Source organism: Azospirillum largimobile, assembly GCF_977007025.2.
Map to the genome: position 1 here is coordinate 511435 of NZ_CDRMUA020000001.1, position 56751 is coordinate 568185.

Below are 56751 nucleotides of genomic sequence, written 5' to 3' on the forward strand. Positions count from 1 at the left end.
GTATTCATGCCTGCGCTCGTTCGCGTGGGCCAGGGCTCGGTGCAGCGTCTGTTCCAGGTTACGCGACAGCATGTGTGGGTCTAATCCTTTTCTAACGTGCATTGCAGCGGGTGCTGGTGCTGGCGTGCAAAGTCCATCACCTGCGTGACTTTCGTCTCCGCCACCTCGTAGGTGAACACGCCGCACAACCCCACACCCCGCCGGTGCACATGCAGCATGATCTGTGTCGCTTCCTCCCGCGATTTGCTGAAGAAGCGTTCGAGAACGAGAACGACGAACTCCATGGGAGTGTAATCGTCGTTCAACATCAAGACCTTATACATCGACGGCTTTTTGGTCTTTGGCTTGGCCTTTACGACCACGCCGCTGTTCGTGCCGTCGTTGCCCTGCTTGTCAGAGTCGGCCATGGTCCCAGTCGAATGTCATCGCGATGCACTGTCTATGTGAATGATATGGGCATTTCGGTCGCGGTGGGAAGGGGCCGTTTTCAGTCACCCTCCATTTGGCAGACCCTCCTTTGGTCCGCCGGACCTCCCGCTACCCCGTAATAGGAGACATCGCTTTCGATCAGGCCGCAATCGGCGGAAAACCCTAGCCCTTTCCCGCGGCACCGCGGGGATTCGGTGGACAGCGAACGCAAAATGGCCCGGCATCCCTGTCCGGGATGCCGGGCCGCCGCGATGCGGGCCATCAGCTGGGAATGGTCGGCAGGCCGGTCAAGGCCCGGCCGGTTCCGCCGGTCAGGCAGCCTTCTTCGACAGGACCTCGACCGTGGCGTTGACGCGGGCGCTCAGCGGGGCCAGCGCCTCGCTGGCGATCTTGACGGTCAGCTCCTGCAGCTTGGTGCTTTCCGACACCAGCGCGTCGATGCTGGCCTTGGCGTAGGCGTTCTGCAGCTCGACCAGTTCCTGGATCGTCTTCACCGCCAGCAGGGCCTTGGCGTTCGACACGCTCTTCTCCAGCGAGGACTGGGTGAAGGCGGCGACCTGCTTGCCGGCCTCTTCCGCGCCCTTGGCGACGACGGTGCCGGACTTCACGAAGGCGTCGACGTTCTGCTTGGTCAGCACGGTCAGCTCGTCATAGCCCTTCAGCACCTGGGCGGAGGCCTTTTCGACCTGCTCCTGCTGGGCCTTCACGAGGCCTTCCAGGTTCTGCTTGGCGGTGGTGATGGCATCTTCGACGGATTTGGTGACGGCGGTGATCTGGTCGGACATGGCTATGCTCCTCGCGCTCTCTCAGGGGTCAACCGCGCGGCCCCGACGATGCGGCGACCGGGTGCGGAGTGGGTTGAAACCCTCGGACCCCGTTTGGGCGGGCGCCCGAGATATGCTGCAGTGCAACATAAGCAGAATGTATGGGAGGCCGGCCCCGGAGTCAACGGCTTATTGTGCACTGCACAAAAATCATGGCGTGCAAGCCAGCCCCCTCAGACGCAAACGGCCCGGCAACCGCGTGGAGGTTGCCGGGCCGTTTGCGAAGCCGGGGTCCATTGCTGAACCCCGGCCGTCAGGATCTATCGGATCGGATCGATCAGGCGGCGATCGGCTTGGAGAAGGTCTCCACCGTCGCGGTGACGCGGGCGTTCAGCGGGGCCAGCGCCTCGTTGGTGACCTTGGTGGTCAGCTCCTGCAGGCGGCTGGTCTCGGCCAGCATCGCGTCGAAGCTCGACTTCAGGAAATCGTTCTGCAGCTCGACGACTTCCTGCAGGGTCTTGGCGGCCAGCAGGGCCTTGCCGGTGGTGATCGACTTGTCCAGCGCCGACTGGCCGTAGGCGACGACCTCGCGGCCCAGATCCTCGGCGCCCTTGGCGGCGATGGTGCTGCTGGCGATCAGGGCCTCGACATTGGCCTTGCCGGTGGCCTGCAGGTCCTCGTAGCTCTTCAGCATCTGGGCGGCGGTCTTCTCGAACTGCTCCTTGGCGGCGGTCGCGGTCTGCTCGAACTGCTTGACCGTCTGCTCCTGGCCGGCCTTCACCAGACCTTCATACTGCTCCTTCGCCTGGGCGGCGACGTTCTCGAGCGACTTCGGCGTGAACTGGTTCATGACGCGCGTTCCTTCCTGGCTGATGCCGACGTTTGGACGATGGGCCCGGCCGCCGCGAAGCGGGGCACAAGCCTGCCGGCAGCGGTTTGCGTTGCGTTTATACGTTGTGCATCCGGTCCAGCCGGTCCCCGAAGCCGCAATCCGGCCTCAGGAATGCTGCACTGCAATATGAGGATTTTATGGGCTAGGCAGGGGGCGCTGTCAACAGTCCGTTCGGCAAGTATCCGGCCTATACTTTTGCGCCGCACCACACCCCGATCGCGTGAATTTCCGGCGAGCACGGCATCGCGGACGTTGCCGGCGGGTGCTGTGGTCGCGGAACCGGCGGCAACTCCTTAATGAAGCAACTCCTTAACGAAGGATTTACCGGCGGTGGGACAAGTGTAGCGTGGCCGTGGGCGTGAATCGCCTCGGCCAATGGTCAGGTGCGGCGCTTGGACGCGGCGCCCCCGGCCGCCCGCTCTCCTGGCCGCATCTTCGGGACCCCTTCGATCATGACCTATTGCCTTGGCATCAAGACACGCGACGGCCTGATCGGTCTGTCGGACGGCCGCATCACCAGCGGGTCGCAGCTTTCCTCGGCCCGCAAGGTGACGATGATGGGCAGCGGCGGCGACCGCTTCTTCATCATGAATTCCGGCCTGCGCAGCGTGCGCGACAAGACGCTGGCCTATCTCCGCCGCGACATGCAGAAGCGCCGGGGCGAGGCATACTCGACCATGCTGGACGCAGTATCGGCCTTCACCGCCTGCCTGCGGCAAGTCGCCGCGGAGGATAAGGAGTCGCTGGAGGCGTCGAAGCTGCACTTCAACCTGCATGCCATCATCGGCGGCCAGCTGGCCGAGGACCGGGAGCCCTACATGTTCCTGGTCTATCCGGAAGGCAACTGGATCGAGGTGGACGAGCGCACGCCCTACCTGTCGATCGGCGCCACCGCCTACGGCAAGCCGATCCTGGACCGGGCACTGACCTACGGCACCGACATGCAGACGGCGCTGAAGCTTGCCTACCTGTCCTTCGACAGCACCCGCTTTTCCAGCAACGACGTCGGCTTTCCCATCGACATGGTGTCCTACCATGCGGAATCGCGCAGCTGGCGCCAGTCGAACTACGATTATGACGACCTCAGCGAACAGCGCCAGTGGTGGAACCGCAACCTGACGGAGCTGGCCCGCCGCATGCCGGACGGCCCGTGGGTCGAGACCCTGGTGCCCGACAACCTGCGCCCGCGCCTGATCACCGAACAACCGGCCGAGGAGCCGGCCTGAGCGGTTCAGTCCTCCGGAAGGGCGCCGAGCATCAGCGCCCCGAAGGGTGCGGTCGGGCCGACCAGCCCATAGTGGCCCTGCCCGTTGCGGCCGACCTGGACCTCGAAGAACACGCCGCCGTCCGCCAATTGGCCGGAGGAGGGCAGGGTGCGCGGCGCGTCCTCCGGCTCCGGCAGGCCGGGATAGGCGACGCCGGTCGGGTCGATGCTGCGCAGAAGCTCCGGGAACCGGGCGTCGGTGAAGCGGCTGGACGGGTAGGGATAGGCGGTGAAGAACCACTGCCCGGAACGGCAACCGTTGATCAGCCAATAAAAGCCGTTCGACGGAAGCCTCAGACCGTGAGGCGGCGGGTCGAACGCACCGTCCTCGCGCAGGCGGCCGATGAAGCTGTCATACTGCGCGGCGCTCAGTTGCAGCGTCGCCTTGCGGCCGCGGGCGGCGGAGAAGGGATCGGCCGGCGTGATGCGGGCGAGGTCGGTCGCCTCGATCACATGCGCCTCCACCGCGGCACCGCCGCGCTCGGGATCGCCGACGACGTCGTATGTCCGCACATGACGGTTGTAATCGGCGTTGAAGATCAGGCGGAAGCGGTCGGTCCCGTCCTTGCCGCAGCGCGTCCTCAGGTCGTCGCCGTTGAGATAGCTGAACCAGGTCAGCTTGCGCGCCACCGGATTGTCGGTCGGCCCGGCGGAGCTGCAGCCGGCGAGCACCAGCAGGGATGCCGCCACGGATGCCGCCAGGCGGGCCGCGGTTGCACGGCGGGAGAGGCCGCGGCGAAGGCCCCCGGGGGAAAAGGCGTCGGCCGGAACGGTTGTTCCCGGTACGCTTGTGTCCGGGACGCTTCTTTGATGACCACGGCTCATTGTCGCTTGCCTCGCGTCAGCGGCCCCTGGTAGGTGGAGGGCGCAGGTCGCGACGGCAAGCCCGATCGCCGGGCCCCGGCCGATCGGAGGGCGCCGGTAATCCGTCTGCCCCCATGCCGTAACCCCTCCGCTTGCGTGCCGTCCTCCGCAGTCTTCCCCGCCATCCTCCGTCAGCCAGGACCTGCCATTTTGGTCACAGACACTGCCAAAAGCCAAAGCAAGAAATTAACGAATTCCTGCTAGACACTGATTTCGCACGAATTTACCATTGAACCAAGCACCAAAATCTAGCGGTTGGCGGGGCCATCATGAGTGTAACGCGCAACACCGTTCGTAACGGATTGTTTCCGTTCGCCTTTCGCGGAACGGACACGGCCGGCGGGCGGAGTTCGGCGGGTGTGGGACGCCATTTCCTCGCGGCGGCCGCGCTGCTGGGCATGGTGGCCGTCGGGTCGGGCCTTTCGGCGGCCGAAGCGCTGGCGGCGAAGGCTGCGGCCATCGTGGTCGATGCCCGGACCGGGCAGGTGCTGATCGACCAGGACGCCGACGCCATCGTCCATCCGGCGTCGCTGACCAAGATGATGACGCTGTACCTCGCCTTCGACGCGCTGGAGGACGGCCGCCTGTCCCTCGACCAGCAGTTGCCGGTTTCCTCCTTCGCGGAGAGCATGTCGCCGACCAAGCTCGGCCTGCGTGCCGGCCAGACGCTGAAGGTCGAAACCGCGATCCTCGGTCTCGTCACCAAGTCGGCCAACGACGCAGCCGTCGTCCTGGCGGAGGCGCTGGGCGGCACCGAATCCCGCTTTGCCGAGATGATGACGCGCAAGGCGCGCGAACTGGGCATGCGCCGCACCGTCTACCGCAACGCGTCGGGCCTGCCGAACATGGAGCAGGTGACGACCGCCCGCGACTATGCCGCGCTGTCCCGCGCCCTGATGCGCGACCACGCCAAATACTATCCCTATTTCAGCCGCCGCAATTTCGTCTATGGCGGCCGCACGCTGGCCAACCACAACCACCTGATGTCCCGCTACGAGGGCATGGACGGCATCAAGACCGGCTACACCGTGGCCTCCGGCTTCAACCTCGCCGCATCGGCGGTGCGGGACGGGCGCCGTCTGGTCGGCGTGGTGATGGGCGGCAAGTCCGCCGGGTCGCGCGACAACAAGATGGCGGCGCTGCTCGACCAGGCCTTCGGCCGGCCCAGCCATGGCCACGACGACGGGCCGGTGATGGCAAGCCTCGACACCACGCGCTCCGACGCCTCCGAAGCCGAGGGGGATGACGACGACGAGCCGGTGGTGAAGGCCAAGCCGGTGCGCGCCGCCGTGCAGATGGCCGCGGTTCCCGCCGCTCCGGCGCGGGAGAGCAAGGCCACCCGAGAGGCCGGTTCGCATTGGGGTGTCCAGGTCGGCGCCTTCTCCAGCCGTGCGGCCGGCAACAAGGCGGTCAGCCAGGCGGTCAAGCAGGCTCCCTTCATCCTGCGCGCGGCCAAGGCCAGCGTGGTGGAGGCGAAGGCCGGCAAGGACACCGTCTATCGCGCCCGCCTGACCGGTCTTGACGAGAAGGATGCGCGCAAGGCCTGCGCGGTCCTCACGAAGCACGGCCACCATTGCGTTGCCGTGTCGCCCGGCGAGCGCGGCTGACCGGCGCCCATCGCGGAACGGGGCGGGGGGATCACCCCCGCGCCGCCACCACGGCCCAACGATCCAGAAACGCCAGCGCCGGCGCCATTGCGCCGGTCAGATCGGCCATCCGCCGCTGCAGGTCGGCAGCGCTGCCGTCCTCCAACGCCGCCTCCAGTGCGCGGGCGGCGCGACGCAGGGCGAGGCAGCCATACTGGCCCGACACGCCGGCGATCTTGTGCGCCATCGCCCCGGCAGTCATCCGATCCCCGTTCCGCAATGCTTCGCCGAGCGTTTGATCGTGCTGGCGCAGCACGGCCGCCGTCTTGCCGATCAACTCGGCGGTGCGGTCGGGCGGCAGCATGTCCCGCATCGTCGCAATGGCGCTTTCGTCGAAATCAGGCTCGTCCACCGGCGGGACCGCTTGCGGCGAGCCGGCCATTGCGGCGGCCAGGGCGTCCAGCTTCAGGGGTTTCGCCAGGATGCCGTCGGCACCGCAGCCGGCGCAGCGGTCGCGGCCATCGGCGGTGATGCTGGCCGTCAGCATCAGGATCCGCGGGGTGCCGCCGGCCGGCCGGTTGCGGATGGCGCGCACGGCCTCGTCGCCGGGCAGGCCGGGCAACCCCAAATCCATCAGGATCAGGTCGAAGGCGATCTGCGCGGCGGCCGCGACGGCGGCCGGGCCATCCTCCACCGCCACGACCCGATGGCCGGCACGTTCCAGCAGGGCGCGGGCGGCAAGGCGGGTGACCGTCTCGTCTTCCGCCAGCAGGATGTGCAAGGGGGGCATGCCGGTCCGCTCTTCCCGGTTGATGACAGGACCGCAGTCTAGCCGCTTCGCAGGCGGTGCGCACCCACACCATGAGACAGTGTCGTAAGGGGGCGGCGTCACACGGTCGGAGAGGCCTGGGTGAACATCGGATCCTCGATCCGGTGCAGGCGCCCGGCGCCGGTCATCGCCGCGCGCAGCAGCAGGGTCTTGCGGCGGGCGGCGGCCAGCTTGCTGACCGGCGCCTCGCGCAGGATCTCGGCGCCGTAAGCGTCGGCCACCATCAGCCCGCAATCCTCCGGGATCAGTTCGGTCGGGAACCCGTCGTCGACGGCGAAATAGAAGGCATCGCACCATTCGCGATACTCCTGCCATTTCTGGTCGGACCGGAAGTCGGGAACGCCGCTCTTCACCTCGACGATCAGGATGCAGCCGGACTCGTCGATGGCCAGCACGTCGGCCCGCCGTCCGCTCGCCAGCCGGAATTCGGTCAGGGTGGCATAGCCGCGCATCGCCAGCGCCCGCCGCACGCCGCGGAAGATCGGCACCGCTCCGCCGGCGGACAGGGCAGTTTCACCATCGGAAGCCGGAACGGCAAGGTCGTCGCTCATTGGCGCTGCGCCACCACTGGAAAATAGAACGGTTCGGGAACGATGGGAGCACAATGCCGCGTCCGCCCCTCGGCGCCAAGGGGCAAAAAGAGTATGACGGGCTGTGCCCGGTCCGAACCCGACTCGGTCCGGGCAACTCGGTTTGGCCCCCTCAGCCCGGAATGACGACCGGGGGCAGGGGAGCCGGCCTGCAACGGTCGCGCGGCAGGCTGCGGTCGGCGGGGAACACCAGAACGGCGGCGGTGCCGACTCCCGGCTCGCTGGTCAGCTCCAGCCGGCCGCCATGCATTTCAGCCAGCCGCTTGACGATCGGCAGGCCCAGCCCGGTCCCGCGGGAATTGCGGGCGATGGTGGAATCCTGCAGCTCGAACGGGTGGAGGATGCGGGGAAGCTCGGCGGTCGGGATGCCGACGCCGGTGTCGGCCACCATCATTCCGATCCCGCCGTCGGGCATCAGTTGTGCCGTCAGCACCACCTCGCCGCCCGGTCGGGTGTGGGTGACGGCGTTCGACAGCAGATTGGTCAGCATCTGGGTCAGCGCCTGGGCGTCGCCCTGCAGAAGCGGAAGGTCGGCCGGCACGTCGCGGCGCAGGCGGACCTCGCCCTCTGCCGCGACCTCCTGCAGGGCTGCGGCGACCTTGAGCGACAGGGCGTCCAGATCCACCCCCTCCTCGGCCATCGGCATGGTGCCGTCCAGGCGCGACAACTCCAGGATATCGTCGATCAGGGCCAGCAGATGGCTTCCGGCATCGCGGATATCGCCGGCATAGCTGCGGTAGCGCGGGTTGCCCAGCGGCCCGAACGGCTCCGACAGCAGCATCTCGGAAAAGCCCAGGACGGCGTTCAGGGGCGTCCGCAACTCGTGGCTCATCTGCGCCAGGAAGGCGCTCTTGGCGCGATTGGCGCTTTCCGCCTCGCTGCGGGCGGCGCGCGCCTCCGCTTCGCGGACGCGCATCCGTTCCTCGTTCAGCTTCAGCGTGGTGACGTCGGTGTAATGGACCAGCACGCCGCCGGGCACCGCATGTTCACGGCTGAGCAGCCAGCGCCCGTCAGGCAGCGGCACGACCACCGGCGGCTCCAGCCGGCGATGCCGCTCCAGCCGCACCCTCAGCCATGTCGCGCGCTCCTCCTCCGTGGTCAGGCGGGGATCGGACAGGGCGAAGCTGCGGGCCAGCTCCTCGAAGGGCACGCCGGGGACCAGCCGGTCGGCCAGCGCGGGCAGGTCGCTCTTCAACCGGCTGTTGGCGTGGACGAGGCGGTCGTCATGGTCGAACAGGGCGAAGCTCTCGGCGCTGTGCTCCAGCGCGGCGGTCAGGCTTTCCGCAAGCGCTTCGGCCACGGAGGGCGCCTCCGGGCCCAGGTCGGTCAGGATCGCGCTGAGGCCGCCGGGCGCCGGGGCAGCCACCACCCGCCAGCGCACGGGAATGCCGCCGCGCCGCGCTGCGACCGTCCGCTCCACCGGTTCATGCAGGGCGTCCGCCAGCAGCGCGAACAGTCCGGGGCAGGCGGCGTCGGTCGCACCGCCGCGCAGCCGGCGACCGGCCAGAGGGGCGGCGCCCAGCAGCCGTTCCGCTGCCGCGTTGGCCGACCGCCATTCGAGGTCCGTCAGCGCGCCGGTGCAGTCGCGGTGGGCCTTGAGAAGGGCGACCGCGACCGGCAGCCGCATCATTGCCGACAGGAAAAGATCATCGGGCAGGACTTTCCCGGCCGTCGCCCGGCCGCTTTCCCCGTCGTCACAAGTCTGCGCGTCGCATTCCATCCAACCATCATTGCGGCCCATTCCTAAAAAACGCTGAAGGCCAAGCCTGGAATGGCGACGATTATTTGTCGAATTGTAACAGAAAGCCTCCTTTGCAGGTGGAGTCCATGGGATTTACCGAAAAAGCAACAAAAGGTATGATTGCGCGGTGCGTCATGATCTTCGCGTAAGCTCTGCCCAATGGCGGGCTTTGCAGCGGGCGATGGTTTCCATACTCTGGTAACTCCACAGCGTGATCGATGCCGGGGCGTTATGGTTTGGATGCAGGTGTGGCCATGAACGGCAGCCAAGACGATGCCGACTGCTCGGCGCCGCCGATTCTGGTGTTCGGCCTAGACGGGCGGCTGGCCGACTGGTCTCCGGCGGCCGAAGCCTTGCCGGGTCTGGACGGCCGCCTTGCGGCCGGGATGCCGTCCGCCGACCTGGAGGAGCGGGCCGGGCCGGCGCGCATCGTTGTCCCGCTGGCCGGTGGCGGGGCGGTGTGGCGGCTCGCCGACCTCACATCCTCCACCACCCACCCCGTCTCTGCTTCCGCATCCGTGGACATTCCCGCCCCGGTCCCGGCCGTACCGCCGATGCGCGATCCGGCGGGGCGCCTGTTCGCTGCGGCGAGCCACGACCTGCGCCAGCCCCTGGCGGCACTGTCCCTGCTGATCGGCACGCTGGACGGCCGGTTGAAGGAGGGCCGCACGGGCGCGGCGGAGCGGTCGGGGCGCGACCTGCTGCACTCGATGGCCCAGGCGGTGGAGTCCATGCGCAGCATGGTGGATGGTCATTTCGATTTGGTCCGCCTGGAAAGCGGTCTGGTCGAGCCGGACGTCCGTACCCACGCCGTCAACGGGGTCCTGATGCGGCTGGCGCTGGACGTGGCGCCGCGCTTCGCCGACCGCGGGGTGCGCTTCAGCGTGATGCCCTGTTCGGCGATGGTGCGGACCGACTCCGCGCTGCTGGAGCGCCTGCTGCATGGGCTGGTCGCCAATGCCCTGCGCGTTACGGTGCATGGCCGGGTTCTGGTCGGTTGCCGCACCCGCGGCGACTGCCTGCGGATCGAGGTGTGGGACAGTGGACGCGGTCTGTCCCCGCAGCGGTTGGAGGCGCTGAGGGCGGAACTGGCGCGTCCGGCCGGGGAGGGCTCCGGCACTCTGGGGCTGGACCTGACGCTGGTCCGCGGCTTGGCACGCAAACTCGGCTTCGGACTGGAGGTGTGTTCGGCGGAAGGGCGGGGCACCGTCTTCGCGGTGATCGTTCCCCGCTCCGTCGAGGCGGCGGAAAGTGGCGACAGGGAGGAGCCGCCTGCCGCAGCCGCGCCGGACAGCGGTGCGGCCGACATCAGCCGGACCCGCATCCTGGTGATCGAGGACGATCCGATGGTGCTGGCGGCACTGGAAGCGCTGCTGAGCCAATGGGGGTGCAGCGTGGTGGGTGCGGAATCCTATGACGCCGCCGTCGAACGGATCGGCCCGACGCCTGACCGATTCGACCTCATCATTTCCGACCTGCGGCTGAAGGGAGCTGCAAATGGCATCGTCGCCATCCGTCAGATCGCCAAGCTGTTCGACCGTCCGGTGCCCGGCATGATCCTGACCGGCGATACCGATCCCAAGCGTCTGCGCGAGGCGCGCCTGTCCGGCTATCCGCTGCTCCACAAGCCGGTGGCACCGCTCGCCTTGCGTGCGGCGGTCATCCGCCTCCTTGGGCGCGATCCGCTTTGATAATATTGACTCTAAATCTGCGGTGATTCGGCAGGGCATGTGAAGGGTAGAGGAAGGGGGTGTTAATCGTTTCTGAAGCGCAATGACTTTTCTGAAACAGAGGCCGCAAGAATGCGGCAAAATGCGACAGAGATCTCTCGGCGATCCCTTCTTTCGATGCTTTCCGATCCCCCGATGGTTAGAGCCGCATCCCTCTTTCGTTTGATTGGGATCTTTCACATACCCATTTATGTCTTTCCCTCGCTATGATCGGGTATGGGCGGGACGGAGGGCTATCGGATGAACCGGCGATATCGGGGAGACGGACGGGCGGGCACGGCAGTTCCAGCCATCGTCTTTGCCGGCCTGTTCCTATCCCTCAGTGCTTTCCTTCTGATCCGTGCCGCGACCAGCGATGCCGAACATGCCCTGGCCGACCGCCAGGCGATCCAACTCCATGATGAACTCAAGACCCGCTTCGACCATCAGAGCGTCCTTCTGCGGGCGCTGAGCGGCCCCATGGCCGGACCGGAGCCGGTGACGGAGGCGAGCTTCTCCTCGGCGGCCGAACCCCTGATTCCGCTCTATCCCAATCTCCGTGCCGTCGTCTGGTCACGGCGGATGGCCGAACGCGACCTGCCGCTGCTGGAGCGGGCGATGCGGTCGGCCGGCCACACGTCCTTCGCCGTCCGCTATGCCGCCGAGGACGCGGAGCTGGAACCCGGCGCCGACCGGTTCGTGAATGTGCTTGCCGAACCCAAATCGGCGGCCAGCCTGATCGGTCTGGATATGGCCAGCCTGCCCGGGCAGCGCGACGTGCTGGTCCGATCCTGTGCCGCCAATCGCGTGGTCGCGGCCGAAGGAGAGCCGCTGCGGGCGGAATTCGGCCCGGATTCCGCGCTGATCTACCTGCCGGTCTATTCGCGCGACGTCGATGCCGGGGAGGAGCGGTTCGCCGCACGAACGGTCTGCGATGTCCTGACCGGCTTCCTGTGGACCAGCTTCGACGTCGACCAGTTGCTGCGCGATGCGGTTCTGCGGGTGGGGCTGACCGTTGGCGACGCCTATCTGCTGGACCCGAAGGCGGGAACACCGCGGCTGCTTGCCGCCGAAGGGGCGTTGAGCCGTCCCGGCGAGCTTCCGCATCCTCCGATCCGGCCGTTGACGGTGGAGCAGCTGAACGGGGAGGCGGCAACGCGGGCCATCGTCCGCGACATCGCCTATGGCGGTCGGGTGTGGCGGCTGTATGTGGTGCCGGCGGCCGTGCGGCTGTTCAGCGCCGACGACCGGCTGGCCTGGACCATGCTGATCGGCGGGCTCCTTCTGACCGCCGGTGCCGTGGCCTATGTACTGCGCGAGGCGCGGACGAAGCGCCTGCTGCGCACCGAGGCGCGCGCCCGCGCCGCCATGGCCCGCGCTTTGCGTGAAAGCGAGGAGCGGTTCCGGATGGCCCTGCGCCATTCCAAGGTGACGCTGTTCACCCAGGACCTCGACCTGCGGCATCTGTGGGTCTATTGCCCGCAGCCGGACTTCCGTCCGGAACGCATGATCGGCCGTACCGACGCCGAGCTGTTCCCGCAGGACGCCGACCGGCTGATTTCGGTGAAGCGGTCGGTGATGGAGCGCGGAATCGGCGCCCGCTGCGAGGTGGAGATGACCTATAACGGCATCCGCCGCGCGCTGGACCTGTCGGTGGAGCCGATGCGCGACGACACCGGGGCGGTCTGCGGCATCATTTGTGCCGCGGTCGACATGACGGAGTCGGTCGAAATCCGCGAGGCCCTTGCCCGCGCCCATGCCGAGGCGGAGCGCGCCAACCAGGCCAAGAGCCGTTTCCTGGCCGCAGCCAGCCATGACCTGCGCCAGCCCTTCCAGGCGATGAGCCTGTTTCATCACATCCTGTTGAGCAAGCTGGACGATCCCCAGCAGGTGGAGGTGGCGAACAAGCTGGGCGAGGCGCTGAGCGCCGGCAACACGCTGCTGTCCACCCTCCTCGATACCTCCGCGCTGGAGGTCGGCAACGTGAAGCCGCGGGTCGTCGATTTCGACGTGCAGGACATCCTTGGACGGCTGTCGATCGAGATCGGCGATCAGGCCATCGACCGCGGACTGGAGTTGCGGGTGGTGCCCTGTTCGGTGCGCGTGCGCAGCGACCCGATCCTGCTGGAGCGGATGGTGCGCAACCTGCTGGTCAATGCCCTGCGCTACACCACCGAAGGGCGGATCCTGCTGGGCTGCCGCCGCCGCTGCGAGGGCGAAGGCGGCGACCGCCTGTCCATCGAGGTTTGGGACACCGGTCCCGGCATCGCCGAAGCCGAGATGACGGCGATCTTCGAGGATTTCTACCGCTGCGGCACCGACCAGCGCGACAGCGGGCGCGGCCTGGGCCTGGGGCTGTCGATCGTCCGCCGCATGGCCCAGATGCTGGACCATCCCGTCGCCGTGCGGTCGCGGGTGGGGCACGGCACCGTCTTTACCGTCAGCGTCCCGCGCCTCGTGCAGCATTGCCCCTGCGCGGCTGCCGCGGAGTGAACGGACGGCCAGGCACCCGCAGTCCGGTCCTTGCCGCCACGTCGGCCATGCCGCAACGCGCAATGGGAGCAGTTTTCCCCACGGGTCCGCTTTTCTCGTCCGCGGACGCGCAAGTTTCGGTTATGCTGCGGTCGCTCACCGCTCCGAAACGAACTCAGTAACCCAGCTGCAACAATAGCTTGGTAACTTTATTGATGTAGGTCATTGGGTCCCCTGCCCATGGGGGCTATTTCTTTCGCACAAGCACACTCCTTGGAAAATCCTTGGGGAGTGAAGGTTCCGCTTCGGCGGGACCCAACAAGACGGGTTCCGGCCCGCCGCCGTCGGCCTGCCCCAGCGGGCGCCGCGGCACGGGAACCGGGATTGGGAGGATACGGCCTGCCGCGGCGACGGGTGCCCCATCCCAGGGGCATCCGTCCCGGTCTCCGGCATACGGGTTCGCCTGCGGACGGGCTTTCGTCCGTCCGGCGACCCGTTGGTCGGGCGCCGCGATCCTTTTGAGGAGCTTTGAGATGGACACCGTCACCGCCGCCTTCTCCGCCGTTCCGGCGGGCCGCAGCGGCATCGTTCCGACCGGCAAGAACGGCAGCCCCATGATCGAAAACGTCACGTTCGAGGAAATCCGCATCGGCCAGCAGGCCAGCCTGTCGCGCCGGCTGACCATGTCCGACATCGAGCTGTTCGCGACGGTGTCCGGCGACCTCAACCCGTCCCATGTGGACGAGAACTACACCGCCGACCACAAGGTGGTCGGGCACGGCATGTGGTCCGGTTCGCTGATCTCCGCGGTTCTCGGCACGCTGCTGCCCGGCCCGGGCACCGTCTATGTCGGCCAGGATCTGCGCTTCGAGCGTCCGGTCCTGCTGGGCGACATCGTCACCGTGACGGTCACCGCCAAGTCCAAGGATGCGGAGCGCAAGACGGTCGTCTTCGACTGCCTCGCCGCCAACCAGGACGGCAAGACGGTCGCGACCGGCGTTGCCGAGGTGATCGCCCCGACGGAAAAGTTCTGCCGCGCCGCGGCGGAACTGCCGCAGGTGCAGGTGATCCGTCATGACGGCCACGAACTGATGCTGAAGAAGTGCGAGTCGCTGCCGCCGGTGCCGACCGCCGTCGTCCATCCCTGCGACGAAAGCTCGCTGCGCGGCGCCGTCGAGGCCGCCGAGGCCAACCTGATCGATCCGGTGCTGGTCGGTCCGGAGTCCAAGATCCGCTCCGTCGCCGACGCCTGCGGTCTCGACATCTCCCGCTACCGCATCGTCGACGTCGCCCACAGCCATGCCTCCGCCGAGACCGGCGTGCGGCTGGCCCGCACCGGCGAGTGCGAGGCGGTGATGAAGGGCAGCCTGCACACCGACGAGCTGATGGGCGAGGTGGTGAGGAAGGAGACCGGCCTGCGCACCGGCCGCCGCCTGAGCCACGTCTTCGTGATGAACGTCCCGACCTACCCGCGTCCGCTGCTGATCACCGATGCGGCGATCAACATCTACCCGACGCTGGAAGACAAGGTCAGCATCGTCCAGAACGCCATCGACCTCGCCAAGGTGCTGGGGACCGAGGTTCCGCGCGTCGCCATCCTGTCGGCGGTCGAGACCATCAACACCAAGATCGCCTCGACGCTGGAAGCCGCTGCCCTGTGCAAGATGGCCGACCGCGGCCAGATCACCGGCGGCATCCTGGACGGCCCGCTGGCCTTCGACAACGCCATCAGCCGCGAGGCCGCCATCACCAAGGGCATCAAGTCCGAGGTGGCCGGGCAGGCCGACATCCTGCTCGTCCCCGACCTGGAGGCCGGCAACATGCTGGCCAAGCAGCTGTCCTTCCTGGCCCATGCCGATGCCGCCGGCATCGTTCTGGGTGCCCGCGTGCCGATCATCCTGACCAGCCGCGCCGACAATGTGCGCACCCGTCTGGCATCCTGCGCCGTGGCCGTCCTGTCGGCCGCCGCCCGCCGCCGCGGTGCCGCCGCCGCGGCCGAGTGAGGAGGGCAGGGGCCATGTCCAACGCGACGTCCAACGCGATCCTCGTCATCAATGCCGGCTCCTCCAGCCTGAAGTTCTCGGTGTTCCGGGATCATGGCGACGGGGATCCGGTGGTCACCATCAACGGCCAGATCTCGGGCATCGGCACCCAGCCGGTGTTCGAGGCCAAGGACGCCCAGCGTCGTCCGCTCGCCGACAAGAGCTGGGGAGCCGGTGAGGCCAGCGACCGCACGGCGCTGCTGTCCTACCTGCTCGGCTGGATCGAGGAACGGCTGGAAGGGGCGACGCTGATCGCCGCCGGCCACCGTGTGGTGCATGGCGGCGTCCGCCATGCCGCCCCGGTGCTGCTGACCCCGGCCCTGCTGGACGAGTTGGACGGTCTGGTGCCGCTCGCCCCGCTTCACCAGCCGCACAACCTCGCCGCCATCCGCGCGCTGGCCGAGGCGCATCCGGAGCTGCCGCAGGTCGCCTGCTTCGACACCGCCTTCCACCGCAACCAGCCCTGGCAGGCGCAGACCTTCGCCATCCCGCGGGAACTGACGGAGGAGGGTGTGCGCCGCTACGGCTTCCACGGCCTGTCCTACGAGTACATCGCCCGCCGCCTGCCGGAAATCGCGCCGGAACTGGGCGACTTGCGGGTGGTGGTCGCCCATCTCGGCAGCGGTGCCAGCATGTGCGCCATCCATGGCGGGTGCAGCGTCGACAGCACCATGGGCTTCACTGCGCTCGACGGCCTGCCGATGGGCACCCGTTGCGGCACCATCGACCCCGGCGTGCTGATCTACCTGATGCGCAAGGGCATGGACGCCGGTGGCATCGAGAAGATGCTGTACAACAAGTCCGGCCTGCTCGGCGTCTCCGGCATCTCCAACGACATGCGCGCCCTGCTCGACAGCAGCGACCCGCATGCGCAGGAGGCGGTGGAACTGTTCTGCTTCCGCATCGCCAAGGAGACCGGCGCGCTGGCTGCGTCGATGGGCGGGGTGGATGCGGTGGTGTTCACCGCCGGCATCGGCGAACGCTCCGCCCCGGTGCGGGCGCGGGTCGGCGACAAGCTGGCCTGGATGGGCGTGGAGATCGACGCGGCGGCCAACGAAGCCAACGCGGCGAAGATCTCCACCCCCGGCAGCCGCCTGCCGGTCTATGTCATCCCGACCGACGAGGAACGGATGATCGCGCTGCACACGCGCAAGGTGCTGACGGGGCGGTGAGATGTTTGGGGAGGGGGTCGGCTGACGATGCCCCCACCTAACCTCCCCCGCTGGGCGGGGGAGGGACTGCCGCAGCTTTTCCGCTTAAGCACTTGTCCCCTCCCCCGCCCAGCGGGGGAGGGTCAGGGTGGGGGGCCTTCGAAGCCAACACGCCCCCACATCCCCCTGGAGCCCACCCCCCATTCGGTGCTAGCACGCCCCCAGACACCCAGCATTGTCCGGGGAACCCGTGGTCCGCCCCTATCTGCCGTTGAACGCCCTGCGCGCCTTCGAGGCGTCGGCGCGGCATCTCAGCTTCACCCGCGCCGCCATCGAGCTGTGCGTCACCCAGGCCGCCGTCAGCCATCAGGTCAAGCTGCTGGAGGAGCGGCTGGGCGCCAGCCTGTTCCACCGCCTGCCGCGCGGCCTCGCCCTGACCGACGAGGGCCGGGCGCTGCTGCCGACTCTGGAGGAGGCGTTCGACCGCATCGGCGAGCTGCTCGACCAGTTCGAGGGCGGACGGTTCCGCGAGGTGCTGACGGTCGGCGCCGTCGGCACCTTTGCCGTCGGCTGGCTGCTGCCGCGATTGACGCGCTTCCGCGAGGCACATCCCTTCGTCGATTTGCGCCTGTCCACCAACAACAACCGCGTCGACATCGCGGCTGAGGGGCTGGACTACGCCATCCGCTTCGGCGACGGCGCTTGGCATGGCACCGACGCCGTCCGCCTGTTCGACGCGCCGCTGTCTGTGCTGTGCGCGCCGGAGATCGCCCGCCGCCTGCGCGAACCGGCCGATGTCGGCCGCGAGACCCTGCTGCGTTCCTACCGGGCCGACGAATGGCCGGGCTGGTTCGCCGCCGCCGGGGTGGAGCCCTCGGCCATGCCGCCGGTCAAGGGGCCGGTGTTCGACTCCTCCTCCCTGATGGTGGAGGTTGCGATCCAGGGCGCCGGGGTGGCGCTGGCTCCGGTATCGATGTTCCGCCGGCCGCTGGCGCTTGGCTTGATCGAGCAGCCCTTCGCCGTCACCGTATGCAAGGGCGCCTACTGGCTGACCGCGCTGAAATCACGGCCAGAGACGCCGACCATGCGCGCCTTCCGCGACTGGCTGTTCGCCATGGTCGCGGAAGACGGCACAGACTGAGCGATTAGGACAGGGTGACGCGACGCGGCGCCTGCTGCCGCTCTTCCCGGCGCTGCCAGAAGCGCAGGCGCATCCGCGGCGCCACGAACCAGGCGATGGGGGCCGCAAGCACGATGCTGAGGATCACCACGGTCGGCATCAGCGTCATCGCCTGCTCGGAAAAGCTGGGCACCGCCAGGACCAGGACGGTGCCGATGCCGAAGACAACACCCTGGATCATGCCGTAGATCAGGATGGCGAGGCGTAAACGGGTGGACATGGTGCTGCTCCGCTGAAGTGGATTGGTGCAAAGACCGCTTCCCACTTCAACCAAGACGCAGCCGCAATGTTCCGAACGCCATCGGGAGAGGACCGACTCGCCCGATAGCGTTCGTATACATACAATTACTTGGCGTAAGCCGGGCCGTTGCCTACCGGTGCGCCCGCCACCATGCCATCAGCCCGGTGGTGGAGCTGTCATGCGCACCCTCGGCAGGGCCGCTCTCCATCTCCGGCAGGATGGTGTTGGCCAGCTGCTTGCCCAGTTCGACGCCCCACTGGTCGAAGCTGTTGATGTCCCAGACGATGCCCTGGACGAAGACCTTGTGCTCGTACAGCGCGATCAGGGCGCCCAGCGTCGCCGGGGTCAGGCTCTGGATCATGATGGTGTTGGACGGGCGGTTGCCGGGGAAGACGCGGTGGGGGACCAGCGCCTCAACCTCATCCGCCGGCTTGCCGGCCTTGGTCATCTCCGCCCGCACCTCGTCGGCGGTCTTGCCGCGCATCAGCGCCTCGGCCTGGGCGAAGACGTTGGACAGCAGGATGCGGTGATGGGCGCCGGCCTCGGCCCCGATCGGGTTATGGGTGGTCGCCGCCGCAATAAAGTCGCAGGGGATCAGCGAGGTGCCCTGGTGGATCAGCTGGTAGAAGGCGTGCTGGCCGTTGGTGCCGGGCTCGCCGAACAGCACCGGGCCGGTCTGGTAGTCCACCGGCTCGCCGCCGCGGGTCACCGACTTGCCGTTGCTCTCCATGTCCAGCTGCTGGAGATAGGCGGGGAAGCGGTGCAGATACTGGTCGTAGGGCAGCACCGCGTAGGACGAGGCGTCCCAGAAATTGCGGTACCAGACGCCCAGCAGGCCCATCAGCACCGGCATGTTGCGCTCCAGCGGCGCGGTGCGGAAATGCTCGTCCATCGCATGGGCGCCGGCCAGCATCTCGGCGAAGCGCTCCGGCCCGATGCCGATCATGATCGGCAGGCCGATGGCCGACCACAGCGAGTAGCGGCCGCCGACCCAATCCCAGAAGCCGAACATGTTGGCCGGGTCGATGCCGAACTTGCGCACCTCCGTCTCGTTGGTGGAGACGGCGACGAAATGCCTGGCGACATGCGCCTCGTCCTTTGCGGTCTCCAGGAACCAGCGGCGGGCGGAATGGGCGTTGGTCAGCGTCTCCTGCGTCATGAAGGTCTTGGACGCGATGACGAACAGCGTCGTCTCCGGATCCAGCCACTTCAGCTGTTCGGCCAGATGGGTGCCGTCGACGTTGGAGACGAAATGCAGCGCGACATGGGCATGGGCGAAGGGCTTCAGCGCTTCCGTCGCCATCACTGGCCCGAGGTCGGAGCCGCCGATGCCGATGTTCACCACGTCGGTGATCGGCTGGCCGGTGTAGCCGCGCCATTCGCCGTCGCGGACGGAGGCGGCGAAGGCGTCCATCCGCTCCAGCACGGCGCGGACGGCGGGCATCACGTCGCGGCCATCCACCGTCACCGGGCGGTCGGAGCGGTTGCGCAGCGCGGTGTGCAGCACGGCGCGCTTTTCGGTCAGGTTGATCGGCTCGCCGCCGAACATGCGGGCGCGGGCACCCTCGACATCCTGCTGGCGGGCGAGGTCGAGCAGCAGGCCGACCGTGTCCCGGGTGATGCGGTTCTTCGAATAATCGAGGAACAGCCCCGCGGCCTCCATCGAGAAGGCTTTGAACCGGCCGGGATCGGCGGCGAACAGGTCACGCATGTGCGTGCCGGCCATGTCCTGGCGGTGCCGGGCGAGAGCGGCCCAAGCCGGCGTATGGGAGGGGGAACGGGTCAGCGCGGTCATGATGCTTTGGACTCCTTGACGTCAGCGGTCCTTTGACGCGGCCCATCTGCGGGGCGTGGGGAGCCTAGCACCGACAATCGGCAACGGCCACGGGCCAAAACGCGGCAGTCGGCGCAGCTTAACGGCCTATGCGTGCCGGCCAGGGGTGCAACCGAGATGGGGCGTTGGGTGTTGTGGATCGGAGGATCCGCAACAGGAGGACGCCATGTCGGACAAACCCGTTACCCCGCCATTGGAAGAGCGCGAGGAGCAACGCGACCGCGACGATGCCGCGCGGCCGGATCAGGTCGGGATCATCCCGGGCAAGGTGCCCGGCAGCCCGGTCGACCCGAGCGATCCGCGGTTTCCGGGGAGCCAGCCGGATTTGGCGTGAGGGGAGGGGCTTCGGAGCGGGTTTGCCCCCTCCCTAACCCTCCCCCGCTTCGCGGGAGAGGGGACTGCCGCCGCTTCGCGATTGAAACCATGCCGCCAAGAGTCCTGCCCCCTCTCCCGCAACGCGGGGGAGGGATGGGGAGGGGGCACCCGGAGCTGTAACGCCCCTCAACTCCCCCCGTCGACCGTCCGCGTCGGCGTCACGCCTTCCGGCTTGCCGACCAGCACGGTCAGCAGCTTGGCCGGGTCGAGCAGGCGCTGGGCGACGCGCTTGATGTCGGCCTGGGTCACGCCGTTGATGTAGCGGTCGCGCTGGTTCAGATAATCGATGCCCAGTTTGTCCCGCTTCACCTGCAGCAGGACGCGGGCGATGGCCTGGGTCGAGCCAAGCTGCAGCGGGAAGGAGCCGGTCAAATAGGTCTTGGCGTCGGCCATTTCCTGGTCGGTCAGGCCGTCCTTCGCCATGCGCGCCCATTCCTGGCGGATGATGTCCAGCGCCTGTCCGGCCTTGGCGTTGACGGTGGAGCCGCCGGCCATCACCACGGCGGCATGATCCATCGGGATCAGGTAGCTGTAGACGCCGTAGCTCAGCCCGCGCTTCTCCCGGACCTCCTCCATCAGGCGGGAGCCGAAACCGCCGCCGCCCAGCACATAGTTCATCACCGTGGCGGCGTACCAGTCGGGATCGTCGCGCTTCACGCCCGGCTGGCCCATCAGCATGACGGTCTGCGCCGTCGGGCGCGGCAGCAGGATGGTCTGGCCCAGCCCGGACATCGTCACGTCGGTGATCGCCGGCGCCTCGGTCTTGGCCGGCAGCGTGCCGAACACCCGGTCCAGAGCCTTGCCGAGGTCCTCCGGCGAGATGTCGCCGGCGGCGGCCACCACCAGCCGGTCGCGGCCGAACTGGCCCTTCACGAAGGCGCGCAAATCGTCCGGCGTGACGGTGGGCAGCGTTTCCAGCGTGCCGCGCACCTCGCCGCCATAGGGATGATCGGGAAAGGCGGTGGCGTAGAACTGACGGCGCGCGACATAGTTGGGGTCGGCGAGATCCCGCCGCAGGCTGGCCATGATCGAGGCCCGCATGCGGTCCAGCGCTTCGGGCGCGAAATGCGGCTCGGTCAGGGCAAGCCGGGTCAGGTCCAGCGCCTCGTCGCGATGCTCGGTCAGGGTGCGCAGCGAGCCGCTGAACCCGTCGCGCCCTGCATCGAAGCCCAGCGCGATGGCCTTGTCCTGCAGCCGCGCTTGGAAGGCCTGTGAGTCGTAGGGACCGGCCCCTTCGTCGAGCATGGTGGAGGCGAGGTTCGCCAGCCCCTCCTTGCCCTTCGGATCGGTGCCGCCGGCCCCTTCGAAGGCCCATTCGATCGCCAGAACCGGAACCTTGTGGTCTTCGACCAGCCACGCCTCGATCCCGCCGGGGCTGACCACGCGCTTGATGTCCATGGCTTGGGCAGGGGAGAGGAGGGCGATGACGGTGAGCAGGAACGCGGCGACGCCCGTCCGCATGGAGAAGTGACGCACGCTCATCCTCAACTGTCCTTTCCGGTCGGGGGCAGCAGCAGGCCGGTGACGTGGTTGGTCTGGCTCAGCACGGCGCGGGCGGCGGCGTTGACCTGATCGGCGGTGACGGCGTCGATGCGCACCGGCCAGCTTTCCACATCGTCCAGGCTCTGGCCGGTCGCCAGCGCGGCGCCAAGCGTCTGGGCCGGGCCGGTCAGACTGTCGCGGGCATAGGCCGCCGCGGCCAGCATGCGCTTGCGGGCGGTTGCGACCTCTTCCTCCGTCACGCCGGATTTCAGCAGCTTGTCGATTTCCGCCCACAGAGACGATTCGAGCTTGTCCATCGGCACGCCCGCCGCCGGGCTGGCGCCGACGCCGAGCGTGGCCATGTCCCAGGCGGTGGGGCCATAGCCGAGCCAGGCGGAGGTCGCGACCTTCTGGTCCACCACGAGGCTGCGATAGAGGCGGGACGTGGTGCCGCCGCTCATGATCTCGGCCAGCACCTGCAGCGCATAGGCATGGCCGTTCGGATCGAGGCGGTAGGAGGGCGCGATCCAACTGCGGCGCACCGACGGCTGCCGCACCTCCTCGTCGCGCAGAACGACCTGCCTTGCGGCAGTCATCGGCGGCTCGCTCACCCGCTTGCGCTCCGGCACCGGGCGGGCGGGGATGGCGCCGTAATAGCGCTCGGCCAGCGGCTTCAGCTCCGCCGCGGTGACGTCGCCGGACACCACCAGGATGGCGTTGTTGGGCGTGTACCAGGTCTTGTAGAAGCTCTCCGCCATTTCCCGCGTCAGCCCGGCCATCTCCTGCGGCCAGCCGATCACCGGGGTGCCGTAGGGGTGATGGACGAACATGGTGGCGTTGATCTGCTCGCCGATGCGGTCGGCCGGCTCGTTCTCGACGCGCTGGCGCCGCTCTTCGATGATGACGTCGCGTTCGGGATAGACCACTGCGTCGGTCAGCTTCAGGTTGGCCATGCGGTCGGCCTCCATCCGCATCACCATCTCCAGCCGGTCGCGGGCGACGTTCTGGTAATAGGCGGTGTAGTCGTAGCTGGTGAAGGCGTTGTCGCGCCCGCCGTTCTTGGCGACGATGCGGCTGAACTCGCCGGGCGGGATCACCTCCGTCCCCTTGAACATCAGGTGTTCCAGAAAATGGGCGATGCCGGACTGGCCGCGCTCCTCGTCGGCGGCCCCCACCTTGTACCAGACCATGTGGGTCACGACCGGAACGCGGTGGTTGGGGACGATCACCACCTGCATGCCGTTCGACAGGGTGAAGCTCTCAGGGAAGAACACCCCCTTTTCCGCCGCATGGGCGGGCGGTGCGGCGATCGGCACCGGCATCAGGGGGGCGGCGACGGTCATCGTCAGGGCCAGGAATCCGGCCGCGGCGAGGCGGCGGGCTGGAAGGTAGGCGAGCATGAGGGCTCCCGGAGCAGGAGGTCCGAATCGAAAGGGGCGTCCTTCGCTGGGAAGGACGCCCCCGGAAACTGGTGTGATGTGGCGCCCGCGACAAGGTTCGAACCGTCCGGGGGCGATCACCTCTGCTTAGAACAGGCCTTCCAGCGGCGCCTTGCGCTTGCGTTCGATCACCGGCGTGGCGGTGCCGTCCACAGACTTGCCCTGGGCCTGGGCCTCGCGCAGGCGCTGCTGCTCCTTGGCGGGGTCGACCAGCGAGTAGGGCTGCTCCTGCTTCTGCCAGAACAGCAGCGAATCGATCCAGCTCTTGTCGGCGATGATCAGCTGGGTGGTTTCCTGATCGACCTTGGTGCGGATGTTGGGGTCGATGCCGTCGCGCGCCGCGGCCTGGGCGACCAGCGACTTCTCGCCCGCGGTGGAGCCGGCCGCCGCCCTGGCGTTGCCGCGCGACGAACCGCCGAACACGGCGCCGGCCGCCATCTGGGTCGGCGTGCTGTCCTGCGGACGGGCGGCGCCGGGGCGCGGCCGCGGCAGGTCCTGCAGGCTGGGCGGCAGGGTCAGCGGAGCGCGGGAAACGACGGCAAACTCGTCGGGGCTCTGGCGGTCGAGACCGATGGAGCGGCGAACATCCGAGCAGCCGGCGAGCGTCAACGCCGCAAGCGCCAGCCCAAGCAGAGGAAGCCGGGTCCGGGAGAGGGAGAGGGCGGAGGAGATGCTGGTCACGTTCGGAGGATCCCGTCGTCTGTCACGTCGTAGCGACCCGGCCAGGAGGTCGAGGCCGCATGGTCAGCGCTCGCCGGCGGTTATAACGCCACCGGCGACGGAACTCTTACGACTTTTCGCGGTCCGCGAACAGTCCGTCGATCAGCAGCAGGACCACACCGACGCTGATTCCGCTGTCGGCAACGTTGAAGGCCCAGAAATGCCAGCCGCCGAAATGGAAATCCAGGAAGTCGACCACCGCGCCGTGCAGCAGCCGGTCGGCGACGTTGCCCACCGCGCCGCCGATGATGAAGCCCAGCGCCAGCGCCGCCAGCCGGCTTTCGGCCTGCCGCATCCAGATGACGAGGCAGACGGCGATCACCGCGGCGATGGCGCTCAGGATATAGGGCATCAGCGCCCCGCCGCTGGCGAAGGTGCCGAAGCTGACGCCGTAGTTCCACACCAGCACGAGGTTGAAGAAGGACGTCACCTCGATGACATGCGGGATCGGCTGCATGACCCGTTCGAGGATCCACCATTTGCTGCCCTGGTCGAGCACGACCACCACCGCGGCGACGATCAGCCCGAACAGCCAGTAGGAACGGGATTGGTTGGCGACGAAGCTGTTCATGCGGCCACACATCCTCCCTCTCCCCCCCGGGGAGAAGGTCGGGGTGAGGGGGATGCGCGGCGACGGGCATCCGGCAGGCGGATCCCCCTCACCCTAACCCTCTCCCCGGGGGGGAGAGGGGATAGGACCGCGATTGTCGTGTCCGGCTTCATGCCACCGCGTCGGAGCAGCGGACGCAGAGAGTCGGATGGTCGTGGACCGTGCCGACTTCCTCCAGGACCTTCCAGCAGCGCTCGCACTTCTCGCCTTCGGCGAGCGCCGGGGCGACGGCGATGCCGGGAACGTCGGGCAGGGTGAAGGCCCCGTCCGGCGCCGCCGCGTCCGTCACCTCGATGGCCGAGGTGATGCAGACGTCCTGGAAGTCCACGTCGGCCAGCAGGGCCTTGGTGGCGGCGTCGACATGGACGGTCGGATCGGCCTGCAGCGACGAGCCGATGGTCTTGTTGGCGCGTTCCAGCTCCAGCGCGCCGGTGACGACGCGGCGGACGTTGCGCACCGACTCCCACTTGGCGGCGAGAGCGTCGTTGCGCCACTCGGCCGGCACCTCCGGGAAGCCGCGCAGATGCACGCTCTCGTCGGTCCAGCCCTGGCCGCTGGTCAGGCCTTCCGGCCGGGCCAGCCACGCCTCTTCCGCGGTGAAGCAGAGGATCGGGGCGAGCCAGGCGGTCAGGGTGGAGAACAGATGCTCCATCACCGTCCGCACCGACCGGCGGCGCACCGAGTCGACCGCGTCGCAATAGAGGCTGTCCTTGCGGACGTCGAAGTAGAAGGCCGACAGCTCCACCGCGCAGAAGTTGTGCAGGGCCACGAACAGGGCGTGGAAGTCGTAGGCCTCGACCTTCTCACGGACCAGCGTGTCCAACTCCGACAAGCGGTGCAGGACCCAGCGCTCCAGTTCCGGCATCTCGGCGGCGTCGATCCGCTCGGCCGGGGTATAGTCGGCCAGCGCGCCCAGCAGGTAGCGCAACGTGTTGCGCAGGCGGCGGTACAGGTCGGCCTGGGTCTTGATGATCTCCTTGCCGATGCGGAGATCCTCCGAATAGTCGGAGTTGATGATCCACAGGCGCAGGATGTCGGCGCCATACTGGTCGCAGACCTCCTGCGGGGCCACCACGTTGCCCAGTGACTTGGACATCTTGCGGCCCTGCTCGTCCAGGACGAAGCCGTGGGTCAGCACCGCGTTGTAGGGCGCCCGGCCGCGCGTGCCGCAGCTTTCCAGCAGCGACGAATGGAACCAGCCGCGATGCTGGTCGGAGCCTTCCAGGTAGAGGTCGGCCGGCCAGGCAAGTTCCTCCAGCCGCTGCTCCAGCACGAAGGCGTGAGAGGAGCCCGACTCGAACCAGACGTCGACGATGTCCCGGACCTGCTCGAACTCCTCGGCGGCATAGCCGTTGCCGAGGAAATCCTGCGGATCGCGGGCGAACCAGGCGTCGGCGCCCTCCTGCTGGAAGATGTCGGCGATGCGGGCGAACACCGCCTCGTCGCGCAGGATCTCGCCGGTCGCCTTGCGCACGAACAGGGCGATCGGCACGCCCCAGGCACGCTGGCGGCTGATGCACCAGTCCGGACGGCTCTCGATCATCGAGCGGATGCGGTTCTCGCCCTGGGTCGGGATCCAGCGGGTGTCGGAGATCGCCTGCAGCGCCACCTTGCGCAGGTCGTTCGTCTCCATCGAGATGAACCACTGCGGCGTGGTGCGGAAGATCAGCGGCGCCTTGGAGCGCCAGCTGTGCGGATAGCTGTGCTTGATGCGGTTGCTGGCCAGCAGCGAGCCGGCTTCATCGAACGCTTCCAGCACCGCCTTGTTGGCCGGGCCGGGCTTGCCCTGGTCGGTGTAGACCGCCAGACCGGCGAACAGCGGCACATGGGCGTAATAGCGCCCATCCTCGCCCACCGTCTGCGGCACCTCGATGCCGTTGGCCTGACCCAGGCGGAAGTCGTCCTCGCCATGGCCGGGGGCGATGTGGACGAAGCCCGAACCGGCGTCGGTCGTCACGAAGTCGCCGGCCAGCAGCGGCACCTTGAAGTCGTAGCCCTTGCCGTTCAGCGGGTGGCGGCAATAGGTGCCGGCAAGGCGCGAGCCGGGGAAGCGGTGCAACTGCTTCCACTCGGTGACGCCGGCCTCCTTCAGCACGCCCTCGGCCACGCCGGTGGCGAGCACCAGACGCTCGCCGACCACGGCCTTGCTGCCTTCGGCGACGGCGGTCACCTTGAAGGTCGCGTATTCGATCTCGTCGCCATAGGCGATGGCGCGGTTGGCCGGCAGGGTCCAGGGGGTGGTCGTCCAGATGACGATGCTGGCCTCGTCCACCTCCGGCGCCGACGACCCCCAGACGGGGAAGCGGGCGAAGACGGTGGTGGAGGTGTGGTCGTGGTATTCCACCTCGGCATCGGCCAGCGCGGTCTTCTCCACCACCGACCACATGACCGGCTTGGAGCCCTTGTACAGGCCGCCGTTCAGCGCGAACTTGTGGATTTCGCGGACGATCTGCGCCTCGGCCGGGAAGGTCATGGTGGCATAGGGGTGCTTCCAGTCGCCCTCCACGCCCAGCCGGCGGAACTCGGCGGCCTGGATGCCGACCCATTCCTCGGCGAACTGGCGGCATTCGGCGCGGAACTGGATGAGCGGCACGTCATCCTTGTTCTTGCCGGCCTTGCGGTACTTCTCCTCGATCTTCCACTCGATGGGCAGGCCGTGGCAGTCCCAGCCGGGGACATAGTCGGCGTCGAAGCCCTGCATCTGGCGGAAGCGGACGATCACGTCCTTCAGGATCTTGTTGACGGCATGGCCGATGTGGATGTTGCCGTTGGCATAGGGCGGGCCGTCGTGCAGCACGAACTTCTTGCGGCCCTTGGCGCCGGCGCGCAGCTTGCCGAACAGGTCCATCTCGGCCCAGCGCTTCAGCAGCTCGGGCTCCTTGGTCGGCAGGCCGCCACGCATGGGGAAATCGGTGCGGGGCAGGAAGACGGTCGATTTGTAATCGCGGGTCATATCGGATCCCTGGGGGAAAGCATCACCGTCGGGCGGCGGCCGGCAGGACTGGCCGTGGCGCCACCCGGAACACAGCAGGTCTCTATCCCGGCCCTCCTCAGAGAGCCGGGCCGGTAATTCGCGCGCGATGCGCCGGAGCGCACATCATCGGGATCCGCAGTGAGACGTCCATGGCGCGGGATATTAGCGGCGTGTGCGGTGCGGTCAAGGACGGCTCACGCCGGCCCGCGGCACGGCAGGGTCCGAAAAATCCGCTGGTCACCGGAGGGCGGCAATTCTACGGTGTTGCCGCCGGAGCATCCGGGGCAGGGATGGTTCCCGGCGGACGGAGCTGGCAGGCAGCACGCGCAAGGGCATCGGCGGGCATGATCGATCCACGGACAAGCGACTTCCTGGCCGAATATCTTGCCTCCGCCGACAAGGACCCGGCGGTTCTCGACCGCTTCCTCCTGCATGGGCCGGAGCGCGGCGGACGCGGCGCCCGGCCGCGGCTGAAGATCGCCTTCTTCGATTTCTGGCCGGAGTTCAATCCGTCCGCGAACTTCTTCGTGGACATCCTGTCGAGCCGCTTCGACGTGTCGGTCGTCGACAACGACTGCGACCTCGCCATCGTGTCGGTGTTCGGCACCCGCCATCGCGAGGCGCGGACCGCCCGCGGGCTGTTCTTCACCGGCGAGAATGTTCGGCCCCCGCTCGACGGCGTCGATATGTCGGTGTCGTTCGACCGCATCGACGATCCCCGGCATTACCGCCTGCCGCTCTACGTCATGCATGCCTGGGACCATATGCGGGAGGGGGCGACGCCGCATTTCTGCCATCCGGTCCTGCCGCCGGTGCCGCCGACGCGGGAAGAGGCGGCCCAGCGGAAGTTCTGCGCCTTCCTCTACAAGAATCCCAACTGCGTCCGCCGCAACGACTTCTTCCGGATGCTCTGCGCGCGGCGCCATGTGGAGTCGGTGGGCTGGCTGCTGAACAACACCGGCAGCGTGGTGAAGATGGGCTGGCTGCCGAAAATCCGGGTCTTCTCCCGCTACCGCTTCGCCTTCGCCTTCGAGAATGCGTCATATCCCGGCTATCTGACGGAGAAGATCCTCGACGCTTTCCAGGCCGGCGTCGTGCCGCTCTATTGGGGGGACCCCGGCGTGCTGCGCGATGTCGCCGCCGGCAGCTTCATCGACGTGTCGCGCTATTCCTCCGACGAGGAGGCGATCGACGCCATCCTGGCGGTCGACGACGATTACGACACCTATCGCCGCTACCGCAGCACGCCGCCCTTCCTCGGTACGGAGGATTTCTACTTCGATGCCTTCCGCCTGGCCGAATGGATCGAAAGCCGCCTGTGAGCGGCGCCAATTGAATAAGCCGAAGTGACAAAGCCGCCTTGCAGCGGCGGGGGAGCGGGCGATGAAGCGGGTGCTGCTGAATTATGCCGACGGGGCCTTCACGACGGCGCAGAAATACAACGCCAGGACCGGGCTGGAGTTCGGTGGCTTCGACGAGGTGGCCATGATGGGGCGGCACCATATCGATGCCGCCTTCGCCGCCCGCAACCGGCATATCCTGGAGCAGCCGCGCGGGGCCGGCTATTGGCTGTGGAAGCCCTATTTCATCGACCTGATGCTGCGCAAGAATCTGCAGGACGGGGACATCCTGTTCTACAGCGACAGCGGCGCCCATTTCGTCCACAGCGTCGACCCGGTGATCGAACTCTGCCGCCGGCGGCGCGACCTGCCGGTCCTGCTGTTCACGCTGGAGGACCATCACAGCAATCGCGTCTGGACCAAGCGCGACTGCTTCCATTTCATGGGGCAGGACCAGCCGGCCTTTACCGACGCGCCGCAGATCCTCGCCAGCTTCATCGTTTGTGAGCGCGGGCCGGAAAGCATGGACTTCGTTTCGCAATGGCTGCGCTATGCCCAGGATGCCCGGCTGATCACCGATGCCCCCAACGAATGCGGCCTGCCGAACTATCCGGAGTTCCGCGACCATCGCCACGACCAAAGCATCCTCAGCCTGATCGGCCGCCGCCACGGCGTGACCGCCATTCCCGACATCTCGCAATGGGGGGACGGCCGCCGTCCCGCCGAGATTCCCCGCATCCTGGAACACACGCGCTGGCGCGACTGAGGTCGGCTATGGCAGACAAATGCCGGACCCGTCCCCGTCAACCGCCAGTACCGATCGGCAGCGCATGACCAGCTTCACCCGCGCCGTGGCGGCGGAAAACAGCGGCAACCTGGAGGAGGCGAGGGCCCGCTACCTCGAAGCGCTGGAGGCCGAGCCGCAGAATCCGGCTGCCCTGCACCGGCTGGGCGTGGTGGAGTTGAGGCTGGGCCGCCCGCGCGAGGCGGTGATCCTGTTCCAGAAGTCGCTGGCCATCGCGAAGGATCCGGAGGTCTATCTCGATTTCGGCGCGGCCATGGCCGGCATGGCGCGCTGGGATGCGGCGGCGGCGGTCTATGCGGCGGCGCTGCGGGTCTCCCCTGCGTCGGTCGATGCGCATTACGGTCTGGCGCTGGCCCTGCACCGGCAGGGACGCCCGCAGGATGCCGAGCCCCATTACCGCAAGGTGCTGGCGACCCACTCCCATCTGGGGGAGGTCCACAACAACCTCGGCGTCGCCCTGCAGGACCTGGGTCGCTTCGCAGAGGCCGCCGCCGCCCATCGGGAGGCGGCGCGGCTCGCCCCCGCCGATGCTGCGTCCTGGTCGAAGCTGGGCGTGGCGCTCCACCGCATGGGCCGGGGGGCAGACGCGGAGGCCGCCTTCCGCAAGGCGGTCGGTTTCGCGCCCCTGGATGCGGACAACTGGCACAACCTGACCGGTACGCTCGATGCCGCCGGCCGTCCGGCCGAAGCGCTCGGCGCCGGCCGTCTTGCGGTGGCGCTCGATCCGGCGAGCGCGCGGAACTGGCTGGCGCTCGGCAACGCCGCCCATACGGCGGAACGGCGGGAGGAGGCAAGGCGCGCGGCGTCGGCCGCGGTCCGGCTGGAGCCGTCCGACCCGGCGGCGCGCAACAATCTCGCCAATGCCCTGCGGGAACTCGGCCGCCCGCAGGACGCAGTGGTCCAATACCGCGCGGCGCTGGACCTGCAGCCCGACTTTCCGGTGGCGGAGATCAATCTGGCCCTGCTCCTGTCGAGCCTGCACGATGCGGACGGCGCGCTGGCGGTCCTCAAGGCCCTGCTGATCCGGCAGCCGGCGAACGGCGAGGCTTGGCGGCGGCTGGGCGGCGTGCTGGCGGAGGCCGTCCGCCCCGATGCCGCCGTCGCCGTCCTGCGCAATGCCGTCGCCCTCGACCCCGGCGGATCCGATGCCCATGCCGATCTGGCGATGGCCGCCGCCATGGCCGGCTGGAGCGCGGTGTCGGTGGACGCCTGCCGGCGGGTGCTGCGGCTGGTTCCGGACCATGCCGCGGCCTTGGGTCAGCTCGTCCGTCAGCAGAGGCTTCTGTGCGACTGGCGCGATCTGGACCGGCTGGAGGCGCAACTCCTCCGGCGGGTCCGCGAGGGGGCGGAAGGCGTGTCCCCCTTCGATGTCCTGTCCTGCGCCTCGACCCTGGCCGACCAGCAGTCGGCTGCGGCCCGCTGGGCGGCGGCCAAAGCCCGCGGCGCTGTTCCGGTGGTCTGGCCCGCCGCGGTCGCGCGCGACGGGCGCCTGCGCATCGGCTACCTGTCGGCGGATTTCCGCGAGCATGCGATGGGCCACCTGATGGTCGACGCCCTGGAGACGCATGATCGCTCCCGCTTCGCCGTCACCGCCTATTCGACCGGCATCGACGACGGCAGCGCGCTGCGCCGGCGGTTCGAGCAGGGGATCGAACGCTTCGTCGACCTGCGCCGCCACACCGATGCCGATGCGGCGCTGGCCATCGCGGCGGACGGCATCGACATCCTGGTCGATCTGACCGGCTTCACCACCTTCTCGCGCACCTCGATCCTGGCGGCCCGTCCGGCCCCGGTGCAGGTCAACTGGCTGGGCTATCCGGGAACGCTGGGGGCGGAGTATGTCGACTACATCGTCGCCGACCCCACGGTGATCGCGCCGGGCGAGGAGGGCTTCTTCACCGAGCGGGTGGTGCGGCTACCCGATTGCTACCAGCCCAACGACCGCCGGCGCGCCATCGCCGAGGCCACGCCGACCCGTGCGGACTGCGGGCTGCCGGCCGACGGCTTCGTCTTCTGCTGCTTCAACAGCGCCTACAAGCTGACGCCCGCCCTGTTCGACGGCTGGGCGCGCATCCTGGCGGCGGTGCCCGGCAGCGTGCTGTGGCTTTATGCCGGGGACCCCCGGGTGGTGGCGAACCTGCGCCGCGAAGGCGAAGCCCGCGGTGTGGAACCCCATCGGCTCGTCTTCGCCAAGCCCTTGCCCCATGCCGAGCATCTGGCGCGGCACCGGCTGGCCGACCTGTTCCTCGATACGCTTCCCTACAATGCGCACACCACGGCCAGCGACGCCCTGTGGGCGGGGTTGCCGGTGCTGACACGGCGCGGGACCACCTTCGCCGGGCGCGTGGCGGCCAGCCTGCTGCGGGCGGCCGGTCTGCCCGAACTGGTCGTCGACGGGCAGGAGGCCTATGAGACGGCTGCGGTGGCGCTCGCCCGCGCGCCCGAACGGCTCCATGACCTGCGGCAGCGGCTGGCGCGCAACCGGCCGGTCTGCGCGCTGTTCGACACGCCGCGCTTCACCCGGCATCTGGAGGCGGCCTACCGGGCGATGTGGGAAAATCACCGGGCCGGTGGAACGCCGCGGCCGATAGCGATCTCGGCCGGCGACACCGGCGGCGCAGCATCCGCCATACAGGGAGAAGGGGAAGTCCCATGACGACCGGCGACAGCGCGGGAAAGCGGCTCCACATCGTCGTCCCCTACCGGGATCGCGAAAGCCATCTCCGGCAGTTCGTGCCGTGGGTGAGCGCCTATTTCGACCGGCTGGTCCCGCGGATCGATTATCGGGTGACCATCGTGGAGCAGGAGGCCGGGCTTCCCTTCAACCGGGGCGCCCTGAAGAATGCCGGGTTCCTGCTGGGCGAGGAGCGGACCGACTACACCTGCCTGCACGACGTCGATTACCTGCCGGTCGATGCCGATTATTCCTGGGCCGACTGCCCCACCCCCATCCTGTGGTACGGGGCGGAACAGCGGCCGGTCGCGCCGGGACGGTCGGACCGCACGGTGACGACCAACCTGGAAAGCACGATGGGCGGCGCGCTGCTGATGCCGAACGCGGTCATGCGGCAGGTGGACGGCTATTCCAATGCCTTCTGGGGCTGGGGCTACGAGGATTTCGACTTTTCGCTGCGGATCCGGGCGCGCCGAATCCCCACCGGCCAGCGCAAGGGGCGCTTCCAGCCGCTTGACCACGACAATGACGGCTTCACGCCGGACGCGGCGCCGTCCCCCATCTCCCTGGTCAACCGCCGCGTCTTTCAGGAGCTTTGGTCCACCGGCAAGATCCCGGCCGGCGACGGGCTGTCCACGCTGTCCTTCGACGTGCTGGACCGCCGCCCTTGCGACGGCGCCGTCGCGCAGGCGCAAGGACGCTGGGAAATCGTCCGCGTCCGGTTCAATCATGTCCCCAGGCCCGATCAGGCAGCGGCGGCCGCCGCGCAGGGAGCCTCATGAGACGGCTTGTCATTTTGCCGATGGCGGAATTTAAGATCGCTTCCCGGCAGGCTCGTCGCGCTTGCGGCAAGGAGATCGGTCAATTGGAAACGAGACAAACATGAACGATGCGCCGGTGAACACCTTGCTGCAGAGTTTCCTGAAGGGCGGCGCCACGCTGCTGGCAGCCGGACAGGGGGCGGCGGCTTGGTCCGCGGAATTGCGGTCCGAAGATCATGCCGTAATCGCCGAGGATGCGCCCGGCTCGATCGACGGCTGGTGTGCCCGGTTGGGCCTCCGGCATGTCGACTGGCTGGTGCTGCATCGCAACGGCGGCGCGCTGGCTGCGCTGGAGGGCGCCGCGGAGATGCTGCGCCTTCGCCGCATCGATTTCGTCCAGTTCGACGGGACCGAGGCCGGCGGCGACCTGTCGGCGCTGTATGATCTGCTGCAGGGCAGCCGCTATGCGATGTTCCGGTTCGATGGCCGGACTTTGCAGCACTGCCAGCAACCACCGGCGGACGGCGCGGCTTGCACCCATCTGGCGATGGCTCCGCGCCATTGGCAGCGGCTGTTCACCCGCGACAGGTCAATGCTCCACTATTCGGAGTTGTTTCCGCGCTATGGCATCGTCCCGCGCGGGATCGTCCATATCGGCGCACATGAGGGCGAGGAATATCCCCAGTATGTCGAAGCCGGCTGCCGCCGGGTCCTGTTCGTGGAGGCCGATCCGGACACCTATGCCCGCCTTGCCCCGCGCTTTGCCGCAAATCCGGATGTTACCTGTATCAACCGTGCGGTGTCGGACCGGGCCGGACGGCTTCCCTTTTCGCGGATGAGCGGCAGCCAATCCAGTTCTCTGCTGCCCCCGAAGGAACATCTGGACGTCTATCCCGGTATCACGCTGACCGGCACCATCGAGGTCGATGCAGCCCCGTTGCCCGACCTTCTGGCGGAATTCGGCATCGATGCCGGCGACTACAATGTGCTGGCCATCGACACACAAGGTGCGGAGCGGATGATCCTGGCCGGCTGCGGTCCGCTGCTGGGGCGCTTCGACGCCGTGTCGGTCGAGGTGAATTACGCGGAACTTTACGAGGGCTGCGGACGGATCGCCGACATCGACGACCTGCTGTTCCCGCACGGCTACCAGCGGGTGGAGGAGGTCAGCCCCTTTCATCACAGTTGGGGCGACGCCTTTTACGTTCGCCGCGGCTGACGGAACAGTCTCGGGGGCGGCGCGGTGGCCGCCCCCGGCAACGATCACATGCTCGACTTGCCGCCGTGGGCCGACGACCAGCCGACCGGGTCGTTCAGGAACTTCTCGACCTCCGACAGGGTGTTCTCGTCGAAATAGCGGTTGTCGCGGGCGACCTTCAGCACGTCCCACCAGGTGCACAGCGCGTGCAGACGCACGCCGATGGCATCCATGTTGACCTTCGACTGCGGGAAGATGCCGTAGTGGAAGATCACGAAGGTATCGGTCACCTGGGCGCCGCCGTTGCGCAATGCGGTGACGAAGTTCTCCTTGCTCTTGCCGTCGGTCGCCAGATCCTCGACCAGCAGGACGCGCTGCCCCTCGGTCAGCAGGCCTTCGATCTGGGCGTTGCGGCCGAAGCCCTTGGGCTTCTTGCGCACATACTGCATCGGCAGTTCCAGACGGTCGGCGATCCAGGCGGCGAAGGGAATGCCGGCGGTTTCGCCGCCGGCCACCGCGTCGATGGCCTCATAGCCGATCTCGCGCTCGATCGTGGCGACCGCGAAGTCCATCAGCGCCTTGCGGGCGCGTGGGAAGGACACGATGCGGCGGCAATCGGTGTAGACCGGGCTGGCCCAGCCCGAGGTGAAGATGAAGGGCGTCTCGGCGTTGAAATGCAGCGCCTTGATCTCCAGCAGGATCTTGGCCGCGGTGGCGGCGATGGTGGCCTGATCGGGCAGGGTCGACATGACGGAAGGCTCCGGAAAACGGGATGGCTCGCGCGGTGCCCCCTGTGTAGCGGCGTGATCGCGGAATCGCAACGGCGGGGGGAGTTGCGGACCTGCCGGACGAGGGATTCTGACCGGGGATTCAGGCCGGGGATTCAGACCGGGATGTCGCCGAACACCCGGCCCGCCGGGTCCGCCGGAGTGCCGGCGGCGGCGCTGCCCTTCAGCCAGCGTGCGAACTGGCGGTCGGCCGTGTTGATGTGCAGCATCAGCCATTGCGGCAGGAATTCCGCCACGCTGTTGCGAACCTCCTCGTCCGCCACCTCGCCGGAAGCGAAGGCATGGACGCGGTCCCAGGCGAGCTGGTGCTGGGCGGGGTGGTCGTCGAGGAAGGGATAGCCCGCCTCCTCCATCACCTGCTGTTCGTCGGCGAAATGCGATTCGGTGTAGGCGACGGCGGCGGCGAGGGTCCTGCGCATCTCCTCGGCCGGATGGCCTTCGGTGACGGCACGCTCGAATGCCTGGACCAGGGCGATCCACTCGCGATGCTGCTCGTCGATCGATGCGATGCCCAGGACCAGGTCGTCGCTCCACACGAGGCGGCCGTAATCGACGGTGCCGGCGCTCTCGCTGTCGCTCATGTCGGCACTCTCGCTGTCGCTCATGGAGTTGTCGATCATGACGGGACCCGTGCTGGTCGGAGGTGCATCCGGCGGATGGCGCGCGCAGGACGTGCGGCGGCCGGAAACTCCTAGATTTCCCGGCCGCCGGCCGCAAGCATCGGCGATGCTACCTATTGCCGCGTCCCTGCTTCATGCCCGCGGTTCGTCTGACTGAACTCAGACGGCGCCGCGGACGCTGCCCAGGAAGCGGTCCACCTGACTGCGCAGCAACTCCGCCTGCTTCGACAGCTCGCCGGAGGAGGAAAGCAGGCGCGAGGCCCCGCTTCCGGTCTCCGACGCCGCCTGCAGGACGCCGCCGATGGACGAGGACACCTCGTTGGTGCCGGCCGCCGCCTGCTGGACGTTGCGGGCGATCTCCATGGTTGCGGCGTTCTGGCCGTCGACCGCCTGGGCGATGGTGCCGACGATGTCGTTCACCTCGCCGATCGTCGCGGCGATGCTCTGGATCGCCTGCACGGCGTCGGCGGTCGCCGTCTGGATTTCCTGGATCTGCTGCGAGATGTCGCCGGTCGCCTTGGCGGTCTGGTTGGCGAGGCTCTTCACTTCGCTCGCCACCACGGCAAAGCCCTTGCCCGCTTCACCGGCGCGGGCGGCCTCGATGGTGGCGTTCAGCGCCAGCAGGTTGGTTTGTCCGGCGATGGAACTGATCAGGTTCACCACGTCGCCGATCTGGTTCGCCTTGGCGGACAGGCCGTCGACGATGCGGTTGGTGCCGTCCGCCTGGTCGGCCGCGTGCCTGGCCTTGCGGCTGCTCTCGCCGATCCGCCGTCCGATCTCGGCAATGGAGGCCGCCAGTTCCTCTGCGGCGGCGGCGACGGTCTGGACATTGACCGATGCCTGTTCGGACGCGGCGGCGACGGTGGTCGCCTGGGTCTCGGTATGGTCGGCGGTGGTCGCCAGCGACCGCGCCAGCGTCCGCACCTCGGTCGAGGAGGTGGAAACGCTGTCGACCACGCCCTTCACCTCGCTCTCGAACCGATCGGCCAGCGCCGCCATCTCGGCCCGCTTGCGCTCCTCGGCGGCGTGCTCGGCCTCGGCCTGGCGGCGGCGGAAGGCGTCGGCCTCCACCGCATTGGCCTTGAACACCTCGACGGCACCGGTGATCAGTCCGATCTCGTCCCGGGACTCGGAGGTCGGCACGGCCACGGTCAGGTCGCCCTTCGCCAGAGTCAGCATCGCGTCGGTCAGCCGGCGCAGCGGACGCAGGGCCGCCACCGTCCACAGCCCGAAGCCGGCGGCCAGCAGCAGGGCGGCGCCGCAGAGAGACAGCATCAGCGTCTGGAAGCCGCTGGCGACCTCGCGCGTGCGGGCGGCGATCTGCTGGTTCTTGTGTTCCTGCAGGTCGATGAAGGCGTTGATGCGCTTCAGCCATTCGTTGAAGGCCGGGCGGGCGTCCTGCATCAGCGCCTTCTGCGCGCCGGCCATGTCGTTGGCCTTGCGGGCGGCGACGACAGCCTTGAGCGCCGGCAGGGTCTTCGCCTCGATTTCCTTGATGCCGGCAAGCAGGGACCGCTCTTCCGGCTCGATGTCGGCCATGCTCGCGAACATGGCGTCGAGAGGCTTGGCGGATTGCTCGTAGAAGGCGGCAAGCCGGTCGATGTCGGCGAGCGCTGCGGACAGGGTCGTCGGTTCGGTGGCCAGCACCACGTCGCGCAACGCGATGGCGCGGTCATGCACGCTGCCGCGGAAGTTGATGGCGTAGCGCTGCTTGACGCTGTTCACCTCGTTGATCCGGGTGAGGTCGGAGTCGATCTTCCGCACCTCGCGGATGCCGATGACGGTCAGGCTCATCAGGAGAAGAAGCACCACGCCGAAGCCGAGGAACAGCCGCGTGCGGATGGTGGCGTGCCGGGAAAGGAACATGGCGGCGCATCCCGTCGAATATGGCCCGATGGGCAAGGAGCTTACCCTACCCCGAAAGAGATTACACTTTCGGTAGGCAGGAGATGTGGCGCGGAGCGCGCTTGGCAAGCCTGCGGCCGACATATTGCCGGCAGGGGGCGGGTTGCGGATCGGTGCGGGGGCCGCAATATGCGGCGGGCCAGCAACCGTTCGGGAGTTTCCGTCTTGGATCCGTCGATGCCGCCCTCATCCTCGCCCGCCCGGTCGCCGCGACGGCTCCGTTCCCCATCCGCCGGTCTGGTTCTGGCGCTGCTGCCCGCCCTTCTGGCGCCGCTCGCTCCCGCTTCCGCCCCCGCTTCCGCCCCCGCTCAGGACAAGGCGCAGGACAGGACGGAAGCGGCGGATGCCGCCAAGCCGGGTGATCGGGTGGAGGACCGCAAGCCTGCGGATCACAAGCCCGAGGACCGCAAGCCGGACGATCTCCAAGGCTTCGATCCGCAGCGCAGCGTGACCCGGCACAGCCTGCCGCTCCCGGGAGGGGCGCTGGCCTACAGCGCGACGGCGGAGTTCCTGCCGCTGCGCGACGGCGCCAGGGAGGAACTGGCTGCCCGCATCTTCACGGTGTCCTACACCGCCGATCCGAAAAGCCCGGCCGATGGGCCGCGGCCGGTCACCTTCGTGTTCAACGGCGGGCCGGGCGCCGCGTCGGCCTACATGCACCTGGGCGCGGCGGGACCCAAGGTGGTCGCCTTCGGGCCCGACGGCACCCTGCCGCCGCCGCCCGCCGCGCTCGTCGACAATCCCGACAGCTGGCTGGCCTTCACCGATCTGGTCTTCGTCGATCCGGTCGGGACGGGCTTCAGCCGGGCCGTGAAGCCCGACGAGACGGAGAAGCGCTTCTGGTCGGTGGATGGCGATGCGCGGGCGATGGCCGAGATCGTCCGGCTGTGGCTGACCCGGCAGGGACGCTGGTCGTCCCCCACCTTCCTGGCCGGGGAGAGCTATGGCGGTTTCCGCATCGCCAAGATGGCCGACGAACTGATCGATCAGGTCGGGCTTGCGGTGAACGGGCTGATCCTGGTCTCGCCCGTCGTCGATTTCGCCGCCATCGACGAGGACGGCATCCTCGGCCCGGCCTGGAAACTGCCGTCCATGGCCGCCGCAGCCGCCGCGCTGGGGCGCAGGCCGGGTACGCCGGAGCAGGCGGCCGAAGCGGCGGAGCGTTTCGCGCTCGGTCCCTATCTCGCCGGGCTGGCAGGGCTGGACTATGGCCGGCTCGATGCGGGGCAGGACGTCTTCGCCGAGGTGGCGCGCATCACCGGCCTGCCGGTGGAGATCGTGCGGCGCCAGCGCGGGCGCGTGCCGATGGGCATCTTCACGCGTGAGCTTCTGCGCGACCAGGGGCGCATCCTCAGCATCTATGACGGCACCTTCACTGCGGCCGATCCCGATCCGGGAGCGGCCCGCATTCCGTTCGATCCCTTCCTGAAGGGGACGGTGCCGACCTACACGACGGCATTCGCCGCCTACGCCCATGACGCTCTGGGGGTGCGGACCGACGCGCCCTACCGGCTGCTGAGCGACCGGGTCAACCGGAACTGGGAATGGCCGCGGATGTCGGTGCCGAGCGCCGTCGACGCGCTGCAGACGGCGCTGACCCTGCAGCCGGCGCTGCGGGTGCTGATCGTCCATGGCCGTACCGACCTGATCACCCCCTACATGGCCTCGCGCTGGGTGGCGTCCAGGCTGGAGTTGCCGGCGGGCGAGCGCGACCGGGTGGCGGTGACGGTGCATCCGGGCGGGCACATGATGTACACGCGCGCGGAGGGCCGCGCCGCGCTTGCCGCCGATGCGCGCGCCCTGGTCGGGGAGGCCCTGCGCAGGCGCTGACGAGGCGTTTTGGAATGGCCGGAGAGGAGGAATCGAAAAGGGGCGCCCCGGCGGGAGCGCCCCTTTTCGTGTGTCAGTCCCTGGTCCGGCTTAGAACAGGCGCAGGATCGACTGCTGCGACTGGTTGGCCAGCGAGAGGGCGATGGTGCCGAGCTGCTGACGGGTCTGCAGCATCAGCAGGCTGGCGCCTTCCTCGTTCTGGTCGGCCAGCGTCAGCTTGCTGGCGCCTTCCGTCAGCACGTCGCTGAACTCCTTGGTGAAGCTCTCGCGGGTCGTGATGATGTTCAGGTTGGTCGACAGCGACTGCGACGCGGAGCGGATCGTCGCCTTGGCGTTGTCCAGGCCGGCAACCGCCTTGTCGATGTCGGCGCGGTCCATCCAGTCGTTCTGCGCGCCATCCATCCGCAGACCCTGGCCGCTGGTCGACAGGTTCACCGCGTTCACGGTGATCGAGTTGGTGTTGCGCTCGTTCAGCTGGACCGTGATGTCGTTCGACGTGGTGGCATCGGAGATCTGCTTGGTGACGATGTTGGCCGAGCAGTTGGCCGACGCCGCCTGCTGGATGGTCGTGGCATCGATGCCCAGCCGCACCGTGCCGGTGTCGAAGGTGAAGGACTGCTCGCCGCCGCTCAGCTTGCCGTCGCCGCGGTCGCTCATGCCATCGCGGGTGACCTGGGCGCCGTTGGAGTTGGTCACCTGGATCTGCAGGTCGACCTTCTTCTCGATGGTCGAGATGCCGTTGCCCTGGTTGTTCGACGCTTCCAGCAGCTTGCGGTCGACGGTGAAGGTCACCACCGTGCCCGACGCGAAGCTTTCCGAGATCTTCTTGGTCAGCGCGTTGGTCGTGCTGGCGGTCACGGTGAAGTCGCGGACCTCGCCGGCCGTGGCCGCACCGGTCAGGACGATCGTGCCGCTGGTGCCCACGCTGGCGGTGGCAACGTCCTTGCCCTGCAGGCGTCCGCCGGAGATCGCGCTGCTGATCGAAGCCGCCAGCTGGTTCGCGACGTTCGTGCTCGCGGTCTGGCCCATGGCGACGTCGCCGGCGGTCGCGGTGTAGCTGAAGGTCTGGCCTTCGACCGTGATGCTGAAGATGTCGCCTTCTTCGACGGTGCCCTTGACGTTCACACCCGATGTCTGCGGGTTGCCAGCCGTGGCGGGCGTCGCCAGGTTGGTCGTCATCGTCTGCGTGTTGTCGAAGTAGGAGATCGTGCGGCTTTCGTTGCCGTCCGACACGATGAAGTCGCGGGTGCGGCCGTTGGCGCCGCGGACTTCGATCTGGACGTCGGAGAAGCTGCCCAGCGTGCTGGACATCGTGCCCGACAGCTTCAGGCCGGTCAGGCCATGGGCGTTCTCGGCCTTGGAGATGTCGGCGGTCTTGCCCTCCACCGAGCCGTCGCCCTTGATGCGGATCGAATAGGTGTCGGGGGCGATGACGTTGGTGACGCGGGCGTTGTCGACGCCGGTGATGGTGTTGACGGCGGCACGGGACTCGCTGGTGCTGTCCATGCTCATGCCGTTGCCGTTGATCAGGTTCTTGCCCTGGTAACCGCTGTCGGCGGCCAGCTTGTCGATCTGGTCCTTCAGCGTGTTGAACTGGGCGGCCAGCGACTTGCGGGTGGCCACGGAGGCGGCGTCGGTGCCCAGCGCGGCGTAGGCGGCGGTGGTCAGGCCCTTGGCCTGGTCGACCAGCGAGTCGATCGAGGTCAGGCCCTTGTCGGCGGCCTGGATGGTGCTGATCGACTGGCCCATCGCGTCCTTCAGCGACGACAGGTCGCCGGCACGCTGGTTCAGGCCCTTGGCGGCGAAGAAGGAGGTGGGACCATCCAGAGCCGAGTTGATCTTGTTGCCCGTCGACAGGATGTTCTGCTTCTTGTCGATACCGGCCTGCGTGCTCTGGAGCTGCAGCAGGTTGGTGCGCATCGAGGCGGTCAGGGTCACATTACCGGCCATGGTCCTAGTCTCCTTCTGAGGCTGTCCTCGCCCTTGGTCATTTGACCGGCGAGGCAACGTGCGTTTTCCTGACACCACTATTTCAAGCGCCGTGCCAACTGCAGTGGTGTGCCATAAGTCACTGATTTCCCTATGGAATAAAAATAGGTCGGCAAAAAGGGCAGGGTTGGGGCGAGCCCGGCCGGCGGCAGGCCCGAAAAAGATTCCCGGAATCTTTTGCCGGTGACGGACGGTTCTGCCGATGTGGGCGGCGGTAAGAATCTTCCCACTGCCTTGCCGGCGCGGCTATGGTCTGGCTCCAAACCGCGTCCCAAACATCGAACGCATGGCCCCGACGCGGGCCACAGCAGGGAAGGGAGAAGCATCATGACCGGTCGGATCGACGCGCGCCTGGCGGAACTGGGCATCGAACTGCCGCAGGCCGCGGCCCCGGTGGCGGCCTATGTGCCCTACACCCGTTCGGGCAACACCCTATACATCTCGGGCCAGGTCACGGTCTGGAACGGCGAGCGCAAGTTCGTCGGCAAGGTCGGCCAGGACTTCACGGTGGAGCAGGGCAAGGAAGCGGCGCGCCTGTGCGCGCTGAACATCCTGGCCCAGGCCAAGGCCGCGCTGGGCGGCGACCTGGACCGCGTCACCCGCGTGCTGCGGCTGGGCGGCTTCGTCAACTCCGGCCCGGACTTCCACGATCATCCGCTGGTGATCAACGGCGCGTCGGAGCTGATGCGCGACGTCTTCGGCGAGCCGGGGCAGCATGCCCGCGCCGCGGTCGGCGCCCCGTCGCTGCCCGGCAACGTCGCGGTCGAGGTCGACGCCATCCTGGAAGTGGCCTGACCCGCGTCCCGGCGGTGCGGGCGCCTTGCCGCAAAGCGGCATGAGGCTTACCTCCTTGCCATGGTTCAAGGAGACGCATGCATGCCCGACGGCAACGATGCCATCACCGTCAAGGTTCTGACCGGGATCGGCGAGGCGGACCAGCAGGGCTGGGACGCCTGCGCCGGTCCCGGCAACCCGTTCCTGTCCCACGCCTTCCTCCTGGCTCTGGAGGAATCGGGATCGGCGGCCGGGAAGTCCGGCTGGCAGCCCAGCCATCTCGCCGCCTATGACGGCTCCGGCCGGATGGTGGGCGCGGTGCCCGCCTATCTGAAAAGCCATTCCTACGGCGAATATGTCTTCGACCATGCCTGGGCCAACGCCTATGAGCGGGCGGGCGGCAGCTATTACCCCAAGCTGCAGGTGGCGGTGCCCTTCACGCCGGTGCCGGGGCCGCGCCTGCTGGTGGCGCCGGGACCTCAGGCGGATGCCGTCGCCGACGCGTTGATTTCGGCGCTGGAGCAGGTGGCGGAACGCTACGGCGTCTCCTCCGCCCATGTCACCTTCCCGGAGCGCGCGGACTGGGACCGGCTGGGCAGGGCCGGCTGGCTTCAGCGGACCGGCGTGCAGTACCACTGGCACAACCGCGGCTATGGCAGCTTCGACGAATTCCTGGAGGCGCTGAACTCCCGCAAGCGCAAGGCGATCCGCAAGGAGAGGCGCGAGGTCGCCGACAGCAGCGTCCGCCTGCACACCCTGACCGGCGACGAGCTGAAGCCGGAGCATTGGGACGCCTTCCACCGCTTTTATATGGACACCACCGACCGCAAATGGGGTGGTGGCTATCTCAACCGCCGTTTCTTCCAGCTGCTGGGCGAGACGATGGCCGACCGGGTGGTTCTGGTGATGTGCGAGGATGGCGGGGAGTGGGTGGCGGGGGCGCTGAACCTGCTGGGAGACGTTGCGCTGTACGGCCGCAATTGGGGCTCGGACGGCCGCTACCGCTTCCTGCACTTCGAGGCGTGCTACTACCGCGCGCTGGATTTCGCCATCGAACGCGGGCTGGCGCGGGTCGAAGCGGGTGCGCAGGGCGAACACAAGATCCAGCGCGGCTATTTGCCGGTGCCGACCTACAGCGCCCATTGGATCGCCGACCCCGGCTTCCGCCGCGCCGTGGACCGCTATCTGGCACAGGAGCGCCCGGCGGTGGAGGCGGAGATCGAGGCGCTGGGCGACGAGCTGTCGCCCTACCGGCGGGAGGGCTGAGCGCTACACCCAGCCGGCCAGCACCGCTGCGGCATCGCTCTCCCGCAAGGGGGCGCGTTCCGGCGGCGGGGCGCCGTCGACGCGCAGGCCCATCAGCGTTTCCACCAGCGGTTCCGGCCCCTCCGTGACGCGGACCTGCCCACGCGCGGCGACATGCGGGTGGGCGGGCACCTCCGCCAGTTCGGGCAACGCCTCGAAACAGCAGTCGACAGGATCGAGCAGGGCCTTCCACTCCGCCAGCGTCCTCGTCGCGAACAGGGCCTCCAGCTCCGCCGTCAGGGCGGTCTGGGGCAGCGGGTCGTCCTGGCGGGCGATCCAGTCGGGGCGGCCGACCGCCTCGCAGAAGCCTTGCCAAAACTTGGCCTCCAGCGCCGACAGGGTGGCGAAGCGTCCGTCGGCGGTGCGATAGATGCGGTAGCAGGCGGCGCCGCCCGACAGCAGCGCCTCGGCGCGCTTCGGCATGGTGCCGCGCGCCGCCGCGGTCAGGCTCATGCCCTGCCAGCCCAGCACCGATTCCATGATCGACAGGTCGAGGAAGCAGCCCTGTCCCGATCGCTCCCGCCCGAACAGCGCGCCGGCCACCGCCAGCGCCGTCTGCTGGGCCGAGGCGAAATCGGCCACCGGCAGATAGCTGATGACCGGCCGGTCCGGCAGCCCGGAGGCATCGAGCCCGCCGCCGACCGCCATGTAGTTCAGGTCGTGCCCGGCCCGCGTGGCGTAGGGGCCGTCATAGCCCCAGCCCGACAGGCTGGCATGCACAAGCCGCGGATTGATCTGCCGCAGCCGCTCTCGCCCCAGCCCCAGCTTGTCCATCACGCCCGGCCGATAGCTCTCGATCAGTGCATCGGCCTTCGCCAGCAGGTCTTCGAGCGCCTTGCGCCCCTCCGCCAACTTCAGGTCGAGGCGGATGACGGTCTTGCCGGCGTTCAGCAGCTTGTAGGCGGCGGTGGTGCCGTCGCTGTCCGTGGGACCCAGCCGGCGCAGCGGATCACCCGCCGGCGGCTCCACCTTCACCACCGTGGCGCCCAGATCGCCCAGCAGCTGGGCCGCATGCGGCCCCGGCAGATACTGGCCGAGGTCGATGACGCGCAGTCCGGTCAGGAAGGGCAGGGGCATGGCGGTGCTCGCTCTTGGTTGGTGGTAGGGTGTCGGCTGGCGATTGCCCCCACCTAACCTCCCCCGCTGGGCGGGGGAGGGACTGCCGCCGTACGCCGACAAAGTTCCGATCCCTCCCCCGCTCAGCGGGGAAGGATAGGTGGGGGCCTAACTTCCGCCTCTAGAGTAACTCACCCCCCCGTAACGCTCATATGCCGCCCGACGGCCGGACCCTGGTGGCGGCGGTCGATGATGAAGTCGTGGCCCTTGGGCTTGCGGGTGATGGCCTCGCGCACCGCGTCGATCAGCGGGCCGTCTTCGTCGCTGACGCGCAGCGGCGTGCGCAGGTCGGCGGCGTCCTCCTGGCCCAGGCACATGTACAGCGTGCCGGTGCAGGTCAGCCGCACGCGGTTGCAGCTTTCGCAGAAGTTATGGGTCAGCGGCGTGATGAAGCCGACACGCTGCCCGGTCTCCTCCACCCGCACATAGCGGGCGGGGCCGCCGGTGCGGTGATCGCTCTCGGTCAGCGTCCAGCGCTTCTGCAGTTCCGCCTTCAGCATGGTCAGCGGCCAATACTGGTCCATGCGGGCGCCCTCGCCGATGTCGCCCATCGGCATGACCTCGATGAAGGTCAGGTCGAAGCCCTGCTCGCCGCACCAGGCGACCATGCGGTGGACCTCGTCGTCGTTCACGCCCTTCAGCGCCACCGTGTTGATCTTGATCTTCAGCCCGGCGTCCTTGGCCGCCTGGATGCCGCCCAGGATCTTGTCCAGCTTGCCCCAGCGGGTGATGGCCTGGAACTTGTGCGGGTCGAGCGTGTCCAGCGACACGTTGATGCGACGCACGCCGGCCTCGTACAGCCCGGCGGCATGCTTGAACAGCATGGTGCCGTTGGTGGTCAGCGTCAGCTCGTCGAGGTCGCCCGACTCGATGTGGCGGCCGAGCGAGCGGATCAGCCGCATCACGTCGCGCCGGACCAGCGGCTCGCCGCCGGTCAGCCGCAGCTTGCGCGTGCCCAGCTTCACGAAGGCGCTGCACAGCCGGTCCAGCTCCTCCAGCGTCAGCACCTCCGCCTTGGGCAGGAAGCTCATGTCCTCCGCCATGCAATAGACGCAGCGAAGGTCGCAGCGGTCGGTCACCGACACGCGCAGATACTCCACCTTCCGGCCGAACGGGTCGATCAGCGGAGCGGTGGCGGCTGACGGCAAGGCTTCGGACACTGGCTCTATCATCGGTGGACTCCACGGGCGGCCGCTGGCGGGCCGCCACAGTATATGTTCGCTACACATACGATGTGCAACGATCGCGGGAGCGTATTCCACATCACGGTATGCCGACTTTGACGGTGATCAAGAGTTCGCGGCGTCACATCAGCTTTTGTCGCACTGCCGCCAGTTGTGCTTCCCTCTGCGCCTCTTCGCGTTCGCGCAGGTCGTCGTCGGTGGTGCGGGGCACCGGCGGCCGGCCCAGGGCGAAGGGCTCGTCGCTGCGCTCGAACTGGTCGCGGACGCGGCAGTCCTCGCACATGCGGATGCGGTTGGCGGCCTCCGGAGTCGCGAACATCGAGTGCTTGCCCGCCAGCGTCGCCACGATCTTCTCGATCGCCGACTTGGCAGCGAAAGGCTTGCCGCAGGACACGCAGCAGAAGGGCTCCTCCTCCTTGATCACCGTCGCGCCGCGCGCCTGATCGCGGAAATCGATCTCCGGCACCAGGGAGATGACCTTCTCCGGGCAGGTGGTCTTGCACAGGCCGCACTGCACGCAGGCGTCCTGGGCGAAGGACAGCGTCGGCTTGTCGGGATTGTCGAGCAGCGCCCCGGTGGGGCAGGCGCCGACGCAGGACAGGCAGAGCGTGCAGCCCTCGACATTCACCGACACCCGGCCGAAGGGGGCGCCCGGCGGCAGCGGCAGCACCTCCACCGGAGCGGGGGCCACCTTGTGCAGGTGGCGCAGCGCCAGCATCGTCACCGTGCGCTTCGGCCCCATCGGCAGGAACATGCCGGCCTCGACCGGGTCCACCGGCAGGGCCCACAGCTCGTCCGCCACCGCGTCGGGGTCGGCGGCGTCGATCACCGCCACCCGGCCGGAGCCGTAGCCGAGACCGCTGAAGGCGGCCTCCGCCAGCCCGACCTGCGAGGCCAGCCCGGCGGTCTCCCCCTCGTTCTCCGGCCCGGTCAGGACGCGGACATGGGTGCAGCCATAGGAGAGGGCCAGGGCGAACAGGTCGATGCCGACCTGCGTCACCTCGTGCAGGGCGAAGGGCAGCACGCGGGCCGGCAGGCCGCGGCCGTGCCGGGACATCATGCCGACCAGTTCGTCGCCATGGCGCGGGTCGTGGATCAGCAGGGCGGGGGCGACGCCACCGGCCTTCCGGTAGGTGGTCAGCAGCGTGCGCAGCCGCTCATACACGGTGGTGGCGGGCGGCAGGGCGTAGGTGGCCGCCCCGGTCGGGCAGACCGCGGCGCAGGACCCGCAGCCCGCGCAGACATGCGGGTCGATCGCCACATGGTCGCCGTTGGGCGTGACCGCGCCGGTCGGGCAGACGTCCAGGCAGCGGGTGCAGCCGGTCTTGCGGCTGCGCGAATGGGCGCAGAGATCGGCCTTGAAGTCGACGAAGCGCGGCTTCTCGAACTCGCCGACCAGATCGGCGATCTCCAGCAGCGCGTTGGCCACCTGGACCGGGCTTTCGGGATCGGGGCGGATGTAGCCGTCGCGGCGCTTGTGGTCGGGGAACAGCGGCGTGCCGCCGGTGAGGTCGAGGATCAGGTCGCAGCGGGCCGACGCCCCCTGCCGCACCGGCTCGAACCCCAGCGTCCCGCGCGAGGAGGGCAATGCCGGGGCATAGTCGTCCACCACGATCTCGAAGGCGCCGACCCAGCCGCGCCCGCTGCGGATGCGGCCGCGGAAGACCGCGACGTCCATCACCTGCGGCGGCGCGATGTCCTTGGGGTTGGCCAGCAGGACGGTGACGTCCAGGTGCTTCGCCAACTGCCGCCCGGCCTCGATGGCGCGCTCGTCGGTGCCGTAGACCAGGCAGGTGCCCTGAGAGGTCAGGGTCAGGGCGCCGGTGGGCGGGATCGGCAAGGCGGCCTCGGCCAGCAGCGCCGCGATCTTCGGCAGGGCCTCCGCGCCCTCGTCAGACCACCCGGCGCGCTCGCGGATGTTGGTGAAGGTCAGGGCGGTGTCCGGCGCCACCTCCGCCGCGATCTCGCTGAACAGCGGTGCTTCCTGCGTGCAGGCGACCAGCAGCGGCTGGCCGTTGGCGACCGCCTTCTCGAAGCGGTCGAGTTGCGCCCGGCACAGCTGGGTATGCACGGTGACGGCGCTGCCGTCGCCGCATGCCTTGCCCAGCGCCGCCCCGTCCAGCGCGATGCTGTGCGCGCAGTCGCAGACGAGCACCGTCCGATCGCCGATCTTCATCGTCCCAAAAACTCCTGTCGCTTGGGGCTGACGCCCCTGGCCTGCCGACACTCATATGGGGGAATGCGGCGCGATGGGAACGGGAATCTTATCGGGATCGGGTTGTCACTGATTGCCGCGATGACAAGCTTTGCTATACTTGGCTATCCGGAGGCGGACGATGAACGTATCCCTTACCCCCGAACTGGAACGGCGGATCGAAGAGCGCGTGGCAAGCGGGCTGTACGGTTCGGCCAGCGAGGTGATGCGTGAGGCGCTGCGCCTGTATTTCCGCATCGACGAAGCCAATGGGCGTGCGTTGGAGCGGCTGAACCGGGACATCGGCGACGCCATCGGCCAGTTGGACCGTGGAGAGGGGATAGCCCCGGAGGATGCCCGGCGCCTGTCAAAGGAGCGCATCGCCGCGCGCCGGCAGGCAAAGGGTGGTTCGGACCAGCGGTGAGCGGCCTTTACACCCTGGCGCCATTGGCGCTCGACGATCTCGACGCGATCCATGTCTTCATCGAGGATGCCGAGGGCGCCGATGCGGCCGACCGGCTTCTCGACTCACTCTACGACTCCTTCGAACGGATCGCCGCCAGCCCCGGCCTGGGTCATCGCCGCCCCGATCTGACCGGCTACGATGTCTTCTTCTGGACGGCTTTGCGGTGGTACGCGGTGATCTACCGAAAAGCGTCGGCGGTCGAGATCGTTCGGGTCATCCCTTGGCGCCGCATGGAACCCGTCCTGCTGACACCCGCCGGCGGCCTGTGGATGTGACCGCCGGCTTTGGTGAGGTCCTTACGCCCCCGGCTCGTTGGCGTTGGGGAAGAACAGCTGTTCTCCGTTGATGGTGTAGTCGGCGATGGCCTTCTGGCCCTCGGCCGAGACCAGCCAGTCGACGAAGGCCTGCCCGTCGGCCGCCTTGACGTGGGCGAACTTGGCCGGGTTGACCAGCATCGCGCCATACTGGTTGAACAGGCGCTTGTCGCCCTCCACCAGCACCGTCAGCGGGCCGCGGTTCTTGAAGTTCAGCCAGGTGCCGCGGTCGGTCAGCGTATAGCCGTTCATCGCGGCGGCGGTGTTCAGCGTCGGGCCCATGCCCTGGCCGATGGAGCGGTACCAGCTCTCCTTGGGCTCCGCCTTGGCCGGGTCGAGGCTGGCGGTCTTCCACAGCGCGAGTTCGGCCTTGTGCGTGCCGCTGTCGTCGCCGCGCGACACGAAGGGGGCCTTGGCGGTGGCGATCTTCGACAGGGCGGCGGCGACGTCCCTGCCGCCCTTGATGCCGGCCGGGTCGGCGGACGGGCCGACGATGACGAAGTCGTTGTACATCACCGGCTTGCGCTGGGTGGAGAAGCCTTCGGCGACGAACTTCTCCTCCGACGGCTTGTGGTGGACGAACAGCACGTCGGCGTCACCGCGCCTGGCGAGGTCGATGGCCTGTCCCGTGCCCTTGGCGACGACCCGCACCTCGATGCCCGTCTTGGCGGTGAATTTCGGCAGGATGGAGCCGAACAGGCCGGAATCCTCGGTCGAGGTGGTGGAGGCCACCGTGATGAAACGGTCGGCGGCGGATGCGGCCGACGGGACGGCGACCTGGATCAGGCCGGTCAGAGCCGCGGCGGCGGCAACCCCCAGCACGAACGAACGGCGCAGCATCACTTCACTCCTCCCACAGGCGTTGTTGCTTGAAAGGCATAGCGCATGCCGGTCGCACTTGCAAAGGCTTGCCAAGCTTCCGTCAGTTTTGCCGCATGCCGGAAAAAGCGGCTTCGACCGGCTCAGGCGCGCTCGCCGGTCTCCTTCAGCAGGGATGCGGTGAGGTTGACGGCCAGCGACAGCGTCATCAGGACGAGACCGAGCGCCAACGCCATCGGCAGGTCGCCCTTGCTGGTCTCCAGCGCGATGGCGGTGGTCATGACGCGGGTGACATGCTCGATGTTGCCGCCGACGATCATCACCGCCCCGACCTCCGCCGACGCTCGCCCGAACCCGGCCAGCACGGTGGTGACGAGGCTCCAGCGCGCTTCCGCCAGCAGGGTCGCCAGCCGCCGGAACGGCCCGGCGCCGGTGACGCGCAGCAGATCGTCATACTCGACCAGAAGATCCTCCACCGTCTGGCGGGAGAGGGAGGCGACGATCGGCACGATCATCACCGTCTGGGCCACGATCATCGCGGTCGGCGTGAACAGCAGCCCCAGCACCCCGAACGGGCCGGAGCGCGACAGCAGCAGATAAACCACCAGCCCGACCACCACCGGCGGAAGCCCCATCAGCGTGTTCAGCACGATGGCGACCACACGCCGCCCCGGAAATCTCAATGCGGCGACGGCGGCACCCAGCGGCAGGCCGATCAACGTGGCGGCGGCGACGGCGGTCAGGCTGACCCGCAGCGACAGCCCGACGATCTGTACCAACCCGTCGTCAAGCGTGGCGATCATGGATACGGCCAGCGCCATGGCCTGGGAAAAGTCGTGCATGGTGTCCAGATCAAAAATGAAATTGCTTGGGCCGGGGACTTGTCCGAAGACCGGCGCTCGCCCACACTCGCGCGCATGAGCCCTATCATGAGTCTTAAGACCTTCACCATAGCGCCCGACCCGGCGGACCCCAAGCTGACGGAGCGCGTCCGCGGCCTGGACCAGGACGGCCGCGAGATCGAGACTGCCGTGACGGTGGAACGGCCGCTGACCCTGTACCTGAACGGGCAGGAGATCGTCACCATGATGACGATCGGCGACTATCCCGACTGTCTTGCCGTCGGCTATCTGCTGAACCAGAACATGCTGCGGCGCGACGACCGGATCACCGGCATCGACGTGGACGAGGAAACCGACACCGTCGTCGTCCGAACCGAGCGCGCGACCGATTACGAAGCGAAGCTGAAGAAGAAGACGCTGACCTCCGGCTGCGCCCAGGGCACCGCCTTCGGCGACGTGATGGAGACCTTCGAATCCGTCAGCCTGCCGACCGATCTGCGGCTCCGCACCTCGTGGATCTACGCGCTGTCCAAGCAGATCAACCTGCAGCCCAGCCTGTATCTGGAGGCCGGGGCCATCCATGGCTGCGTGCTGTGCCAGGAGGACCGGCCGCTGATCTATATGGAGGATGTCGGCCGCCACAACGCGGTGGACAAGGTCGCCGGCTACATGCACCTGAACGGCATTCCGGCCGGGGACAAGATTTTCTACACCACCGGGCGACTGACCTCCGAGATGGTGATCAAGACGGTGCAGATGGGCATTCCGATCCTGATCTCGCGCTCCGGCTTCACCGCCTGGGGCGTGCAGCTGGCGCGGCAGGCAAACCTGACGCTGGTCGGCCGGGCCAAGGGCAAGCGCTTCATCGCGCTGGCCGGCACCGACCGGCTGGTCTTCGACACCGATGCCGCCGGGGCCGACGACGAGGACCGCCGGCATGGACGCAAGGGAAGTCGCGATGACGACTGAGACACAGCATCGGGATATTGGCCACCGGGATATTGGCGGCGTCCTGCTGGCGGGCGGCCTGTCGCGCCGGATGGGCGGCGGCGACAAGTGCCTGCGCCCGCTCGGCGGGCAAACCATCCTGGAGCGGATCGTCGCCACCGTCCGCCCGCAGGTGGGGCCGCTGGTGCTGAACGCCAACGGCGACCCGGCCCGCTTCGCCCATCTCCATCTGCCGATCGCCGCGGATGTGGTGGAGGGCTATGCCGGCCCGCTCGCCGGCGTGCTGACCGGCATGGAGTGGATGCGCGGCACCGCCCCCGGCGTCGCCTGGGTCGCCAGCTTCGCCACCGACGCGCCCTTCATCCCGCGCGACCTCGTCACCCGCATGGTGGCGGCGCTGGAGCGGGAGGGCGCCGACCTCGCCTGCGCCCGCTCGGGCGGGCAGGAGCATCCCGTCTTCGGGCTTTGGGCGATCCGTCTGGCCGGCGACCTGCGCCGGGCGATGGTGGAGGAGGGCATCCGCAAGGTCGATGCCTGGACCGCCCGCTATCGGCTGGCCGTCGCCGATTTCGATTTCGAGCCGGCCAATTCTGTGGATCCCTTCTTCAACACCAACCGGCCGGACGATCTGGCCGAGGCGGAACGCCTGCTGGCTTCGGGACGCGTGTGATGACGGAATCTCTTGGCCCCCAATCGCTGGAGCGCATCGAGACCATGCCGCTGGGCATCGTGGTGGAGCGGCGCCGCGGCGTCACCGCCTGGGCCGACTGGAGCTGGCGCCCGGTGTCGGTCATCCCCGGCGCCGGCCCGGTCGATCCGCCCGGCCGCGTACTGATGGAAGGCGAGGGCTGGAACCACAGCCATGCCGCTACCCTGACGCTGGAACTGTTCCGTACAGACACGGAGGGCTACCGCCTGAACCTGTCGCAGGACCCGCCGCGCCTGTGGGTGGTGATGCGCCCCGGTCCGGACGGAGAGGAACTGGTGCCCTTCACCGTCACCGCATCGGCCCATGAAGGGGAGGGCTATCAGGTCGGCAGCGACGTGGTGGAAACCGTACCGATGCCGGATGAGGTGATCTCGCTGGTCCGTGATTTCGTCGAGCAGCACCATGTCGACGTCCCCTTCCACAAGCGCGAACGCAAGCGCCATTTCGAGAAGGATGAGCGGCGGCAATGAGCGGCGAAGCCTTCCTGTCGCGCTGGTCGCGCCTGAAACGCACCGCGGTCAAGCCGGAGCCGGAAGCCGTCGACGTTGCGCCTTCCGTCGAGGAGAGCGCTGCGCTTCCGGTCGCAGTTGCCGACGAGGTGCCGGCTGATCCCGCGGAGCCGGACGCTCCGGCAACGGCTGACGGCGAAACCGACGACCCTCTGAAGGACCTGCCGCCGATCGAGGAACTGACCGGCGAATCCGACTTCACCCCCTTCCTGCGCGCCGAAGTACCGGAGGACCTGCACCGGCAGGCCCTGCGCAAGCTGTGGACCTCCGACCCGATCTACGCCAACGACGACGGGCTGAAGGACTACGCCGACGATTACGCCAGCCTGTTCACCGGCAACGTCCCGGTGAAGACCCTCTACCGCGTCGGCGAGGGGTTCCTGAACATGCTGGACGAGGCGGCGGAAGGGGTGGCGGAGGGAGCGGAGCCTTCTCCCGTCCCTGCTGCCGATGCCGAACTTGCAGAGGCAAGCGATACCCCCTCTCCCCAGCCACCGATCCCCTCTCCCCCCCGGGGAGAGGGTTAGGGTGAGGGGGACGCGTTGCGGAACCTCATCAGTCCGCGCGCAGTCCCCATCGTCCCAACATCCTTCCCATGCATCCCCCTCACCCCGACCCTCTCCCCAGGGGGGAGAGGGAGTGTTCTCCCCCCTCGCAATTGTCCCCTTAAATTGCGACCAATCGTCGCGCCAGATTGGACTCCTTCGAAACTCAGGGGCGCTCTGTTAGCGCGAGCATAGCGCAGCGACAAAGATTCATTTGTCTCCCCTTCCGGACGCGTCCTTAGTTGACAAAAGGATAGGTTCAGTCCTTCTATTATCTGCCTGCGCAATGCTAAGCCACTGTAAGGCAACGGCTTTTCGCAGGTGCATCAAAAGGGGTTTTGGACGGGGCCAACGGACGGCGCGCGGTGTGACCGCGACGCCGGCATCTCCGTCTGTGTGTCCGGGAGGAGTTTGCGGCACGTGTCGAGGGCCGTCGATCATACCATTTCCCCCGCGGTCGCGGAGGAGGAACTGCTGCGTGCGCAGGTCTACGCCCTGCTAGCGCGCCTGCTGTCGCGCGCGCCCGACGCGGACTTCCTGGCCGCGCTGGCCGGCGTGGCGGGGGAGGGCGGCGAGTTCGGCGCGGCTCTCGACCAGCTGGCCGAAGCGGCGCGCGGCAGCGACCCCGCCGCGGTGGAGGAGGAGTTCACCACCCTCTTCATCGGTGTCGGCGGCAGCGAGCGCACCCCCTACGGCTCCTACTACCTGACCGGATTCCTGAACGAGAAGCCGCTGGCGGAACTGCGCGTCGACATGGCGCGGCTGGGCATCGCCCGCGCCGACGGCGTGAAGGAGCCGGAGGACCACATCGCAGCGCTGTGCGAGATGATGGCCGGCCTGATCGGCGGCGAGTTCGCCCCCGAGGACGGCGGCACGGTCGGTCTCGAGGCGCAGCGGGCGTTTTTCGACCGCCATGTTGGCTCCTGGGCCGGGCGGTTCTTTGCGGATTTGGAGACCTCGCCGTCGGCCCGCTTCTATCGGGCGGTCGGTGCGGTCGGACGAAGTTTTCTGGCGGTCGAGGCGCGCGCCTTCGACCTTGCGGCGTAAAGGTGAGGAGCGAAGCCATGACGCGGAACGCGGTCAAAGCCAAAGAAGAAGCTGCCAAGCAGCACCAGGACACGCAGAACACGGACAAGACGCTCGCCCGGCGCGACCTGTTTCGCGTCGCCGGCCTGGGCGTCGGTGCGCTGGGCGCCGTCGCCGCGGGGGTGACCGCCACCGGCGGGACCGCCGAAGCCGCTCCGGCGGAGACGACGACCTCCACCGGCTACCGCGAGACCGACCATGTCCGTCGGGTCTACGAACTGAGCCGCTTCTAAGAGGAACGCCCCGATGCTCATCAAGAAAAGCTCGGCCACCTCGGGCGGCCGTCACCTTGCCCGCACCCTGTCGCAGACGCTGGCCTCCGCCACCGGCGTCACGGTCGACCGTCGCGCCTTCCTGCGCACCTCCGGCATCGCCGCCGGCGGCGCCGCGCTCGCCTCCGCGATGCCGTTCGGCATGGTGAAGAAGGCCGACGCCGCCACCGCGGCCGCCGTCGCCGGCGCGCCCGTCAAGCAGGTCAAGTCGATCTGCACCCACTGCTCGGTCGGCTGCACCGTGGTGGCCGAGGTGCAGAACGGCGTCTGGATCGGGCAGGAGCCCGGCTTCGACAGCCCGATCAACCTGGGCTCGCACTGCGCCAAGGGCGCCTCGGTGCGCGAGCACGCCCACGGCGACCGCCGCCTGCGCTATCCGATGAAGATGGTCGACGGCAAGTGGACCCGGATCAGCTGGGACCAGGCGATCGAGGAGGTCGGCTCCAAGCTGCTGTCGATCCGCGAGCAGTCGGGCCCGGATTCGGTGTTCTGGCTCGGCTCCGCCAAGCACAGCAACGAGCAGGCCTATCTGTTCCGCAAGTTCGCGGCCTTCTGGGGCACCAACAACGTCGACCATCAGGCGCGCATCTGCCACTCCACCACCGTGGCCGGCGTGGCGAACGTCTGGGGCTATGGCGCCATGACGAACAGCTACAACGACATCCAGAAGTCGCGCGCGCTGTTCTTCATCGGCTCCAACGCCGCCGAGGCGCACCCCGTCGCCATGATGCATGTGCTGAAGGCGAAGGAGCAGAACAACGCGCCGCTGATCGTCGCCGATCCGCGCTTCACCCGCACCGCCGCCAAGGCCGACGAGTACATCCGCTTCCGTCCGGGCACCGACGTGGCGCTGGTCTGGGGCATCCTCTGGCACGTTCTGCAGAATGGCTGGGAGGACAAGGACTACATCGCCAAGCGCGTCTACGGCTTCGACGACATCCGCGCCGAAGTCGCCAAGTGGACGCCGGAAGAGGTGGAGCGCGTCACCGGCGTTCCGGGTTCGCAGCTGAAGCGCGTTGCCCGCACACTGGCCTCCAACCGTCCGGGCACCCTGGTCTGGTGCATGGGCGGCACCCAGCACCACATCGGCAACAACAACACCCGCGCCTATTGCGTGCTGCAGCTGGCGCTGGGCAATGTCGGCATGGCCGGCGGCGGCACCAACATCTTCCGCGGCCATGACAACGTGCAGGGTGCGACCGACTTCGGCGTCACCTCCGACAGCCTGCCCGGCTATTATGGCCTGGCCGAGGGCGCGTGGCGCCACTGGGCGCGTGTCTGGGAGGTGCCGTACGACGACGTGCTGGCCCGCTTCAAGGACAAGAAGCTGATGGAGGCCACCGGCATTCCGGTGTCCCGTTGGTTCGACGGCGTCCTGGAAGCCAAGGAGAACCTGGACCAGCCGAACCCGGTCAAGGGCATGGTCTTCTGGGGCCACGCGCCGAACAGCCAGGTCCGTCTGCCCGACATGAAGAAGGCGATGGAGAAGCTGGAGCTGCTGGTCGTCGTCGATCCGTTCCCGACGATGACCGCCGTGCTGCCGGACCGCAAGGACAACTTCTACCTGCTGCCGGCCGCCACCCAGTTCGAGACGGTCGGGTCGCGCACCGCGTCCAACCGCTCCGTCCAGTGGTCCGACAAGATCATGGAGCCGCTCTTCGAATCGAAGGTCGACCATGAGATCATGTACCTGTTCGCGAAGAAGTTCGGCTTTGCCGAGCCGCTGTTCAAGAACATCAAGGTCGAGGGCAATGTCCCGGTGATCGAGGACATCACCCGCGAGTGGAACCGCGGCATGTGGTCCGTCGGCTACACCGGCCAGTCGCCGGAGCGTCTGAAGCTGCACATGCAGCATCAGGCCACCTTCGACAAGACGACCCTGCGCGCCGTCGGCGGCCCGTGCGACGGCGATTACTTCGGCCTGCCGTGGCCCTGCTGGGGCACGCCGGAGATGAAGCATCCCGGATCGGCCAACCTGTACGACACCTCGCTGCCGGTGGCCGAGGGCGGCGGCGCCTTCCGCGCCCGCTTCGGCGTGGAGCGCAACGGCGTGACGCTGCTGGCCGAGGGCTCCTATCCGGAAGGATCGGAGATCAAGGACGGCTATCCGGAAGTCACCATGGCGATGCTCCAGAAGCTGGGCTTCGACAAGGACCTGACGGAACAGGAACTGGCGGTCATCCAGAAGATCGGCGGCGACAAGATCGGCGCCGTGTCCTGGACCACCGACCTGTCGGGCGGCATCCAGCGCGTGGCGATCAAGCACGGCCTGAACCCGCCGGGCAACGCCAAGGCGCGCTGCGTCGCCTGGAACTTCCCGGACCCGGTTCCGATCCACCGCGAGCCGCTCTACACCCCGCGCCGCGATCTGGTCGCCAGCTACCCGACCTATGCGGACACCAAGTCCTGGCGCGTGCCGACGCTGTACAAGTCCATCCAGGACCGCGACGTGTCGAAGGAGTATCCGATCATCCTCACCTCCGGCCGTCTGGTCGAGTATGAGGGCGGCGGCGACGAGACGCGCTCCAACCCCTGGCTGGCCGAACTGCAGCAGGACATGTTCGTCGAGA

Annotated in this window: 49 protein-coding genes (2 of these 49 cut by a window edge); 25 read left to right on the plus strand and 24 right to left on the minus strand. The window is 68.1% G+C overall.

Annotation, left to right across the window (positions count from 1 at the left end; translation table 11 throughout):
* From clpA to ACWPKK_RS02465, 4 genes are all read right to left on the minus strand, one after another.
* A protein-coding gene (gene clpA / locus ACWPKK_RS02450) for an ATP-dependent Clp protease ATP-binding subunit ClpA (RefSeq protein ID WP_109075459.1) crosses the window boundary here: on the minus strand, window positions 1-72 show its 5' end (the start). The gene continues 2244 nt to the left of window position 1, outside the view; the window shows 72 of its 2316 coding nt (coding positions 1-72); its start codon is at window positions 70-72; the stop codon falls past the left edge of the window.
* An 8-nt stretch (window positions 73-80) separates the two neighbouring features.
* Window positions 81-407 carry an ATP-dependent Clp protease adapter ClpS gene (clpS, locus tag ACWPKK_RS02455; RefSeq protein WP_063633957.1) on the minus strand — a complete coding sequence of 109 codons (327 nt, stop codon included), beginning with the start codon at window positions 405-407 and terminating at the stop codon, window positions 81-83.
* A gap of 333 nt (window positions 408-740) precedes the next feature.
* Window positions 741-1214, minus strand: coding sequence for a phasin family protein (locus ACWPKK_RS02460; protein ID WP_452000816.1), 474 nt, complete (start codon window positions 1212-1214; stop codon window positions 741-743).
* 316 nt (window positions 1215-1530) lie between these two features.
* Window positions 1531-2043: a phasin family protein gene (locus ACWPKK_RS02465; RefSeq protein ID WP_324865321.1), complete on the minus strand. Its 513-nt coding sequence runs from the start codon at window positions 2041-2043 to the stop codon at window positions 1531-1533.
* A 494-nt stretch (window positions 2044-2537) separates the two neighbouring features.
* Between ACWPKK_RS02465 and ACWPKK_RS02470 the strand changes: the two genes are divergently transcribed.
* Window positions 2538-3311, plus strand: a complete 774-nt coding sequence (locus ACWPKK_RS02470; RefSeq protein ID WP_324865319.1) for a peptidase — start codon at window positions 2538-2540, stop codon at window positions 3309-3311.
* A gap of 5 nt (window positions 3312-3316) precedes the next feature.
* Here the strand turns inward: ACWPKK_RS02470 and ACWPKK_RS02475 are convergent, their stop codons facing one another.
* On the minus strand, window positions 3317-4039 hold the full coding sequence (locus tag ACWPKK_RS02475) for a hypothetical protein (protein WP_452000818.1): 723 nt from the start codon (window positions 4037-4039) through the stop codon (window positions 3317-3319).
* Window positions 4040-4572: 533 nt separating this feature from the next.
* Between ACWPKK_RS02475 and ACWPKK_RS02480 the strand changes: the two genes are divergently transcribed.
* Window positions 4573-5820 (plus strand): serine hydrolase, encoded by a 1248-nt coding sequence (locus ACWPKK_RS02480; protein WP_452000819.1) that lies wholly within the window; start codon window positions 4573-4575, stop codon window positions 5818-5820.
* A gap of 31 nt (window positions 5821-5851) precedes the next feature.
* On the opposite strand, the gene ACWPKK_RS02485 is transcribed toward ACWPKK_RS02480, so the two are convergent.
* From ACWPKK_RS02485 to ACWPKK_RS02495, 3 genes are all read right to left on the minus strand, one after another.
* A complete protein-coding gene (locus ACWPKK_RS02485; RefSeq protein ID WP_452000821.1) occupies window positions 5852-6589 on the minus strand; it encodes a response regulator in 738 nt (245 codons plus the stop codon).
* A 98-nt stretch (window positions 6590-6687) separates the two neighbouring features.
* Window positions 6688-7179 carry an MmcB family DNA repair protein gene (locus ACWPKK_RS02490; RefSeq protein ID WP_452000823.1) on the minus strand — a complete coding sequence of 164 codons (492 nt, stop codon included), beginning with the start codon at window positions 7177-7179 and terminating at the stop codon, window positions 6688-6690.
* 151 nt (window positions 7180-7330) lie between these two features.
* On the minus strand, window positions 7331-8938 hold the full coding sequence (locus tag ACWPKK_RS02495; protein ID WP_452000824.1) for an ATP-binding protein: 1608 nt from the start codon (window positions 8936-8938) through the stop codon (window positions 7331-7333).
* A 275-nt stretch (window positions 8939-9213) separates the two neighbouring features.
* Between ACWPKK_RS02495 and ACWPKK_RS02500 the strand changes: the two genes are divergently transcribed.
* From ACWPKK_RS02500 to ACWPKK_RS02520, 5 genes are all read left to right on the plus strand, one after another.
* The gene (locus ACWPKK_RS02500) at window positions 9214-10650 is read left to right on the plus strand and encodes an ATP-binding response regulator (protein ID WP_452000826.1); all 1437 of its coding nucleotides are present in this window, start codon (window positions 9214-9216) and stop codon (window positions 10648-10650) included.
* Window positions 10651-10929: 279 nt separating this feature from the next.
* Window positions 10930-13161: an ATP-binding protein gene (locus ACWPKK_RS02505; protein ID WP_452000828.1), complete on the plus strand. Its 2232-nt coding sequence runs from the start codon at window positions 10930-10932 to the stop codon at window positions 13159-13161.
* Window positions 13162-13754: 593 nt separating this feature from the next.
* Complete coding sequence (locus ACWPKK_RS02510) at window positions 13755-15143, plus strand: bifunctional enoyl-CoA hydratase/phosphate acetyltransferase (RefSeq protein WP_324865443.1); 1389 nt, start codon at window positions 13755-13757, stop codon at window positions 15141-15143.
* Window positions 15144-15157: 14 nt separating this feature from the next.
* Window positions 15158-16354 carry an acetate/propionate family kinase gene (locus ACWPKK_RS02515; protein ID WP_452000829.1) on the plus strand — a complete coding sequence of 399 codons (1197 nt, stop codon included), beginning with the start codon at window positions 15158-15160 and terminating at the stop codon, window positions 16352-16354.
* A 214-nt stretch (window positions 16355-16568) separates the two neighbouring features.
* On the plus strand, window positions 16569-17474 hold the full coding sequence (locus ACWPKK_RS02520) for a LysR substrate-binding domain-containing protein (RefSeq protein ID WP_452000831.1): 906 nt from the start codon (window positions 16569-16571) through the stop codon (window positions 17472-17474).
* A gap of 4 nt (window positions 17475-17478) precedes the next feature.
* Here the strand turns inward: ACWPKK_RS02520 and ACWPKK_RS02525 are convergent, their stop codons facing one another.
* Window positions 17479-17733 carry a hypothetical protein gene (locus ACWPKK_RS02525; RefSeq protein WP_085088340.1) on the minus strand — a complete coding sequence of 85 codons (255 nt, stop codon included), beginning with the start codon at window positions 17731-17733 and terminating at the stop codon, window positions 17479-17481.
* A gap of 151 nt (window positions 17734-17884) precedes the next feature.
* Window positions 17885-19549, minus strand: a complete 1665-nt coding sequence (pgi, locus tag ACWPKK_RS02530) for a glucose-6-phosphate isomerase (RefSeq protein ID WP_452000833.1) — start codon at window positions 19547-19549, stop codon at window positions 17885-17887.
* A 205-nt stretch (window positions 19550-19754) separates the two neighbouring features.
* On the opposite strand from pgi, the gene ACWPKK_RS02535 reads away from it, so the two are divergent.
* The gene (locus tag ACWPKK_RS02535; protein ID WP_310114708.1) at window positions 19755-19922 is read left to right on the plus strand and encodes a hypothetical protein; all 168 of its coding nucleotides are present in this window, start codon (window positions 19755-19757) and stop codon (window positions 19920-19922) included.
* A 167-nt stretch (window positions 19923-20089) separates the two neighbouring features.
* On the opposite strand, the gene ACWPKK_RS02540 is transcribed toward ACWPKK_RS02535, so the two are convergent.
* The 5 genes from ACWPKK_RS02540 to ileS all read right to left on the minus strand — a co-directional run bounded on the left by ACWPKK_RS02540 (window position 20090) and on the right by ileS (window position 27167).
* A complete protein-coding gene (locus tag ACWPKK_RS02540; protein ID WP_452000835.1) occupies window positions 20090-21445 on the minus strand; it encodes a M16 family metallopeptidase in 1356 nt (451 codons plus the stop codon).
* Between the two features lie 2 nt (window positions 21446-21447).
* On the minus strand, window positions 21448-22845 hold the full coding sequence (locus ACWPKK_RS02545; protein ID WP_452000837.1) for a M16 family metallopeptidase: 1398 nt from the start codon (window positions 22843-22845) through the stop codon (window positions 21448-21450).
* Between the two features lie 126 nt (window positions 22846-22971).
* Window positions 22972-23565 (minus strand): DUF3035 domain-containing protein, encoded by a 594-nt coding sequence (locus ACWPKK_RS02550; protein WP_310114703.1) that lies wholly within the window; start codon window positions 23563-23565, stop codon window positions 22972-22974.
* Between the two features lie 106 nt (window positions 23566-23671).
* The gene (gene lspA / locus ACWPKK_RS02555; RefSeq protein WP_324869469.1) at window positions 23672-24175 is read right to left on the minus strand and encodes a signal peptidase II; all 504 of its coding nucleotides are present in this window, start codon (window positions 24173-24175) and stop codon (window positions 23672-23674) included.
* 148 nt (window positions 24176-24323) lie between these two features.
* On the minus strand, window positions 24324-27167 hold the full coding sequence (gene ileS, locus ACWPKK_RS02560) for an isoleucine--tRNA ligase (RefSeq protein ID WP_452000840.1): 2844 nt from the start codon (window positions 27165-27167) through the stop codon (window positions 24324-24326).
* A gap of 365 nt (window positions 27168-27532) precedes the next feature.
* Between ileS and ACWPKK_RS02565 the strand changes: the two genes are divergently transcribed.
* From ACWPKK_RS02565 to ACWPKK_RS02585, 5 genes are all read left to right on the plus strand, one after another.
* Window positions 27533-28510, plus strand: a complete 978-nt coding sequence (locus ACWPKK_RS02565) for a glycosyltransferase family 10 domain-containing protein (RefSeq protein WP_452000841.1) — start codon at window positions 27533-27535, stop codon at window positions 28508-28510.
* A gap of 61 nt (window positions 28511-28571) precedes the next feature.
* Entirely contained in the window at window positions 28572-29294 is a 723-nt protein-coding gene (locus tag ACWPKK_RS02570; RefSeq protein WP_452000843.1) for a hypothetical protein, read from the plus strand.
* Window positions 29295-29358: 64 nt separating this feature from the next.
* A complete protein-coding gene (locus tag ACWPKK_RS02575; protein ID WP_452000844.1) occupies window positions 29359-31989 on the plus strand; it encodes a tetratricopeptide repeat protein in 2631 nt (876 codons plus the stop codon).
* Complete coding sequence (locus ACWPKK_RS02580) at window positions 31986-32789, plus strand: galactosyltransferase-related protein (RefSeq protein WP_452000846.1); 804 nt, start codon at window positions 31986-31988, stop codon at window positions 32787-32789. The genes ACWPKK_RS02575 and ACWPKK_RS02580 overlap by 4 nt, the downstream gene beginning before the upstream one ends.
* 100 nt (window positions 32790-32889) lie before the next feature.
* Entirely contained in the window at window positions 32890-33987 is a 1098-nt protein-coding gene (locus ACWPKK_RS02585; protein WP_452000848.1) for an FkbM family methyltransferase, read from the plus strand.
* Between the two features lie 44 nt (window positions 33988-34031).
* Here ACWPKK_RS02585 and ACWPKK_RS02590 read toward each other — a convergent pair whose 3' ends face one another.
* The 3 genes from ACWPKK_RS02590 to ACWPKK_RS02600 all read right to left on the minus strand — a co-directional run bounded on the left by ACWPKK_RS02590 (window position 34032) and on the right by ACWPKK_RS02600 (window position 37240).
* Window positions 34032-34715, minus strand: a complete 684-nt coding sequence (locus ACWPKK_RS02590) for an orotate phosphoribosyltransferase (protein WP_014247028.1) — start codon at window positions 34713-34715, stop codon at window positions 34032-34034.
* 134 nt (window positions 34716-34849) lie between these two features.
* The gene (locus ACWPKK_RS02595; protein WP_452000850.1) at window positions 34850-35374 is read right to left on the minus strand and encodes a bacteriohemerythrin; all 525 of its coding nucleotides are present in this window, start codon (window positions 35372-35374) and stop codon (window positions 34850-34852) included.
* A 159-nt stretch (window positions 35375-35533) separates the two neighbouring features.
* Window positions 35534-37240 (minus strand): methyl-accepting chemotaxis protein, encoded by a 1707-nt coding sequence (locus ACWPKK_RS02600; protein WP_452000852.1) that lies wholly within the window; start codon window positions 37238-37240, stop codon window positions 35534-35536.
* A gap of 216 nt (window positions 37241-37456) precedes the next feature.
* Here ACWPKK_RS02600 and ACWPKK_RS02605 point away from each other — a divergent pair, with 216 nt between their 5' ends.
* The gene (locus ACWPKK_RS02605) at window positions 37457-39109 is read left to right on the plus strand and encodes a S10 family peptidase (RefSeq protein WP_452000854.1); all 1653 of its coding nucleotides are present in this window, start codon (window positions 37457-37459) and stop codon (window positions 39107-39109) included.
* A gap of 90 nt (window positions 39110-39199) precedes the next feature.
* Here the strand turns inward: ACWPKK_RS02605 and ACWPKK_RS02610 are convergent, their stop codons facing one another.
* Window positions 39200-41059 (minus strand): flagellin N-terminal helical domain-containing protein, encoded by a 1860-nt coding sequence (locus ACWPKK_RS02610; protein WP_452000856.1) that lies wholly within the window; start codon window positions 41057-41059, stop codon window positions 39200-39202.
* Between the two features lie 366 nt (window positions 41060-41425).
* Here ACWPKK_RS02610 and ACWPKK_RS02615 point away from each other — a divergent pair, with 366 nt between their 5' ends.
* A complete protein-coding gene (locus ACWPKK_RS02615) occupies window positions 41426-41893 on the plus strand; it encodes a RidA family protein (protein ID WP_324869541.1) in 468 nt (155 codons plus the stop codon).
* An 81-nt stretch (window positions 41894-41974) separates the two neighbouring features.
* On the plus strand, window positions 41975-43138 hold the full coding sequence (locus ACWPKK_RS02620) for a GNAT family N-acetyltransferase (RefSeq protein ID WP_452000858.1): 1164 nt from the start codon (window positions 41975-41977) through the stop codon (window positions 43136-43138).
* Window positions 43139-43141: 3 nt separating this feature from the next.
* Here ACWPKK_RS02620 and ACWPKK_RS02625 read toward each other — a convergent pair whose 3' ends face one another.
* The 3 genes from ACWPKK_RS02625 to ACWPKK_RS02635 form a co-directional block, all read right to left on the minus strand.
* The gene (locus ACWPKK_RS02625; protein WP_452000860.1) at window positions 43142-44254 is read right to left on the minus strand and encodes a CaiB/BaiF CoA transferase family protein; all 1113 of its coding nucleotides are present in this window, start codon (window positions 44252-44254) and stop codon (window positions 43142-43144) included.
* A gap of 170 nt (window positions 44255-44424) precedes the next feature.
* Window positions 44425-45465, minus strand: coding sequence for a GTP 3',8-cyclase MoaA (moaA, locus tag ACWPKK_RS02630; RefSeq protein ID WP_324869544.1), 1041 nt, complete (start codon window positions 45463-45465; stop codon window positions 44425-44427).
* A 133-nt stretch (window positions 45466-45598) separates the two neighbouring features.
* Window positions 45599-47653, minus strand: a complete 2055-nt coding sequence (locus ACWPKK_RS02635) for a 4Fe-4S dicluster domain-containing protein (RefSeq protein WP_452000862.1) — start codon at window positions 47651-47653, stop codon at window positions 45599-45601.
* A gap of 160 nt (window positions 47654-47813) precedes the next feature.
* On the opposite strand from ACWPKK_RS02635, the gene ACWPKK_RS02640 reads away from it, so the two are divergent.
* Both ACWPKK_RS02640 and ACWPKK_RS02645 read left to right on the plus strand, forming a co-directional pair.
* Window positions 47814-48095 carry a type II toxin-antitoxin system ParD family antitoxin gene (locus ACWPKK_RS02640; RefSeq protein WP_324869546.1) on the plus strand — a complete coding sequence of 94 codons (282 nt, stop codon included), beginning with the start codon at window positions 47814-47816 and terminating at the stop codon, window positions 48093-48095.
* Window positions 48092-48412 carry a type II toxin-antitoxin system RelE/ParE family toxin gene (locus ACWPKK_RS02645; RefSeq protein ID WP_452000864.1) on the plus strand — a complete coding sequence of 107 codons (321 nt, stop codon included), beginning with the start codon at window positions 48092-48094 and terminating at the stop codon, window positions 48410-48412. The genes ACWPKK_RS02640 and ACWPKK_RS02645 overlap by 4 nt, the downstream gene beginning before the upstream one ends.
* A 21-nt stretch (window positions 48413-48433) precedes the next feature.
* Here ACWPKK_RS02645 and ACWPKK_RS02650 read toward each other — a convergent pair whose 3' ends face one another.
* Together ACWPKK_RS02650 and ACWPKK_RS02655 are read right to left on the minus strand one after the other, a co-directional pair.
* On the minus strand, window positions 48434-49291 hold the full coding sequence (locus tag ACWPKK_RS02650; protein ID WP_452000866.1) for a substrate-binding domain-containing protein: 858 nt from the start codon (window positions 49289-49291) through the stop codon (window positions 48434-48436).
* 122 nt (window positions 49292-49413) lie between these two features.
* Entirely contained in the window at window positions 49414-50112 is a 699-nt protein-coding gene (locus ACWPKK_RS02655; RefSeq protein ID WP_452000868.1) for an ABC transporter permease, read from the minus strand.
* 87 nt (window positions 50113-50199) lie between these two features.
* Between ACWPKK_RS02655 and fdhD the strand changes: the two genes are divergently transcribed.
* The 7 genes from fdhD to ACWPKK_RS02690 all read left to right on the plus strand — a co-directional run.
* Complete coding sequence (fdhD, locus tag ACWPKK_RS02660) at window positions 50200-51081, plus strand: formate dehydrogenase accessory sulfurtransferase FdhD (RefSeq protein WP_452000869.1); 882 nt, start codon at window positions 50200-50202, stop codon at window positions 51079-51081.
* Window positions 51071-51730 carry a molybdenum cofactor guanylyltransferase MobA gene (gene mobA / locus ACWPKK_RS02665; RefSeq protein ID WP_452000871.1) on the plus strand — a complete coding sequence of 220 codons (660 nt, stop codon included), beginning with the start codon at window positions 51071-51073 and terminating at the stop codon, window positions 51728-51730. The genes fdhD and mobA overlap by 11 nt, the downstream gene beginning before the upstream one ends.
* Window positions 51730-52239, plus strand: coding sequence for a DUF3305 domain-containing protein (locus ACWPKK_RS02670; RefSeq protein ID WP_452000873.1), 510 nt, complete (start codon window positions 51730-51732; stop codon window positions 52237-52239). The genes mobA and ACWPKK_RS02670 overlap by 1 nt, the downstream gene beginning before the upstream one ends.
* Window positions 52236-52805: a DUF3306 domain-containing protein gene (locus ACWPKK_RS02675; protein WP_452000874.1), complete on the plus strand. Its 570-nt coding sequence runs from the start codon at window positions 52236-52238 to the stop codon at window positions 52803-52805. Before ACWPKK_RS02670 ends, ACWPKK_RS02675 begins: the two co-directional genes overlap by 4 nt.
* Before the next feature lie 438 nt (window positions 52806-53243).
* Window positions 53244-53870: a TorD/DmsD family molecular chaperone gene (locus tag ACWPKK_RS02680; protein WP_452000876.1), complete on the plus strand. Its 627-nt coding sequence runs from the start codon at window positions 53244-53246 to the stop codon at window positions 53868-53870.
* A 17-nt stretch (window positions 53871-53887) separates the two neighbouring features.
* Window positions 53888-54142: a formate dehydrogenase gene (locus tag ACWPKK_RS02685; RefSeq protein ID WP_324869555.1), complete on the plus strand. Its 255-nt coding sequence runs from the start codon at window positions 53888-53890 to the stop codon at window positions 54140-54142.
* 13 nt (window positions 54143-54155) lie between these two features.
* Window positions 54156-56751, plus strand: the 5' portion of a protein-coding gene (locus tag ACWPKK_RS02690; protein WP_452000878.1) for a formate dehydrogenase subunit alpha. Its footprint extends 305 nt past the window's final position; 2596 of the gene's 2901 nt are visible here — the first part of the coding sequence; it begins with the start codon at window positions 54156-54158; its stop codon lies off the right edge, out of view.

What these genes read in the sequence shown, in the direction of transcription:
- ACWPKK_RS02505 (WP_452000828.1), top strand. Translation starts at nt 10,930, where the DNA reads ATGAACCGGCGATATCGGGGAGACGGACGGGCGGGCACGGCAGTTCCA.
- ACWPKK_RS02670 (WP_452000873.1), top strand. Translation starts at nt 51,730, where the DNA reads ATGACGGAATCTCTTGGCCCCCAATCGCTGGAGCGCATCGAGACCATG.
- ACWPKK_RS02575 (WP_452000844.1), top strand. Translation starts at nt 29,359, where the DNA reads ATGACCAGCTTCACCCGCGCCGTGGCGGCGGAAAACAGCGGCAACCTG.
- ACWPKK_RS02625 (WP_452000860.1), bottom strand. Translation starts at nt 44,254, where the DNA reads ATGCCCCTGCCCTTCCTGACCGGACTGCGCGTCATCGACCTCGGCCAG.
- ACWPKK_RS02610 (WP_452000856.1), bottom strand. Translation starts at nt 41,059, where the DNA reads ATGGCCGGTAATGTGACCCTGACCGCCTCGATGCGCACCAACCTGCTG.
- ACWPKK_RS02585 (WP_452000848.1), top strand. Translation starts at nt 32,890, where the DNA reads ATGAACGATGCGCCGGTGAACACCTTGCTGCAGAGTTTCCTGAAGGGC.
- ACWPKK_RS02525 (WP_085088340.1), bottom strand. Translation starts at nt 17,733, where the DNA reads ATGTCCACCCGTTTACGCCTCGCCATCCTGATCTACGGCATGATCCAG.
- ACWPKK_RS02570 (WP_452000843.1), top strand. Translation starts at nt 28,572, where the DNA reads ATGAAGCGGGTGCTGCTGAATTATGCCGACGGGGCCTTCACGACGGCG.
- ACWPKK_RS02565 (WP_452000841.1), top strand. Translation starts at nt 27,533, where the DNA reads ATGATCGATCCACGGACAAGCGACTTCCTGGCCGAATATCTTGCCTCC.
- ACWPKK_RS02490 (WP_452000823.1), bottom strand. Translation starts at nt 7,179, where the DNA reads ATGAGCGACGACCTTGCCGTTCCGGCTTCCGATGGTGAAACTGCCCTG.
- ACWPKK_RS02500 (WP_452000826.1), top strand. Translation starts at nt 9,214, where the DNA reads ATGAACGGCAGCCAAGACGATGCCGACTGCTCGGCGCCGCCGATTCTG.
- ACWPKK_RS02580 (WP_452000846.1), top strand. Translation starts at nt 31,986, where the DNA reads ATGACGACCGGCGACAGCGCGGGAAAGCGGCTCCACATCGTCGTCCCC.
- ileS (WP_452000840.1), bottom strand. Translation starts at nt 27,167, where the DNA reads ATGACCCGCGATTACAAATCGACCGTCTTCCTGCCCCGCACCGATTTC.
- ACWPKK_RS02640 (WP_324869546.1), top strand. Translation starts at nt 47,814, where the DNA reads ATGAACGTATCCCTTACCCCCGAACTGGAACGGCGGATCGAAGAGCGC.
- ACWPKK_RS02675 (WP_452000874.1), top strand. Translation starts at nt 52,236, where the DNA reads ATGAGCGGCGAAGCCTTCCTGTCGCGCTGGTCGCGCCTGAAACGCACC.
- ACWPKK_RS02615 (WP_324869541.1), top strand. Translation starts at nt 41,426, where the DNA reads ATGACCGGTCGGATCGACGCGCGCCTGGCGGAACTGGGCATCGAACTG.
- ACWPKK_RS02460 (WP_452000816.1), bottom strand. Translation starts at nt 1,214, where the DNA reads ATGTCCGACCAGATCACCGCCGTCACCAAATCCGTCGAAGATGCCATC.
- ACWPKK_RS02620 (WP_452000858.1), top strand. Translation starts at nt 41,975, where the DNA reads ATGCCCGACGGCAACGATGCCATCACCGTCAAGGTTCTGACCGGGATC.
- clpS (WP_063633957.1), bottom strand. Translation starts at nt 407, where the DNA reads ATGGCCGACTCTGACAAGCAGGGCAACGACGGCACGAACAGCGGCGTG.
- fdhD (WP_452000869.1), top strand. Translation starts at nt 50,200, where the DNA reads ATGAGTCTTAAGACCTTCACCATAGCGCCCGACCCGGCGGACCCCAAG.
- ACWPKK_RS02545 (WP_452000837.1), bottom strand. Translation starts at nt 22,845, where the DNA reads ATGCTCGCCTACCTTCCAGCCCGCCGCCTCGCCGCGGCCGGATTCCTG.
- ACWPKK_RS02650 (WP_452000866.1), bottom strand. Translation starts at nt 49,291, where the DNA reads ATGCTGCGCCGTTCGTTCGTGCTGGGGGTTGCCGCCGCCGCGGCTCTG.
- ACWPKK_RS02595 (WP_452000850.1), bottom strand. Translation starts at nt 35,374, where the DNA reads ATGATCGACAACTCCATGAGCGACAGCGAGAGTGCCGACATGAGCGAC.
- ACWPKK_RS02465 (WP_324865321.1), bottom strand. Translation starts at nt 2,043, where the DNA reads ATGAACCAGTTCACGCCGAAGTCGCTCGAGAACGTCGCCGCCCAGGCG.
- ACWPKK_RS02655 (WP_452000868.1), bottom strand. Translation starts at nt 50,112, where the DNA reads ATGCACGACTTTTCCCAGGCCATGGCGCTGGCCGTATCCATGATCGCC.
- mobA (WP_452000871.1), top strand. Translation starts at nt 51,071, where the DNA reads ATGACGACTGAGACACAGCATCGGGATATTGGCCACCGGGATATTGGC.
- ACWPKK_RS02470 (WP_324865319.1), top strand. Translation starts at nt 2,538, where the DNA reads ATGACCTATTGCCTTGGCATCAAGACACGCGACGGCCTGATCGGTCTG.
- ACWPKK_RS02605 (WP_452000854.1), top strand. Translation starts at nt 37,457, where the DNA reads ATGCCGCCCTCATCCTCGCCCGCCCGGTCGCCGCGACGGCTCCGTTCC.
- moaA (WP_324869544.1), bottom strand. Translation starts at nt 45,465, where the DNA reads ATGATAGAGCCAGTGTCCGAAGCCTTGCCGTCAGCCGCCACCGCTCCG.
- ACWPKK_RS02590 (WP_014247028.1), bottom strand. Translation starts at nt 34,715, where the DNA reads ATGTCGACCCTGCCCGATCAGGCCACCATCGCCGCCACCGCGGCCAAG.
- ACWPKK_RS02485 (WP_452000821.1), bottom strand. Translation starts at nt 6,589, where the DNA reads ATGCCCCCCTTGCACATCCTGCTGGCGGAAGACGAGACGGTCACCCGC.
- ACWPKK_RS02685 (WP_324869555.1), top strand. Translation starts at nt 53,888, where the DNA reads ATGACGCGGAACGCGGTCAAAGCCAAAGAAGAAGCTGCCAAGCAGCAC.
- ACWPKK_RS02510 (WP_324865443.1), top strand. Translation starts at nt 13,755, where the DNA reads ATGATCGAAAACGTCACGTTCGAGGAAATCCGCATCGGCCAGCAGGCC.
- ACWPKK_RS02540 (WP_452000835.1), bottom strand. Translation starts at nt 21,445, where the DNA reads ATGAGCGTGCGTCACTTCTCCATGCGGACGGGCGTCGCCGCGTTCCTG.
- ACWPKK_RS02515 (WP_452000829.1), top strand. Translation starts at nt 15,158, where the DNA reads ATGTCCAACGCGACGTCCAACGCGATCCTCGTCATCAATGCCGGCTCC.
- ACWPKK_RS02635 (WP_452000862.1), bottom strand. Translation starts at nt 47,653, where the DNA reads ATGAAGATCGGCGATCGGACGGTGCTCGTCTGCGACTGCGCGCACAGC.
- lspA (WP_324869469.1), bottom strand. Translation starts at nt 24,175, where the DNA reads ATGAACAGCTTCGTCGCCAACCAATCCCGTTCCTACTGGCTGTTCGGG.
- ACWPKK_RS02535 (WP_310114708.1), top strand. Translation starts at nt 19,755, where the DNA reads ATGTCGGACAAACCCGTTACCCCGCCATTGGAAGAGCGCGAGGAGCAA.
- pgi (WP_452000833.1), bottom strand. Translation starts at nt 19,549, where the DNA reads ATGACCGCGCTGACCCGTTCCCCCTCCCATACGCCGGCTTGGGCCGCT.
- ACWPKK_RS02495 (WP_452000824.1), bottom strand. Translation starts at nt 8,938, where the DNA reads ATGGAATGCGACGCGCAGACTTGTGACGACGGGGAAAGCGGCCGGGCG.
- ACWPKK_RS02600 (WP_452000852.1), bottom strand. Translation starts at nt 37,240, where the DNA reads ATGTTCCTTTCCCGGCACGCCACCATCCGCACGCGGCTGTTCCTCGGC.